Source organism: Paenibacillus sp. FSL H7-0331 (assembly GCF_001956045.1).
Genome location: NZ_MRTH01000043.1, coordinates 1 through 57,671 on the forward strand (window position 1 = coordinate 1; position 57,671 = coordinate 57,671).

A 57,671-nucleotide genomic window follows, 5' to 3' on the forward strand; every position below is an offset into this window, starting at 1 on the left:
TCCGACGCTTTGGCGCGCAACGGAGCAAGGTCTACGAGTGCATTACGTGCCGTTGCCAACTTGGATAAAGCTTGTCCGATCTCGTTTTCGGAAGCCTGCGGAGTACGACTCAACAGCGCCTTGCTTTCATCGAGAGCCCCGCTCAGTGCAAGCCAGCTGTCCGCCGTGTAATCGCCCGGCTTCAATGCGCCGAGGTCGATATCGTTCTGGACGGTGCTAACTGCGCTTTGCAACTGCGGGAGCGAACTGCTGAGTCCCGCCAACGCGGCTTCCAATGCTTCTTTTGCCGTATCGATTTCAGCTTGAGTCGCATTCGGGTTGTTCATCACATTTTCGGCACCGTACAGCGCTTGCTGCAGCACCGCCCAGCTTGCTGGCGTATAGTCGGCTTCCTTCAATCCTTTCGCTGCGGTCATTTTCGCTTGCAGCGCGGTTTTATCTGCGGCCGGCACCAATGCTGCTCTTGCCGCTTCAAGCGCGGATTTCGCCGTATCGACCTCGGCTTGAGTCGCATTCGGTTTAGCCAATACGGTGCGTGCGTCGGTCAACGCTTGCTGCAGCGCTTGCCAGCTGTCTGCCGTATAATTTGCCGGCTTCAAATTCTCGCCGGTAATTTGAGCCTCTTTCGCGCGTAACTGACTCAAATCGACTAAGGAGACTCGCGCCGCTTCCAGCATGGACAATCCTTGTCCGAACTCGTTAGCCGTCGCTTGCGGCGAGCGGGCAAGCAGCGCTCTCGCGTCATTCAATACCCCGGTCAGTGCGTTCCAACTATCTGTCGTATAGTCGCCAGGCTTCAAGCTGCCGAGCGCAATTTCGTTTTGAATTTCATCCGCTTTCGCCTGCACCTTGTCGGCCCCGGAGGAAAGTCCTGCCCGAGCAGCTTCCAGAGCGGCCAATGCGGCATCGACTTGCGCTTGTGTAGACGCCGCATTATTCAGTACCGCTTCGGCGTTATCGAGCGCATTTTGCAGGACGGCCCAACTGTCCGGTGTATAGCTGGCAGCGGTCAATCCTTTCGCTTTGGTTATATTCGTTTTCAGTGCGTCTTTATACACTTTGGCGAATGTGAAGGTGGAGCCGTTGTTCAACATGCTGCTGTTGATCGTAACTTGACCCGATCCATCCAACGTCATGCCTGTCTTAACACCGTCGATGATAAGATAGTACAGGACAGCCGGGTTTTCCGTTACCGTATCCAGCTTCAAGGTAATGTTTTTATCCTGCCATTTCGTTTTCTCGACTTTGAATACGCGGTTCAGCATCTTCAGCTCATGTCCCGGAGCTTCCTGAACCGTTCCTTCATACTTGGCTGCCGCGCCGTTATCGCTGAAGGCGAAGAAAGACATATCCGTATCGATTGTGTTCGCGTTAAACGAATTGGCCGGCTCGATCGTATTGCCCAACGCGATTGTTACCAGCGCGTCTTTCTCTTGCGATTTGGACTGCTTTTGCAGCAAATCACTGCCGTCGTCCCGACCTATGCCGGTAATCCGTTTGCCGTAGCCGGCGTTGCTGCCGACCGTCCACATCGTATCACTGCCACCACTCGTTACGTAGTCCGTGTTCCCGTTATTAAGCGTCAGCCCGTATTTCAGTGCCAAATAACTTTCTACCTGTTGCTTTTGCAGCGCCGTATTGCTTGCCGGGAAAAGAACGATCTCGGCAATGTCGCCTTTATAATGATCCCAGTTGTTCGGGTTTCCTCCGCCGAACGTACCTCCGATGACCGGTGTGAAGTTGATTTTGTTAAACGTATTCTTTCCTGTTACCGTTTGAAGCGTGCCATTCAATCGGCCTTGTGAATCGATCGGAGCGGCTGCATCGAACGATGACATATAGTAGCGGGATGTGTCATTGAAGGAGAAACCGCGATAAGTGCCGTTCGCCCCGTTGCCAATATATTGCCTGCTGCCCCACTTCGTGAAGATGCCGACTCCGTAACCGCCTGCAACAGGCGCTGCCGAGCCGACTATCGCACCGTTTTGCTGTTTGAATACGGCGTATCCTTCCGTATACGTAATCGGATTGTTGCCGATCAAGGACTGGTTCGGATTTTGCTTCGCCGTTGCCGTATTTTGAATCGATACGGCCGGATTGAAATTGACTGCGCCTGTTTTATAAGCAGGTGTGCCGTTGACGGTAAATTGATTCGTGCCCGTCTGATCGGTCCAGCCTGAAAGCTGTCCCGCACCGTCAGCCGTTGCCTCTTTATCAGCCTTTAACCATAAGGAAGCGCCGTTTACGCCGCCAGGAGCTTTCGCTGTGGTGGCTGCTTGCGCAAACGTAAAGTATCCGTTGTTCGGTAACGTTACGTTGTTGGCTACAAAATCGCCGTCGCTTTCTTGAACCGCAATTGCCGCAGCGGTTGCAAAGCTCTCGTCGTTGCCTGCGAGCAGTTTGATATCACTCGCCTGCGTTCCGTCTGCAAAGGCATTCTTCGCAATTTTAAGCTGAATGGCGCCGACATTATTCGTGTTTTGTACTTTCCAAATGCGCTCAGCAGGCTTCAAGGATGTGCTTCCGGCAATCTGGATCGTCTGACCGAACGATGTCAACGATTTGCCGTTGTCGCCCCAAATCATATATTGCTTGTCCGCCGGGAACGCTGCTGCATTGGCAGAGTTGGTTGCCGCGATCGTACTCAGGCCGATCGTAACTTGCTGTCCGCTGTTCGTGCTGTGGCTTTGCCGTTGGTTTAGCGCTCCGGCATCATCACGGCCAATTCCAGCGATATTGTTTTTGTACGCTGAGTTGGCTGTAGCATCCCATACGATGCTGGTGCCGTTGGATGCGATGTAACGGCTAAGCGGGCCTTGCGATTGATCGATCATGTAGCCGTATTTGAGCGCCAAGTAGGTGCTGATGCGTTGACGCTCGCTTTCGTCGAGGGCGCGGTTGTACACCAAAATATCCCCGATTGCGCCCTGCCAGCTCTCGCTCAAACTGCCTACGATTGCCCCGATTCTTGCGCTGGATCCGGTAGTATTCCATGTCGTCATCGACGAGTTGTCCAACAGCTTCATCTTGCTGTATAGACTTGCCTGATTTCCTCCCGAGTTGCCTTCCCACATTCCGAACAGCTCGTTCGGAATACCCGGGCTCCAGAAGCCATCGGCGCTTGCATAAGGCGCGCCATATCCGCTCAATGCTCCTTTGCTGCCCAACTGCATCATGCCCATCATCTGATTATAATTGCCGGTGCCCCAAGAGATCATATACTTATTGGCATCTGCCGCCGCTGTTTGCCCTACGGCGATGATCGTTCTGGGAGTCTGTCCTTGCGGCAGCTTGCTTCCGTCAAGATCGAGATAACTTTTGACGCCGTCGAACTTGGCGATCGGGTTAAAGTTCACATTGTTTGTTGCATTGTTAAAGTATAGGGGCCGGTTATCGGCTGTGTTCTGAACGCCATGGTTGTTATTGACGCTCGAATCTTTCCATTCGGCCACAGAACTGCCGTCCGCTACGGTTGCCTCAATCGTTGCGGGATCGAGCCATAACGCCAAACCGTTCGTCACTCCGCCCGGAGTTTTCGTTACAGTGGCTGCCTGCGCGAATGTGAAGTAGCTCGCTGCACTCAGGTCGTTGCTGCTAATCGTAACTTTGTTTCCGGTCAGCGCATATTTGGCGCTGGTGCTGTCAAAAGTGCCACTGCTGCTGACCAGCAAATGAGTTGCGCCTGCCGGGGCCGAAGCGTCCAACTGCAAGGTGATCGGCTTGCTTGTCGTAAAGCCCGTCTTGACAGTTTGGAACACCCGATTCATTCGTTTCATATCCGTGCCTGAAACTGATGTTTGGTATGCGGTGCTGTTGCTGTCGCCGTTGTCGCCGAAGATCAGAAAATCTCCATTGTCCAGGTTGCTCAGCGCGTTTGATTGGTTAGACGCTTGAATGGCATTGCCCGCCGCAAGCGTCACAAGCGCTCCCGCATTCTGGGACACGGATTGTCTTTGGTTCAGCGTGCTTCCGGTATCCCGGCCGATGCCGGTAATACGATTTTTGTAGACGCTATTAGCAACCGAGTCCCAGACCTTTTGATTTTGGCTGTTAACATAGCTTGTTCCGCCATTATTCAAGGTAAGGCCGTACTTGAGCGCCAGATAGCTTTCGATCTGGTTCCGGTCAGCAGCGGTGCTTCCAGAAAAGACAATCACTTCCGCCAGCTCTCCGTTATAGTTCTGCCAGTTATCAGAACTCCCGCCGCCTTCAGTACCTCCAATCTTTGGGTTGAAATTGAATGGTACAAGTGCACTGCCGGTGAGCGTTTGACCTTCTCCATCCAGATTCCCTATATACGAACCGCCCGAAATATCGAACTCCGTCATATGAAACCGCTGGGTTGCAACGCTCTCGGAAAAGGGGAACCGGCTGTATGTTGAATTCGTACCATTGCCTACATAGTGACGGTTATCTTGGCTGCCAAAAACCGCCGCTCCGTAATTGGCCATCTTGTTAACTGATCCTACTATAGTTCCTTTCCCCTTGAATACCGCATATGCATCCGCATATGTAATGGTCGAGTTGCCCTTTAAATATTGCGTCAGACCGGCCGTCACTTTGCCTGTATTGCCAAACGTCACAACCGGATTAAAGTTGGCTCCCGCCACCTTATATACCGGTCCTCCGTACGTATCGAAACTTACCGTTCCGGCTTGGTTATCCCATCGCTCAACGCCGAGATCCGCCCCATACGTCGCAGTAGTGACACCTTCATCCGCTTTTAGCCAAAACTGGGCATTGCCGGCCCATGCAGGCAATGTAGGTCCGGGATCTGCTTCCGCTTCACGCGGCGCGACGATGCTGGAAAAACCGCCCGCTGCCATCGTGAAGACCAGCATCGCAGAGAGCCTTTTTTTCCAACTCCTCTTGATGTCTCCTAGTGCCATTCTTTACATCCTCCTGTTCCATTTAATAGCCTCACGGCATTGAACCCATTATACACAACCCTTCTAACCAAATTCTAAAACGCAGGATGGAGGATTCACTCTGAATGAATGTAGGAGCGATTATTTATTAAATCCTATACAATTTAGAAAAGCTTGCCGATATAATACATTACAAGTAATATCGATCCTATGGACGGTCGACGGAAGGAGGCTGAGCCTGAATGAAAGTCGTGCTGGTTGACGATGAACGGTTGGCATTAATCAGGTTGGAAAAAATGTTAGGGGAGTTTCCCGATTGCGAAGTAATCGCTTCCTACTTGAATGCCAAATTAGCGATCAGCCATATTGGCGAGTTCCAGCCCGATGCTGTTTTTCTGGATATTCACATGCCGGGATTGGATGGTTTGAGGGCAACTGAACGCATACACTCGATCGCGCCAGACACAGAAATCGTCTATGTGACTGCCTATGACGAATACGCGCTTGAGGCATTCCAACTAGGTGCGGCCGACTACTTGGTAAAGCCGTTAAACCGCGAACGATTGAGCCGAACCATACTGCGTCTACGGCAGCGCATTACGGTTAAATCGAAATCCCCGAGGGACGAAAAAGTACTGTATCATTGCTTGGGACCTACGCAGGTACGCAGGCTGGACGGGAATTTGGAATTCCTGAAATGGAGGACGATCAAGGTAAAAGAGCTGTTTGCCTACATGCTGCTGCATCGGGGAAAGGTAATTAGCAAGAATGTTTTGCTGGAGCTGCTTTGGCCGGAATTGGACGAGCGCAAAGGCCTTGCCAACCTGCAGACGAGTATTAACCGGATTCGCACGATATGGAAGGATACAGTCGGAGAAGGCTTTATCTCGATCCGATATGCCCAGAACGGATATGTACTTGAGGTGAACCAACTGCAAATCGATGCGGAACAATGGGAGCAAGAGCTCCGTCAATTGAATCCTGTTTCAATCGAACATGCATCTGAGCATGAGCGATTGCTCGATATGTATGGCGGCAATTTTTATGAAGAGGAAAGTTTTGTGTGGGCGGAAGGCGAGCGCCAAAGACTCAAAGCACTATGGCTGCAGCACGCCCAGCAATTAGGAAAATTTTACCTTTCTCAAGACCTGAATATAAAGGCGCTTAGCGTTTACCATAAAATCCAAAATCAAGATCCTCTGTATGAAGATAGTTATCTCGAGCTTATGAAAATATATGCTCGACTGAATGATACGGGCTCTGTCGACAAACAGTATCAACTTATGATTCGAATGTTGGAACAAGAAGAGGAGATCGATCCCTGTCGGGACATATTGGAATGGTACGCACAATGGAAACAACCGGACAAAAGTGTGCTCAACCATTAGTTGGCATATTTCAACACGAGAGCTTCTTTTTTTTGCTTAACCTATCTTGGTTTGGATGAATCGTTGTATCTTAGCTAATCGAATCGACTTGTCTACGTGATGGTCTTTCTTCCGGAATCATCGCTATATGTATTTAGCGGCTTGTTTACCCCAAAAATTCCTTTCACTACCAAATGTCGGGGATGCGGGAATGTGAAGAATAAAAGCGAATCTTACTCATTCTCGGCTATAACTAGTGCTGATTAGCTAAATAAGGGATTATATGGCATATTCAGGTTTGGGGTAGCTTTCCGCCGAATTTCCAGTTATACGTTTTGGCTAAATGTTCGTTATAATAAGCAATCCAAGAAGCCTTGTCTACGCCAGCAGAAATCTCGAACGATGCCCAAAAGTCTGCTGGGGCAAGCAATCGGCTACAGCCTGAACCAGTGGAACCAACTAACCGCTTTTATGAAGGACGGTGTGCTTGAGATCGACAACAACCGCAGCGAGCGCACCATTAAGCGATTTGTCCTTGGGTGCAAAAATTGGCTTTTTGCGAATACGCCGAGTGGAGCAAAGGCTCGCGCAGCCATCTACATCTCTGTTCATCATACACCCGCCCTCATCTGACCGCTGGGTGGGGGCTATTTGACACTCACGTCTTTGAACCTCACCGGATCTTCTAACCCTCCAGCCATTCGCTACGCAGGGAAAATAGCTCCTTCAGATCGGTAGTCGACATTTCTGTAATCCATTGCTCGCCGCTGCCGACGATTTGCTGGCTTAGCTCCTGCTTTTTCTCAATCATTTCATCGATTCGTTCTTCGAGAGTGCCGAGGGTGACGAATTTATGCACCTGTACATGACGGGTTTGGCCGATTCGGAAAGCCCGATCCGTCGCCTGGTTCTCAACAGCTGGATTCCACCAGCGGTCAAAATGAAACACATGATTCGCAGCAGTCAAATTCAGTCCGGTACCGCCTGCCTTCAGTGATAACAAGAAAATGCCCGGCTGCGCCTTCACCTCTTGTACATCACCTTGAAATTCGGCAATCATCCGGTCTCTGCCTGCTTTGGGCGTACCGCCATGAAGAAAAATGACAGGCTCCCCAAGCTCCTGCTCCAGTATACGTTGAAGCAGATGCCCCGTTTCCACGAACTGTGTAAAGATAAGGCATTTATCTCCCTCTTGACGCAGCTCCTGTACCATTTCGAGCAGACGCTCTACCTTATTGGAGCGCTGCTGCCAAGGTGAATTGGCTGCCTCTTTCAGCATGAGCGAGGGATGGTTGCAAATTTGCTTCAGCTTCGTTAAGGCCGCCAAAATTAATCCTCTTCGTTCCATTGCCGTTAAGCGGTCCAGTCTTTCAAACATATCCTTAATATAGTTCTCGTACAATATGCCTTGCTCCGCGGTAAGGGCAACGAAGGTTTTGTATTCGTTCTTGTCTGGTAAATCGAGCTGAATCGCCGGATCCTTCTTCACTCTGCGCAGCAGGAAGGGACGAATTAACCGCTGCACCTTTTCTACCAGCTCGGGATCATTCGATTTTTCAATCGTGTTGACGTACCGCTGCGTGAAATCCCGAAGCGAACCGAGATAACCTGGATTCAGGAAGTCGAATATCGACCAGAGCTCGGTTAAGCGATTTTCGATAGGTGTTCCCGTCATGGCGATTCGATGACGACCTTTTAGAGAGCGGATAGAAGTCGCTTGTTTGGTGTAGGCATTTTTAATATTTTGCGCTTCGTCCAGGCAGATCGAATTCCATTCGAACTGTGTCAGCTCGGACTCATCCAGATGAGACAACGTGTAGGTGGTCAGCACGAGATGATGGCCTTCGCAGGCAGTTTTAAACGCCATCCCTTTGGCCCGATTTGGACCATAATGGAGATGGATTTTCAGCTTGGGTGCGAACCGCTGTAGCTCCTTTTGCCAATTGCCCAGTACAGATGTTGGACAGATGAGTAAGGAAGGCGTACGCTCGGTTGCCGTATCGTCCGGGTTAACCACTGTCGAAGTGTTATGGTTATTAGGATCTAACTCTTCCATGTTGAGTAAATAAGTAATCATCTGGATCGTCTTCCCGAGTCCCATATCGTCGGCCAGACAGCCGCCGAGTCCGATTTGGCGTAGGAAAAGCAGCCAGGACATGCCTTCTAGCTGGTAAGGACGAAGGGTCCCTTGAAACGAGGTTGGAGGTTCAATCAACGGCGGTCGTTTCGTGTGGTTGAGAAGCTGTGCCATTTCCTCCAGCTGCTCGTTCAGCTCAACCTCCATTTGCAGAGATCGCTGCAGCCCCAAATCTTCTTCACCTGCGGAGGAGCCGAGCAAATGCAGCTCCAGCACATCGCGCAGCGTAAGGCCTTGCTTCTTGTGCACCTGCTTCATCACCTGCTCCAGCTGAGCAAGATGCGCCGGGTCCAATTGGACCCATTGGCCGCGAATTTGCACCAGTCTGCGCTTCTCAGCCAGCAGCTCGCGGAATTCCTCCTCGGTTAGCTCGATGTCGCCAAGGGCAATTTTCCAGTCGAACTGCATCAGCTGCTGCAGCCCAAACATCGCTTGCGGTGCTGTACCGACGGAAGATTTGATTTTGGCTTTAAGGCGCGGTCGAAAACGACGAATACGCTCCCACCAAGCAGGCAGAAAGACAGAATAACCGGCCTCCATCAGCCGCAGACTCCCCTTAGTCATCAGCTCCCAGGCTTCATCGGATGAGAGCTCGGTGCGAATGGCGCTGGCTGATTCGTCTTGCTGCTGAAGCACGGGGACGATGCGCTGCCACTTGGCCAGGTCTCTTGCGGCTCTTGCCAGATGAGGCTGCCAAGCCTCGGGCAGCAGGTCAAGTGTCGGTAGGAGTGCAGGCTGAACGGAATCAGCGACATGATCAGGTACAAGGCTGTGATCCGTTGAACCGTTGGCAGTATCTGTATCAGAGCTTATAGTTGAACTTGGTGCTAAACTTGCTGTTATGCTCTCGGAGCCATTCCCGCTCCCAGTCGTCTCTTTGTCTTCGACACTATCCCGACTGCTCAGGTGGACGTCATCCAAATTGGCTAAAGCCGTTGCATCGATTTCGTGCAGCAGATCTTTATTGGAGCGATCCTGCAAAATAACATGGACAGGCCAAGCGCCCTGACCATGAGTCGGCTCGCTCAGCTGCAGACAAGTACGAAAAGGAGTGCCATCCGTCTGCCAGCCGATCGAGAAGAGCCAGTCCTCCTCATCCATCCACATGTCGGAGGGCAGCTTGCCGCGCAGCATCAGCGGATAATTCTGCTCCAGCTGTAGAATGCTTTGGCGCAGAGCACCGTCCTCCAATCCCCATTCGGGGATAAGCTGATCAATCCATGCAGAAGCAAGCGGTGTTAACGCGGCTGCTGCTATCGTGTCCGGAAGATCCAGCTTCCAGCTCAGCTCCCCAGCTTTCCATTTGGTGAAATCCGGCATACAGCGGCCTTGGACCAGCGTCTCCTTCACATGAGGGGCCAGACGCATAAGCTCGCGCAGATCCCGGTTCCATTCCAGCTTCGTATGGGAGACGGCGCTTGGACTACACAAGTAGTCGAGCGCCGTCAGAGCAGGCAGATGCAGCCCCTCCATGTTCATAAACTCGGTGATTTCGATAAATGTTCCATAAAAGGAGGGTTGATGCCATGCGAAGAGCAGATGCTTCAAGTCGTAAGCGTCACAAATACCGCCATTGGGACGCGCACCATACAAGAAGAAACCGGCGGGCGTCATGGGGCGGATATGAATGGTGATCGCAGAAGGTTCTATCATGGAATCCACTTCCCTTTCCGAAGCTCTTCTTGCAATGCGCGTAGACGGGAATATCGCGTAGAGAGCAGATATATATATTCATCCCAGATCTGGGGCTTACCGAGCTTCGTATAGTACGCTTGAAGTTTTTTTAAATATTTCATCGCGAGCTTATAGGAATTCCGGTTTTTCTCGGCAATGCAGCGTTCTACTGCCTGATGGTACAGAGGCAACAGCAGTGAGGGGTTCTTCGCCTCCACCAGCTTCAAGTCCGCAGAGTACAGGTCGATAGGGGAGACGCGATTGGAAATTTGCAGATCGACCCATGACCTGAAGCGCTCTGATTTCATTAAATAGGAGGTGTAAAAATAATAGGTTCGCGGCAGCAGAGCAACCATAACCTCAACCCATTCATTGTCATCGGGCTGGCGACTGACGGCTTCCATCCAATACGTGCAAAATATGCGCAATTCCTCCTGCTGCGCCCGCTGGATCGTTGGCAGCAGCCAGCGAAGCCAATCAAGCATGCGCTCCCATTGCTGTTCCTCATAAAATCGGTGCAAATACAAGAAAAAATCGCGTGCCTCTTTCTTGGCCAACGGTGACAGCAGAGCTCTGGCTTCTTCATCACGCTGCTCCATCACCTGGAAATGCGCCAAAGCCATCAAAATGGAATCACGATTGCTAGGTTCGCTTTTCCCGGTCTGGTTGAGAGCAGACGCTTTGGCAGCCAACTGCTCCAGCCTCTTACGTTCCTTGGCCAGCCGCTTCGGCTGTCCTTCAAGCTTCCACCATAGGCTGCGGTATACGACAAGCCACTGCATGGGCGAAGAGCTGCCATTCAGCGCAAGCTCACCGAGCAGAACCAGAGTTTCATCGAGTGCTTCCGGATAACCACTTGCTATTTGCTTGCAGTCCATCTGAGGCAGCAGCAAATCGAGCTGCTCCTGACAAAGCTTGGCGATAATCTTGCTGCCGGAATCCATATATGAGGCCAGATAGGAGGCTTTGGAATCGGATATAAATTGTTCGACCTTACGCATCACAAATAACAGGACGTGCAGCTCGAATAATTGCCGTATGGAAGTCTCCCATTTGCTTGCAATGGGTCGCAAAGAGTCCTGGGCAGCATGATAAAACAATTCAATTGAATTTTGCTGAGATAACGAATATCCGTAAAATTGCTGGTCAAAGAAACGCTGCCACTGAACGGGCAACTGGTCCGCTTGAGGGGTCTCCAGCCGATCGGCCTTTTTCTCGGCCTTTGTGGAGCCTGTGGCTGCTCGTGTCTGCTGCTGACGGCTTTTAACCAGAATCGCCTGTTTAAGCTGCTGCAGAAGGATCTCAGGTCTGGCATATGGCGCATAAAGCGCAAAAATAACCGCTGCCTTATGCTGACAGTATTTCCCCTTGGGGCAGGTGCAGGAGCTTTTGGCAAATTGTTCAAGATCCAGAATGACTTCATATAGCTCGGCACCATGGGCTTGAGCATGTATCTCCATACCGTGACGCAGCTCAATGTCCTTCACTCGCCCTTTGTGTACGTACTGCCATCCGCGCTCCAGAGCCGACAGTTCGAAGTCCTGCTGCATCCGTTCTATTAAATAATTCAGTCGGTTTTTTGGAATTTGCAGCTTCAACATAAGAAACGTTCCGCCTCCGAACTTTTTGTCTATCCTTACAGTGTAACAGATTTTGAAACGAAATGCTTAATTTGGATATTTGCATGAAGAGCTTTTTTCGGGTTAAAATGCTTAGTAAGTATTTCCATGTGGTTGTGAACCCGAAGGAGTGGTAGAGGTGGGCATTAAATTTGGCCGTGAATACCCGGATATCATTAGTGATTTTACAGAGGCGCTGCTTAGCATCGACGAATGCTACAGTTTTTTGGAGATGACAGCAGTGGAATGGGAAGAGCTCGAGTCTGAAGAGCAGCGGGCATGTATTCAGACCTTGGCCGACGATTTGTTTTATGGACTGGGTACCGATCCCAAAATTCCCGTGGGCAGGTGCACGCTGAGTCACGATAAGGAGAAACATGTAATCGTTATCTATCACGAAGAAACGCTAATTAATGTCATTTATTTGGTGTGAGAGGGTGGAGACGAATGAACAAGCTGTCGGAGGAAGCGGTAACAGAGAGACTGGAAAAGGCGGAGGGGTGGAGCCGTGAGGATGGTAAATGGATATCCAAAAAGTATCGTTTCTCACGATTCCTCGACGGTGTTGCATTTGTTCAGGAAGTGGCGAATATGGCCGAAAAGGAATTGAACCATCACCCTATGATCGCTATTGATTATAAGCTGGTAACACTACGTCTGACTTCATGGAATGCAGGTGGATTAACGGAGCTGGATTTTACGGCTGCAGCTAGATTCGATGCTGCCTTCGAGATGGGGACTACGGCCCAGGCAACATAACGAGCATGATCATGGTTCAAAGACTTGAGGGACTCAGTGCAATAGCGACCTGATATTCGCTTATGTATTTCTTGGGTTCCATACCATACAGTAAAATAATTCCTTGCCTGTAGGTGTTGTCTTCGTATACGTATCGGTCTGTTCATAACCTGCTTGCTGATACACACGATAAGCACGAACATTCCAGGCGAGCACTTCCAGATCAATTTCGTTGGCTGGAGTTCTTCTTCTGGCTTCGGTCGTAATGGCTTGAACAAAAGCGACGCCGTGGCCTTGTCCACATAATTCGGGACGCATGCCGAGTCCGATTCGGGTAACCCCTACTATAGGGAAAAACTGCACAAAGCCCCACATCAAGCCGCTTTTGTCCACGATGGCACTGTACTGTTCCTTACGAAGCTGTTCATCCGCAAATTCATCCTGCTGAGCAAGCATGGTCTCCCAAGAAGGCCAGTTGTACGTATGGTAAGGCATGGGATAAGACCAGGTACATATATCACGGCAATGGGCTTCGATTAAGGGAATGAACTGAAACATGGATGCAGAATGCGCGACCATAGAGAACCTCCTTCGATGTACCTGAGCACATCATGTTTTATCGTATAGGGTCACTCCATTTTAACCGCATTCCTGCGAGCTGTCGACTTAAGGCGTTCCGTTACTGGACCTCCATTGATTAATAGTATGGTAATATTTGACTATATAATGGTAAGATGAAGACAAAGACAAATAAAGGAAGTGTAAGAGGATGCAGCATATCGTTGCTCAGGATTGGTTGTTTGAGCATGGAACGGACGAACAGATCGTTATCGTGGATTGCCGGTTTACTCTGGGTCAACCCGAAGCGGGACGCAATGCCTATGACATCGATCATATTCCCGGAGCCGTCTATCTGGATCTGGAGCAGGATTTATCCGCTCCCAAGGGCGAGCATGGTGGCAGACACCCGCTGCCTAATTGGGAAGATTTTATGCATCGGCTCGGTGAGGTTGGTATTGACTCGGAATCGACGGTTATCGCTTATGATGATCAGGGCGGAGCGATGGCTTCCCGCTTATGGTGGATGCTGCAGGCTTTGGGACACTCGAAGGTATATGTATTGGAAGGAACCTTCTCTATGTGGAAGCAAGCAGGTTACCCGGTTACCGATGAGCCTCCGGCGATGCATGCAACGATCTATGAAGGGAAGCTGCAAGAGGGATTTCTGCTTCAGATGGAGGATGTCAAGAATCGCATAGGTCGTCGAGGTACGGTGCTGGTCGATTCGCGAGAGAAACCGAGATATCTCGGTCTCGAAGAAGCGATTGATCCGGTAGCCGGACATATCCCGGGAGCGAAGTCTTACTTCTGGAAGCAGGGTCTGAATGAACAGGGCGGCTGGAAGGATGCTGCTGCACAAAAAGAACGATTCGCTGATCTTGCGTCTGCCGATGAGATAATCGTGTACTGCGGATCGGGAGTGACAGCTTGCCCTAATGTTCTGGCGCTCAAGGAAGCAGGGTTCTCTAATGTGCTGCTGTATTCGGGCTCATGGAGTGACTGGATTAGCTATGAGGGGAATCCGATAGCGACAGGAGAAGAGTAACAACTGAGGAGTGCACTGAAGGCGGGCTTAGGGACTGTGGCAGGCTGCGAATTAAGCGGCCCGAAAGCAGTCTTTTTTGTGTTTTCTGCAGCAAGCTTGCCTGTAAGAACCTCCGAACCGGATGCTGTCGAAGATGGGAGGTTGTATGTCGTTCTCTGGCAATCCGTGATATGATTTAAGCACATACGTGTATAAAGCGAGGGCGGCTGGATGAAGAAGTACGGGTTTGCTTTGCTAATAGGGATTATATTCATTACCCTGCTGCCGCTGTATGGGGTTATTCGCAATATGGACGGTTTCCAGAACAATCCTCAAGCCAACAAGGGCTGGATGAATTTGAGCGATTGGAACTTTGTGACTGATGGACCTGTTCAATTGACTGGTGAATGGGAATTTTATCGCAATCAGTTGTTGACCCCCGCTGATTTTATCGAATCGGCAAGTGCAGATAAGCAAAAGCCGGTTCAAACCGAAATGGTATCTGTACCTGGGAAGTGGAATGAATATATGAAAAATGAGCAGGATGAATCGACTGCAGATGGTGCAGGCACCTATCGACTGCGTCTGGTGCTGACACACAAGGAGTCTGCCATATACGGTATTCGGACGGTCAACATCCGTATGGCCAATCGCCTGTTCGTTAATGGTCAACTGATCGGCGCAAGCGGTATCCCGGGTTTGACGGCCGAGGAAAGCACTCCGAATAATGTGCCGTACGTCCGTTTTTTTGCTGTTAATGGAAATGAGATTGAGATCGTCGTACAGGTGTCCAATTTTAGCTATTCATCGGGTGGGATGATTTATCCGCTCTTGTTTGGCGATCAACCGTCCATATTGAAAAACCGCGAATATCATATCTTTGGGTACTTGCTTACGACAGCAGGATTTTTAATATTATCCGTATACTTTTTGCTGTTATTCCGCTTGCGTAAAAGGGAGTCTTCCCTGCTGCACCTCGGTGCGTTCTGTTTTTGGGGTCTTATGTATGTATTGACCCATGGAGAGAAGCTGATTCTGGCGGAGCTGCCCTTTATTCCTTATGAGTTGGTAATGAAGCTTCAATTGATAGCCTCCACATTCGTCTACTATTGCTTGATTTTATATACAGTCTGTTTATTTCCGAGATTCCATCAACGTGCCATAATGCCTTGGTTAAAGGTGATTGTCTCATTATTGACACTTGAGGCCATTTTTTTGCCGAGCCGCCTGTTTTCAGAGGGGGAAATTGTTTATTATGTGTTCGGCTTTATCAGTGTGGGCTATATCCTTTATTTGATGTTAAAAGGCTTGAAGCTGGGTGAGGACAATTCACTCGCTATTCTGGCAGGCTTGCAAAGCATCCTGATGATGCTGGCGATCAATTTATTCAATATTTTTGGCTCATTAGAGGATTACATATTCTTTCCTTACGAAATTCTTGTTTTTATTTTCGCACAGGCCTTGCTGCTCGCCAAACGGTTCACGAACCTATTCAACAAGGTGGAACAGCTCTCACGCAAACTGCTTACCCTGGACGACATGAAGGATGAGTTTATGGCCAGTACGTCACATGAGCTGAGAACTCCGTTGCATGGAATCGTCAATATGGCAGACTCGCTGCTCGGTGGGGTAGCGGGACCGCTGAACACTGAACAGGCCAGACATTTATCGATGATTGTTGCTACGGGCCAACGATTGAAATTCCTGATTAATGATATTCTTGATTTCAACAAGCTAAAGAACGGGCAACTGCAGATGCAGCGTCAAAAGGTAAATCTGCCTTCTGTCGTTCAATCGGTGCTGGAGGTTGTACATCATGTCAGGGACGGGAAAAACATTCGATTTGTGCAGCAGTGGCCGGATGACCTGCCGATGTTGGATACGGATGAAGACAGACTGAGGCAAATTCTCTACAACCTGCTCGGAAACGCAGTCAAGTTTACCCAGGAGGGAGAGATTCGGATTTATGCCGAGGTGGAAGACGGGGAGGTGAAAATATACGTTTCTGATACCGGAAAAGGGATTGCCAAAAATCGGTTGGACGATATTTTCAATCCATACGTCGAGCTTGCAGATGGAGACAGTCAGGCATATATGGGAACCGGACTTGGTCTGCATATTACCAAAAAACTGATTGAGCTCGGTGGCGGTAAGCTTGCGGTAGAGTCAGAGCCTGGCGTGGGATCGCTGTTTTATTTTACGCTTCCCGCAGCATCGGGTAAGCCGGAAGTAGTACAAAGAATGCAGCAACAAATCGTGTTTACTGAAATATCTGCTGCTGCAGAGGTATTTGTCGAGGGAATGCAGTCGAATGAATTTGCCAACGGAACCGTATTGATCGTCGACGATGACCCTGTTAATCTGCAGGTGCTGATGAACTTGCTGACCCTGGAAAACTACCGTGTGCTTGCGGCCCATCATGGAGCTCAAGCTCTCGATATCATGAGCCGCAACCCGCAGGTCGATCTGGTTATTACGGATTGGATGATGCCGGGGTTATCCGGACTGGAGCTGTGCAAAGTAATACGTGAGCGGTACATGCTCTCTGAGCTGCCTGTGCTTATGTTAACGGCCAGGAGCCGTCCTGAGGAAATTGTCGCAGGTTTCCGTGCAGGAGTGAATGACTTTCTTACGAAGCCTGTGGATGCAGGTGAGCTAAGAGCACGTGTCCGCACCTTGCTGGAGCTGCGCCAATCCGTACGGACCTTGATTAGTACGGAGATGGCCTTTTTACAAGCACAAATCAAACCGCATTTTCTATACAATGCCCTTAATACCATTATCGCCATTTGCCGCCTTGATTCGAATAAAACGATGCAACTGCTCCTTGAGCTGAGCCGCTATTTGCGCAGCAGCTTTGATTTTCAGAACCGTGATCAGCTGGTTCCACTTCATAAGGAGCTTGAGCTGGTCCAGGCCTATCTCTATCTGGAACAAGCCAGGTTCGAGGAACGTCTGGAGGTACAATACGATATTGTCGAACAAGGCTTCATCATGATTCCCCCGCTCTGCATCCAGCCGATTGTTGAGAATGCAGTCAGGCATGGCATTATGCAGCGCAGTGAAGGAGGTAAGGTCCTAATCGCCATCCAAAGTCAGGAGACGGGGATCAAGGTGATTGTTACGGATAATGGCGTCGGAATTCCATCCGAGCAGCTGGCTGCTGTCTTATCCGACAATGGCTCCAGCGGAGTCGGACTGAAAAACATACATAAACGGCTGCTCATGCTCTACGGGAAAGGGTTGAAGATCGAGAGTGAGTGGAAGCAGGGAACAACCGTTAGCTTTGAAGTTCCGCTGCAGGGTCCTGACATCAAGGATACAGAGTTGTGAGCTTCATTCAACTTCTTGCATGAATTGATTATATCGCTCCCGCAGCTGTGGCTGGGGGGTGATGTCCAAATCATTGCGCAGCAGCATGACGAACGATTCGTACACGTTTTGCAGCGCTGTGTAATTTTTTAGCTGGGCTAAACCCATCATTAGCAGCTCCGTTATTTCCTCAGAATACGGTTCCTTCTCCTGTGCCTGTTCCAGCCTCCCGATTGCCTGACGCTCACGACCCGTGGCTAGCTCATACTCCGCGGTTCGAAGCGTCAGGTTCAGGTAGCGCTGCAGCAGCTGATTTCTTCTCGCTTTGGCCCAACGATAATCCTGCTCATCAAAATAATGGCCCGTATATAGCTTTAAGGCAAGGTCCGCTTGCCGCCATTGGCTCTCGTTCAGTGTATCCAACCCTTCGATAGGTGCAATTTTGCTTTCAAAGAAGTCCACATCGATCGCTAGACTGTCGGTATTCAGACGGTAGCTCTCTAAAGAAAAATCCAGTGTCGTAGGCAGACCAGATTGCTTGATAATTTTTCGGATCTGATAGATGGAGGTGTGTAGATGAATCATGGCTTTGTCAGGAGTGAAGTGGGGCCAGATCTCCTCAAGCAGCACATCCTTGGCGATCCGGCTGCCTTTATGATGAATCAGGAAGGCAAACAGCTCCTTGGTTTTGGCTGTTCTCCATTTCACCTTGCCTTCAGGGTCTATACGGGGAGATAAGACAAGATTGTTAAAACAAAATACCAGAGGTTCCGGGTCGGTTGGTATCTTTGCAGTGCGCTCTTTAACCGGTGTGTAAGCCTGAATACGATTCAGTGTTTTGGAAAATCGGATGGGATCGACTGGCTTCAGCAAATAATCAAGCGCATGAAGCTCGAAGGCTTCGAGTGCATATTGCGCATAGGCGGTTATATATACAATCTGGATATTATCGTCGATTTGTTGGATATATTCCGCAGCTGTCAAGCCATTCATTTCAGGCATTCCAATGTCGAGAAATACGATATCGGTCTGTTCAGTAGCCAGATGCTCTAACCCCGCCTTCGCTGAAAGAAATTTACCAGTGACTTGAATGCCGTCAACATCTTGAAGCAGCTGTTCCAGCTGCCGCAGCGCGGGTCGCTCGTCGTCGATAAGAATGGCTTTCATCGTACTCACTCCTCGTAACAAGATATGTTGTCGTTTTCCAATTATATCACGATCGGTGATAATGAACCTCACATGTTACTCGCTTTTCCTTCGATAAGCCTCTGCAGCGGGCAAATTACCTTATTTACGCCCACTTTGCAAGATCCCCTTATAAACCTCAATAGCGCGGGCTCGTGAGGCTGTCAGCTCGACAAGAGCATGCGCCTGCGGCAGATGGATCTGCTTGTCGGATAAACCTGCAAGCTCTGGCAGCCAGCGCCGAATATAGTCTGCGCCAGGATCATGAGTAGCCGATTGGGTTGCGGGATTCATGATCCGAAAATAAGGTGCAGCGTCAAATCCAAGAGAAGCACACCATAGCCAGCCTCCACGGTTCAGAACATTGTCATAATCGCTCAGCTTGAAGCGAAAATATTGTTCTCCGTAGGTGAACGGACAGAGCAGGTTTTTGGTCAGAAACATCGCGGTTACCATGCGTAGGCGATTTGGCATCCAGCCTGTTGTATTGAGCTCTGTCATGGCCGCATCGATAATCGGGATACCGGTTCGCGCTTCGCTCCAGGCCTGGAAGTAGCGATTGTCCAACGGTGACAGATCATATCTTTTCTCGTAATGAAAATAATCACTGTCAAGCCGTGACTGATAGATGTAGAAGTCGCGCCAGGCGAGCTGCCGCAACCAGACCTCGCGCTGCTCCGATTCCAGCAGCGCTTCGTAGACGGTGCGCGTGGATATGGCGCCGACGTTAAGGTGCCGGCTCAAGCGGCTCGTCGCCTCGCGCGCGAAGCGATCGCGCCCATCGGCGTAGCCGCTCAGCCGCTCCGCGAGGAAGCCGCGCAGCACGCTGTGCGGGTCGGGTGCCCCAGGCGTCGACCCGCACCCGCCTGTGGCTTCCGCGTCGCCTGCGGCCAGCGCCGCTTCCAGCTGCGGCGGCAGTGCATACGCCTCGGCTGCGTCAGGAGCCAGCGCGACTGTGGCGAGTTGGCTCACATGCACGCTTGCGGCCGGTCGATAGAAGCGGAGCCGATAATCGCTCCACTTCCGGTAAAAGGGCGTAAACACCTTGTACGGCTCGCTGCGTCCGCTCCATCGGTGAAAGTCTCGCAGGTCCAGAAGCGCCTGCTCGTCGAAAGAGGTAACGTTCACCCGTGCGGCCTCTGCAGTCGCGCGAAGCAGCCGATCTCTTTGCTTGGCATAAGGGGTGCTATCCTCGTGAAATACGAGTTCCTCCACGGGGTGTGCAGCCAGCAGTGTATTCAGGACCGCAGAAGGCTCGCCATACACAATATGCAGCTGCTGGCCAGCTTCCAGATACAGCTGTCTAAGCCGTGCCGCATGCTGGAGAAAGTTGACGCCGCTGTGCTCCAGATACCGTTCATGCCCCAGCAGGAAGGGGTCCAGAATGAGCACATGCAGGCTTTGCTTGTGCATAGCGTGAATATAGTTGAAGGCGAGCATATCGTCCACCCGCAAATCCTTACGATGTAAAAATATAATCATGAATAGGCACCTCGTTTATAGCTTTGTACAACAGCAGTGAAGCTCGTTCGGTGCATATTGGAAATCACACGCTGCAATTATCGATTGCAATAAATTGAATATTCAGAATAATTGAATAGTTGTTTTTGATAGGCGATTCAACCGAAATTTTGTAGGGTAATAGAGGGTAATAAATGAAGAGAGCCCTGCAGCCTTGTCCGACGCAAGAGGTGCGCAACGGAAGCAAGCACTGAGGGCTCCATACAAAATGGTTCGCTCAACTGTAGAAGTATGGTGTAAGAAAGTAGGTTTCTTTCACTTCATTCTATTGATTATCTGACATAAAAGCTTCGTACTGCTCGTCAGATAAAATACGTTTAGCGGTAACATAATACTTGGAGTAGTAATTTTCATTAAGCTTGTTGACAGTAACGCCTATATTGGTAGCTGAATGGTAAAACTTACCGCCCCCAACATACACGCCAACATGAGAAATTCCTACACCGTCTGTCTTGAAAAACACAAGATCCCCAGGACGCAGATCGTCTTTTTCAACTGTTGTACCAACTTCTGCTTGCCCTTTGGATTGGTGCGGCAGTTTGATATCCAATTTGGCAAAAACGAAAGCTGTGTAACCAGAGCAATCAAATCCGTTCTTCGTCGTACCAGCGTACTTGTAAGGAGCACCCACGCCATCGTTAACAGCTTGGCTCAAAGGGGTTTCGGCAAAAACACTGCCTACTTGCACACTGCAAAACAGTGCTAAACCTAATGCAATACCAAAAAACTTCTTCAAAAAATTTTCCCCTTCCGGTGCCTACGAGGTTAGCTGAGGGTTCGGTTGAAGGTTCCCTATGATCACTCTGAAACGAGATCAATTCACCCAGATTGGATCCCCCGTTTTCCAGTATGTCGGAAATTCGGCAAATGCATAGTTTTTTTGTTACACTTAAGACGAATTCGGCGTTTACCTTAAAGTTCCTCCTTTAGTCACAAAATGTACACATTTGATGGTCGAAACATGAAACTTTCTTCAAATTCATTATAAACCTTATACAGCAAGGGTTTGAATGGGTTTGACTCTATACAGAGCTGAAATTGAAAACGCATTCCAACAATTAAATTCGACATTTTTTATTTATTTTGTAAAATTTATGTCGAATTTGATTAATAAAAAAGGGCTTTTTTGACGAAATCAGGACTATAGTCATATAAAATATTTGCAAAGCAAAAAAACCTCGGCCACGTTTATAAACGCGGCAGCGAGGCTAATTTAGGTTCGGTTGATGCATTACGGAAAGTTTCTAACTCAAGAAGGCTGATTTATTCGTGATTGGCGTTCCACAAGGCGTGCTGTGAGGTGATCGTCCACATCTTGCAAAACATATGAAGCAGCCGATAAGCCTGAACCAGCACGAGAGCCGCGAAGCCCGCCCATACGAGAGCTGATGTTATCACAAGAGCGGAGAGGGTGAAGGTGATTGACATTGTAACGATAGCCAGCAGCAGGATGGTAAGCACATTGCGGACGAGCAGCCGACAAGAAATGAGAACCGATTTGCCGCTGGCAAGCCCAAACTGCATATACATAAATAAGGTTTGTATCAGGATCAGATAAGCCACATAGATGCCAAGCCATGGCAGCAGATGCCAGCCGATAGCCGTCAAGGAGGCATGGGAGTGATAGCCCTCGATGACTTTCGTTCCCAATAGGTATAAGGGAGCGACGGTTAGAACAATTTGAAGCAAATACAAGCCGAGAAAAGGCAGACCGAGCTTGCGGATTCCGCGTACAAAGCGATATCCAGCATTTAATTCCGTATGCTCCAGCGAATAGTAGATGCCAGCGCTCAGGAGCGGGCTCAGGACCATGCGAATCAGCAGCAATGCGAGTGCCCACCATAGATATGGCACGATCAGATCGGTTTTTGTAATTTGGAATTGCCCCTCCAGCCAAAATAATTGAACCGCCTCACGGGACAGCTCGGGGCTGGGGTAGCGGTGCAGCAGCGGAACGACAATCGAGCGAACTGCAGTATACAGGATCAGCCCCCACAACAAATTATACGTAAACAATGCACAGACGGCAAAAGGCTGATTCCAAGCATTCATTAATCCGGATTTTAGCAGCTTCCACATCCTTTGTGCCTCCTCACCAAGCGACCCCGTCCAGCAAGGTCTCGATTAATTTGACGATACCTGTCTGCAGGCGCATCACAAGCTTTGAGTCCACGTCGGTTTTCATAAAGCTGTTCATACGTTTATTTTCCAATACAAGGGTATGTTGAGGGTCAATAACTGCCCATTGCAGCTGTGTCGGATGCTGCAGCTTGAACGTAACGTCACCATCGATGCCATCCCAGAGTCGATCGATCTGTGAGCCATCTGCAAAGTGGAACCGGATCGGGACCTGATGATAAGTTCCACCATACTTTTGAATCCTTACCGTATTTTCATAGAGCGGTTGTCCGTCAGCGATGATTTGTTTCGTGTGGATCCCTGTTATGGCGTAATCGACCATTTGTCCACCATAGACGAATTCGTCAAAAAACTGAGCCCAGCTCTTTTTAGTCGTATCCTCAAGTGTTTTTTGAAAATCGGATGTGGTCGGATGTTTGAACTTCCAGCTTTGAAAATACGATTTTAAAGTCCGCTGCATCATCTCGCTGCCGATCTGGGCTTCGATTGCACGAAGCACGAGCTTGGCGCGCGTGTATACATTTTCTGCGTAGGCCTCATGTTTCCCATAGCTCCAGGAGTCAAGCTTCAGTGACTTGGGATTGGTAATATAGCTGGCTTCCAGTGTCAGATTAGGCTTGACTCCATATTCCTGCTCCATCAGCTTATCCTCGGCATAGGAGGTAAAACCTTCATCAAGCCAAGCTTCCTCGAACTCGTTGCTGGCTACCATCCCGTACCAGAACTGATGGCCGATCTCATGCACGATAACGCGCTCCAGATCGAGGTCCGGCTGATCCTCGGAAGCCCCCCAGCCTGTAACCAGTGTCGGATATTCCATGCCACCTGCACCATTGGCGTTCTCGGGTGGCACGACGATTGAGAGCGTCGAGTAGGGATAGCTACCATACCACTGTGAATAGCGGGCCAGCGCTTTCTTGGCTGCGGTCATATATCGTCCTTTTAGCTCCTCGTGCTTGGGGTCCAGATACAGCTTGATGCGCACCCCAGGAATCTGAGGTGTAGCGTACGGCTCCTCGTAATAAATAAAATGTGGTGAAGCCGACCAGGCAAAATCATGCACATCATCTGCGTAGAACGCATAAGTCTTGGTTTTGCCATCGTCCACAGGCGGCTTGAGCGGAAAGCCGGTTGCAGCTACCGTATAGCTGGAGGGCACCTGAATGCGAACGTCGTAAATGCCGAAATCAGCGTAAAACTCCGAATTGCCATGGTATTGATGCAGATTCCAGCCTTCTGCTGTGCGGCCTCGCCGTCCTGCCGGCTCATAAACCGCTACTTTGGGAAACCATTGCCCTGCCATCACGAAGTCATCCGCATAACCCATACGTGCAAATACGGCCGGTAGCTTGACGGAAAATACGCCTTCGAGTGTTATCTTTTGTCCAGGTTTGATTGCTTTAGGCAGTGTGATCTTCATGAGTGAGTGGTCTTCTTTGTTGCCATCATCCGGTTGGACGTACTGTAGGCTTCCAATGAGCTCTTCGCCATCGAGTGTCTTGATGGAACTGATTTCCATGCCGCCATAGCTGCCTTCCTTGCTTGCATCGTCGCGCAGCTTGCCTCCTGATTCTTTCATGAAGGTCGATTTTTTAGAGCTGAATGCGTTGGGATACATATGGAAATACAGCTCCTGTACCGGCTGCGAGCCGGGGTTTTTCCAGGTTAACGATTGTGTTCCTGAGAGCAGCTTACTTTGGGCGTCCAGCTGAACATTCATGTGATACTCCACGATGCGGTTACTGAGCGGTCTTGGGGCTGGTGTTTCCACAGGCTTGGCCGGCAGACTTGGCGGCGCAGGGGTTGACTGGGGTGGTGCGGTCGGTTCTTCCGCCATCGCTGAGAGCAGGGCCGAGGCAGATAGGGCCTTCGGCTGATTTTGTACGTTGGGGCTGTTGTTTTGCAGAGCATAGCTGCCCCATGTGAGTCCACAAGCTAGTACAATAAGTAAGCACCATTGCGCAGCGCGGCTGCCAAATTGTTTCTTCATCTCATTTTCACCCCGTTGACAAGCATCTACAGCATGTATATGTTTGCAAAACGAGGATTATTAGCTAAAATAAACAAGTAAGACAAACTTTATTTGTAATAGGATGGTGCCTTTCATGGATATAAATAAAGATCAACCTCAGGAGCAGGCTGCAGCACAGCCTGCGGATAAGCCGAAGAAGCTGGCACTGAATATCGTCAGCGGCAAGGTAGAGCATCGCGGCTTTGGTGCAGGAGCGATTAATTTAAGCCAGATGTCGAGCGTTATCATTGAAGAAGGCGAAGCGTATCTCGATATGGGGGCGCTGCATGCCAAGAGCAAGGTGGAGAAGGGCATCAAATTCTCCGTTAACAAGGAGGATGTGCCAAACGGTATATCCAGCTGGATTGTGTGGGTGGCCGCAGACCGCAAGGAAGAGGGCATGTATTACGCTGGTGTGACCTCGTGTGAAATGCTGGTAGACAGGGAAGCGCGGCGGGGCTGGAAAATCCTTGCCGATCACGTTAACCGGATGGACTATGCGCTGAAACGCCGCATTATGCTTGACAATCTGGGTGATCAGGAGAAAGCGGCTTTGAAGAAGCTGCTGATGGAATATAACCCCGAAATGTGGGCAAATTCGAACGAGGATCTGAAGTCTGCTTTGGCTTGATTTCAGGGTTGAGTTCAATAGTACGATGATCAACTGACGGTTACCTGCAAGATCGCAGCGTATTTATGGCGATTATGTGAAGCGCATTGTGCAAGCAGGCGGGTTGGTTGTATACTGAACGCTAGTATATAACATATACTAGGACAGCAATAAGGCAGATCCCCTGGATCTGCCTTATTGTGTTGCTTATTTGCCGACAAATGAGCAGTAGTTCTTGTGGTGTTTATTGTAATAATTAAAGTCCGTTTGCGGTCAATCGTCCATCACTTGTAATTGGAATTGGATTACCCAGATAGGTTGGTTTGGGTTGGAGCAGATTCACATAAGCAAAATCCTTGTTTCTCGCCAGCACCTCACGCAGCCGATTACGCGTCATATTCGGGTATTCCTGCTTATCCGAAGCAACACCGTAAGCGTCCATTCCCATTTGTCGGGCGGTATAGACAGCGCGCATCAGATGATATTGCTGAGTAACGATCAGCACCTTGTGTGCCTGGAAAATATCCCGCGCACGATACATACTCTCATAAGTGCTGAAGCCAGCGTGGTCCATAAAAATATTTTGAGGCTGCACATTCCGTTCCTCCAAAAAACTGCGCATGGCATTCACCTCGTCATAATCAATTTGCCCGTGGTCGCCGCTTACAAGGAACCGATCCGATTTACCGGCATCTTTAAGCTCTAGCGCAGCTTGCAGACGGTCACCCAGAATGGTCGAAACCGATCCGTTAGGATACACTCTTGCACCAAGCACGACAATCACATCTGCCGTTGGAGCATCCTGGGCCTGGTAGATATAGGGGGAAGCTTTGCTTTTTACGTAAGCATCCACGCCGACAATCCAACAGATGGGCGCGATGATAACCAGGAGCATCGGCATCAGCTTGAATTTAAATAAATGCTTCACAGAACCGCTCCTCTATTTTATATTTCTAAATTGTATGGGCACGTATATGGCTATACCGATTAGACGCTTGATTCTGTAGGAAGTTGCAGTAACGGATTGATTGTTAATAAATGGGAATGAAATCCAGTAAAAATTGATATCAAGATTAGATTGGTGTAATATAAATTAAGCAATTTACGATATGGAAATAACCCTTATAATTTAATATATGTGCACAATGCTTTGTTCAAGTTATTAACTTCCCTCATATGGGGTTAATATAGGGTATTGAGTGTTTTAGGTAAGCAGCTTTTTGTTTCTAATAAACATTAGAGTGGAGAGATATGTCAATGACACCTGGCGAAACTAAGCGCGGGCCGTGGGAGGCCTACTTTGGTCCCAACCTGGGTTACCTGTATGAACAATATGATCAATACGTAATCGATCCTGATTCCGTGGAGGCTACCTTCCGGGAACTGTTCGATCTTTTTGGTGCGCCACCATCTGAGTCTGCATTTCATGCTGAACAAGCAAGCGTTCCTTCAAGAGCACCCATGCAGTCGGGCACCTCTCAGGAAGGTCAGTTGGCGTTAATGAGAAAAGTGGTTGCCGCTGACAGACTGGTTTGGAATATTCGTACCTACGGGCATTTGGCTGCAGATACAGATCCGTTGGGCTTGCGTGCACCGTCGGATACAAGAATTTTGGAATCGGCTACTTATGATTTGAGCGAAGCGGATTTAAAAGAAATTTCGGCATCCCTGATCTGGGAAAACGCGCAGGGTGCTGTCGTAAGCGGCTTGGATGCGATCCAGCGTCTGCGTGAAATTTATACGAAAACGATCGCCTATGAATTCAGTCACGTCCATGAGCAAGAGGAACGGGAATGGCTCAACAAGCAGGTGGAGTCGAATACATGGCCCACGCCGCTCGCCGTGGAAGAACGCAAGTCGCTTTTAAAGCGATTAATTCAAGTTGAGCAGTTTGAGCATTTCCTGCAAAGGACCTTTGTTGGACAAAAACGTTTTTCCATAGAGGGTCTGGATGTTCTCGTGCCGGTTGTTGATGAGATTGTCAACCGCTTTACGAAGGATGGAGCCAGCCACATTCTGATGGGAATGGCGCATCGCGGCAGATTGAATGTACTTACGCATGTGCTTGGCAAGCCTTATAGCAAGATTTTTTCAGAGTTCCATCATTCACCGAACAAAGATTTAATTCCTTCCGAGGGCTCTATGGGAATCAATTTTGGCTGGACAGGTGATGTTAAATATCATTTAGGTGCTTATCGTTCGGTTACGGACGGCGAGAAGGGCGAGACCCGCTTGACGCTGGCGAACAATCCAAGTCATCTGGAATATGTCAATCCGGTTGTTGAGGGCTTTACACGTGCCGCTCAGGATGATCGCAGCTTACCGGGATTCCCTCAGCAGGATGTTAGCAAAGCGGTTACGGTCTTAATCCATGGCGATGCAGCTTTTCCGGGTGAGGGTGTTGTTGCTGAAACCTTGAACTTCAATAATTTGTCGGGCTACAGCAACGGGGGCACGATCCACATTATTGCGAACAACCGATTGGGCTTTACGACTGAGAGCTCCGATTCACGTTCGACTCATTATGCCAGTGATTTGGCCAAAGGCTTTGAAATGCCGATTGTCCATGTTAATGCTGACGATCCAGAGGCTTGCGTAGCTGCCATTCGATTGGCTAGTGAATACCGTATCCGTTTCAAAAAGGATTTTCTGATCGATCTGGTGGGATATCGCCGTTATGGACATAACGAAACCGATGATCCGGAAGCGACACAGCCGATTATGTACAATAAAGTGCATAAACATCCGACTGTAAGTGAAATTTATGCGAATAAGCTGAAAAATGAAGGTGTTGTCGCACAGGATCAGCCGACCCAGATGAAGCAGGATGCGTTGAAGGTCATGCAGGATGCTTACGACCAAGTGAAGAGCAACGAAGGTAATGGCAAAGAGAACAATTTCAGTGAGCATTTTGGAGATCTGATCGATCCAACGACACTTCCGACAGCTGTTCCACTGGAACAATTGCAGGCTATTAACAAGGAGCTATTGAACTTTCCCGCCGACTTTCAGGTGTATCCAAAGCTGCAGCGCATATTGGAGCGCCGCGCCAATGCGTTGGAGGCTAACGGAAAGGTCGACTGGGCGCTGGCGGAGACACTGGCTTTTGCCACTATTTTGGCTGAAGGCAAGCCGATTCGTCTAAGCGGTCAGGATTCTCAACGCGGTACATTTGCCCATCGGCATTTGATGCTGCACAATCCTAATACAGGGCGCACCTATTCACCGTTGCATCAGATTCCACAAGCCAAGGCTTCGTTTGCGATTCATAACAGTCCGTTATCCGAAGCATCAGTGCTTGGTTTCGAGTATGGCTACAACGTGTTTTCACCGCAAACGCTGGTAATCTGGGAAGCGCAGTATGGTGACTTTGCCAACGCGGGTCAAGTTATATTTGACCAGTTCATCTCTGCAGGCCGGATGAAATGGGCGCAGAAATCAAGCTTGGTTGTGATGCTTCCACACGGCTCCGAAGGTCAAGGACCAGAGCATTCCAGCGCAAGGCTGGAGCGGTTTTTGCAGGCTGCTGCAGAAGACAACTGGACTGTAGCCAATCTGACCAGCGCGGCTCAATATTTCCATCTGCTCAGACGTCAAGCTGCGATTACCGAAAGCGAATATGCCCGTCCATTGATTTTGATGGCTCCCAAAAGTCTGATTCGTAATCAACGCGTGGCCTCGCCAGGCATTGCTTTCAGTGAAGGCTCCTTCCAAAGCGTGCTGGAGCAAACGGGTCTCGGAGAACAGCCGGATCAGGTGAAGCGTCTGATTTTGTGCAGCGGTAAAGTAGCGATTGATCTGGAGGATGCTGTTGCCGAACAGAAAGATCTGGAATGGCTGCATGTAGCTCGTGTCGAACAGCTATATCCATTCCCAAAAGCTGAGTTGTCCGCGATTATCGAGCGTTTTTCCAATCTGGAGGAAATTATCTGGCTTCAGGAAGAGAACAAGAACATGGGCGCATGGACCTATATGGAGCCGCGTATTCGTGAGCTGCTGCCAGAGGGAGCTAGCTTGCGTCATGTAGGCAGACCGGAACGGGCTAGTACGGCCAGCGGTTATCAGAATGTTCACAGCTTCGAACAGCAGCGCATCCTTGCTGAAGCGTTGAAGCCGATGGAAGTTAATAAAGAAATGATCGCGGTATTAGGCGAATAAATAAGCGGAGTAGCCGCGGGATTCAGCATGATAGATGAATCAGAATAGGTACAACAAATACGGGAGGCGCTAGCTGCAATGGATATTAAAATACCGGAACTGGGAGAATCCATCACGGAAGGAACAATCTCTTCCTGGATGAAAAAAGAAGGGGATTCCGTTAAATTCGGCGATTTGCTGCTTGAATTGGAAACCGATAAAGTAAATTTGGAGATCAATGCTGAGTCTGATGGCGTTTTGTCAAAAATTAACAGACAAGCCGGTGAAACAGTACAGGTTGGCGAGAGCGTTGGTGTCATCAGCGCAGGCCAGGCAGCAGACGCACAGTCACCTCCGGCACAACAACCAGCGGCTACTACACCATCCCAGTCAGCTCCGAATGAAGCTGTCCAAGCCTCAGCAGGCGCAGGTACAGTGAATAAGGAAGCAGCTGACTCCAATGGTACTTCCACCGAAGAGGAAGGTCCTTACACTGCTTCTCCATCCGTGCGTAAGCTGGCGAGAGAACGGGGAATCGATCTGAACCAAGTGCGCTCTGCTGGTGGAATTGACGCCAATCGGGTTTCACGCAGTGACATCGAAGCCTACTCCTCTACGGGATCATCAGCAGGCAGTGCATCGCCAGCTGCTGCACAGCGACCACCGGTACAGGCTGAGAAGCGTGCTGTTGTTGAAAACGCAGCTGTGGATGCCTCGAAACCGACTGAACGGAAGAAAATGTCCAGACGTCGGGTGACAATCGCCAATCGATTAGTAGAAGCACAGCGTACTGCTGCCATGTTGACCACGTTTAACGAAGTCGATATGACGGCAATCATGGATGTCCGTAAGCGCCGCAAGCAATCGTTCCAGGAGAAGAATAACGTAGGTCTCGGTTTTATGTCGTTCTTCACCAAAGCGGTTGTGGGTGCGTTAAAAGCTTTCCCTCTATTGAATGCAGAGATCGAAGGGGAAGAGATTCTCGTTAAAAAATATTATGATATCGGAATCGCGGTAGGAGCGAAGGAAGGTCTGGTCGTTCCGGTAGTACGTGACGCGGATCGACTGAGCTTTGCCGAGATTGAACGCAATATCGGTGAGCTGGCTGTTAAAGCACGTGATAACAAGCTATCGCTGGCTGACTTGCAGGGCGGTACGTTCACAATCACAAACGGAGGCGTGTTCGGTTCGCTTCTGTCGACACCGATTTTGAATACACCACAGGTCGGTATTCTGGGTATGCATACGATCCAGCGGCGTCCTGTAGCAGTTGGCGTAGATGGAATCGAGAACCGTCCGATGATGTATTTGGCGCTTTCTTACGATCACCGAATCGTTGACGGCAGTGAAGCAGTACGTTTCCTGGTGACGATCAAGCAGCTGCTTGAGGATCCGGAAGCACTACTGCTGGAAGGCTAAGCCGGCTTCAGGCAAGTCATTCATAATATGAACAAAAACCGTTTAGAGGCGCAGCGCTCTGAACGGTTTTTGTGTTTTCAGGGTTTTCATGGACAAGCTCATAGGCATAGTTACATTCCATGGCATGTCCACTATTTCTCTGTTTATTTTTGTACCGGAGCCCGCACCTTTAAGGTCACTTCGATGTTGCCGCGGGTCGCTTTGGAGTACGGACACACCTTGTGGGCCGCCTCCGCAAGCTCCATGACCTGGGCTTCTTCAAGACTTGAGACGGTAACCTCCATCTCTACAGATAAATGGTATTGTGTGCCTTCGCTATGAAGTGTGACATGTGCGGTAACCTGTGAGTTGGAAGTGTCGATGCTTTTGCTTTTGGCGATGCTCTTAAGAGCGCTGTGAAAACATGCGGCATAAGCCGCTCCAAATAGCTGCTCAGGGTTCGTTCCTGCCGCCTCGCCCTCATTAGGTGTACCGACCTTTAGATCGAATTGACCGTCTGACGTACGAACAAAGCCGTTTCTTCCGCCATGTGATGTGACATGAGCCGTATACGTTGATCCCATCATGATCTCTCCTTTCATCGTTTCGAACAATCCTTAGTAGCGTGTCCCAATCATTTTACCTTGCATGGTATACATACCCTTTGGCCCAAGGAATGAACCGCGGCTGAAGATACAATGTTGGCAGGTGTCGCACCGTTTACATGGTTATGTTATGATGAAAGCGTTTGAATGACTTGAGGGAGGAAATCGTTGAATGTCATACTTATCCGTAAGTACATGGAGTTTGCACCGTCTGCTGGGCCCGCTTCGTTGGACCGTTTGGGATGCTGAGAAAGGTACACATCAGATCAAGGAACAGGAGCAGCCGCAAGTTTTGAGTTTGCTTGAATTACCTGCAGAAGCCGCACAACGGGGATACCAAGCCCTGGAAGTATGTCATTTTCATTTTCCTTCGACGGAGCCCGATTATTTGGCAACCTTGCGTCAAGCTTTTATCACGGCTGGGTTATCGTTTGATACCTTGTTGTTGGATTACGGGGATTTAACTGCACAGGATGAAACGCGACGGGAAGCTGATTTTAATTTGATACGCAATTGGATCGATATCGCAGCGGGTGCCGGGGCGAAGCAAATCCGTGTAATTGCCGGTGAAGCTATGCCTACAGACGAAGAAGCGATTCGGCAGTCAGCAGCCTCACTTCTGGAGTTGGCAGAGTACGCAGCAGGCCAAGGGGTATGTGTCGTTACTGAAAATTTTCGTTCGCTGACCTCAACGGGGGCCAGCTGCACGCGGCTTCTTGATCATACTGGTGATCAGGTTGGGATGATTACGGATTTCGGAAATTTCAATCCGCCGACCAAATATGATGAGTTTGGTATGATCCTGCCGTATAGCGTTTCGGTCCATGCTAAAGCCCATTATGATGAACATGGCATGCCGGATGAGGCAGAGTTTCACAGCTGTCTGGAAACGGTACGAGCAGCAGGCTGCAACTGTGCGATCGTTCTAATTTATGACGGTCCTGGCGATATGTGGGAAGGACTGGAGCGAATTCGACGCATTGTAGAGCCATACCTGTAACCCTTAACGGGGGCATACTTACCCAGACATTACTAGGTTAATCCATTGTAAGCCCTTTCGCAAATCATAAAACCTTTCTATAATGGACATAACGTCGCTTATGAAAATCGTTTGCTGCATACTCGAAAATTGCCATGCTCAGTTTTGATAAAGCAACACTCTAAGGAGGAATTATGAATGAATGTGCGTTCATTGGGTAAAACCGGTTTACGGGTTAGTGAATTATGCTTGGGCTCGATGACCTTTGGAGCTGCAGCGAGTCAGGAAGAAAGTTTTCGAATGATGGACCGTTTTGCTGAGGTAGGCGGTAATTTTATCGATACAGCCAATGTGTACTCGCAGGGTGCTTCGGAGGAGATTGTCGGTAAATGGCTGTACAGCCAAAAACGCGATGATTACGTAATTGCGACCAAGGTTCGTTTTCCAATGGGAGAGGGTCACAACGAGAACGGGCTTAGCCGTAAGCATATACTAGCCTCTGTAGAGGATAGCCTAAGACGTTTGGGTACGGACTACATTGATTTATACCAGATTCATGCCTGGGATTTGTTAACTCCACTTGAGGAAACCTTGAGTACGCTGAATGATTTGGTTCGCAAAGGAGTAGTTCGCTATATCGGGGCCAGTAACCTACGGGCGTGGCAGCTGCAAAAGGCAATCTATACGAGCCGCCAGAACGGCTGGGAAACTTTTGTCAGCCTTCAGCCACAGTACAATCTGCTCTGCCGTGCAACGGAGTATGAGCTGCTGCCGCTATGTGCGAATGAGGGTATTGGTGTGATCCCTTGGAGTCCGCTTCGTGGGGGTTGGCTCAGTGGCAAGTTTCGTCGTGGACAACAGCCTCAGGAAAATACCCGTGTAGGAACCAACAAGGAAGTATGGGATCGTTATAATAACGAATTTACATGGAATATTATCGACACCCTGCATGCAATTGCTGAGGAAGCAGATAAATCTCCTGCTCAGGTTGCGCTGAACTGGATGCTTAGCCGCAATGTCATTACAGCACCAATTATTGGTGCACGGAATGTGGAGCAGCTGGATGATAATCTGGGCGGCAGCGGCTGGTATTTAACGGAAGAGCAGATCACTCGTTTGGATGATGTCAGTGAACTACCTGTCAGCTATCCATACGATTTGGCTGCCGAGAACCAACAAAGAAGAGGCCGTGCACCGATAGTTACCCGATTAAGCTAATAGAGGATACTTAATGGATATGGTAATTTGGTAACGGCATCCTCTGCCTATGGATGGATAACTCCGATCCAATAGTTCTTGATATCGATAGGCAAATGAATGACAAGCTTTCCTGAGCCTCGGCAGAAGGAAAGCTTGTTTGCTTTCTTGATCTATGAGATAGGGTTACTGAACCTTATGATCGCTATACACAAAGGTTTACACACCCGGATAAGAGTGCTACCATTTACTTTGTTAATTATTAATGAAGCGTTTCATTGTATCCTTAGATGGGCTAGACTTCATAAGATCGGGCATTAAGGAGTGAATGCAAGTGGAAATGTGGAAACGGAATTTATGGCTTCTGTGGGTCGGGTGCTTTATTACATCGGCCAGTTTTTCGATGGTGATTCCTTTCTTGCCTCTGTTCCTGCTTCATATTGGTGTTCAGGATCATATTGAAATGTGGTCAGGGCTCATATTCAGTTCTGCTTTTTTGGCAGGTGCTATTGCTTCACCCTTCTGGGGGGCGATGGGTGACAAGTACGGACGTAAGCCGATGATTGTACGTGCCGGTATTGTGCTTTGTGTGATTTATTTGCTGACTTCGTTGGTAACGAACCCCTATGAATTACTGGGACTTCGTATTTTGCAGGGGCTGCTCAGCGGGTTTATTCCGGGTGCGATTGCTCTGATCGGAACAAACACGCCGGAAGACAAGGTAGGCTATGCGATGGCCACCATATCCACCTCAACGGCTACAGGCGGTATCATTGGGCCCTTGTTGGGCGGTGTGATTGCCAATTTGTTTGATAGCCGCGTAGCTTTCGCAAGTGCTGGTGTGCTGGTGCTGATGAGCGCCTTGCTGGTATTGCTTTGGGTAAAGGAAGAAAAGGTGGTACGAAGCAAGGAGCGCAGCTCGATAACCGGGTCCATGCGCATGGCTGTACAGAACCGACCGTTCCTGACCTTGCTTGGCATAACGCTGATTACCCAGTTTTCCATAATGACGATTGAACCTGTGCTGCCATTGTACATCGTACAGATCGGCGGGTCTGTGAAAAATGCATCGCTAATGGCGGGAATTGTTTTCTCGCTGGTGGGTATTGCGGGTATCCTGTTTGCTTCGCGATGGGGCAAGCTGGCAGACAAAGTGGGTTTCCATAAAGTGTTGATTATTGGTCTGATCGCCGGTGGATTAGGCAATCTGGCGCAAGTTCTGTTTCATGGAATTTGGGGCTTCTCGATTATTCGCTTTGTGTATGGGGCCTTTTTCTGTGCGGTGTTCCCGGCATTGAATGGACTGGTTATCCGGACAACACCTGCAGACTTTCGTGGGCGGGCGTTTGGGCTTAATCAGACGGCAAGTATGCTGGGAGGCATGCTGGGGCCGCTCGTAGGGGGGTATATAAGCGGCATCTTCTCGATACACAGTGTATTTTGGGTGACGGGTCTGCTGCTGCTTTGTTCAGCTGGTGCTGCGGTATGGTCGCAAAATAAATCAACAGCCGCACACTCCCAGGGAGCTTCAGGGAGCCTGTAATAGTTAAAGAAATGATTGCAGGCGGCTGCGGAGAGTAGACGGTAGCGGTTCATCCAGCAGGCTGTGCACGATTTCGCGATTCGCACCTTTTTCAGTTATATAGCTGAATAGCAGCTCGGCTTTAGAATCGCGTTTCATCAAGGTGTAGGCTGCTGCCCAGATTTCGGGGCTTCCCATGTTGAGGCTTTGCCAGGTGCTTGCAACCCAAGTCGGCAGCTGACATATTCCTGATTCACTGTGAATGGCATAGCGGCCTATGATATCGACAGGCAGATCGTTATCCTCTACAGACAACCGGTAGCTGCTGGCAAACGGATAATCACCGCTTGGCAAGCTAATAAAGTCGATGTCCTGCAAGGCTTGAGCGACAGCTTCATAGGAAGCCTCCGTCGTTAAGTCCCAGTCTCTGACTCGTTCCGTAAGTCCCAGAGCGTATAACAAACCGCTTCCGCCTGTTGCATAGGTAATTCCAGCTGCATCAAACCGCTGTGTGATTTGCTGAACAGATGCTAGATTCATTGTTCAATTGACTCCTATCTCATATCTCATATTTGTATGTTCACAGTCTATAGATTCTATGATACCTTGATAATCATAACAGCCAAGCAGCCTCAAAGCCACTCAGGTGGTAGGGAGACGCTTGGCTGTTATCATTTTATTCAAGAGTGGTGAGATGCTCCCGCATAAAGGTCAATGTCTTGGCAAACGAGTCCTGAGCCGGCTCGGCTCGGTAAGAGGCGCGTGTGTCATTGGCAAATGCATGCGGAGCGCCTTCATAGATCCGATAGTCAAATGCCTTGCCCTGCTGTTTCATCGCTTCAGCAAAGGCCGGAACCTGGTCGGTGATACGAGTATCTAATTCACCGAAGAAACCGAGCACAGGGCAGTTCAGCTGTGCAACCTGCTCCGCCTGCGGCAGGTTGCCGTAGAACACGACCGCGCCGCGCAGCTCGGCGTCGCGCGTGGCCAACTGGGCGGATAACATCCCGCCCAGGCAATAACCCACCGCGGCGACTGGACGCCGCCGCGACCCACTCTCGTACTCGCGCAGAAAGCCTGCGCTTGCCTCGAGCACAGCCACATACGCAGCCGCCTTCGTACCGGCAGCGAAGATCAGCTCCAGCGTCTCGCCGATGGCTTGACCCTGCGCCTCGGGCAGAGCGTGAAGCGCCGCATCTCGCGCTTGTGGGTCACGCCATGCTGCCGGGGGCAGTGTATCGAGAAACCGCTTCGCGTCCTCGATACGCTGCTCCTGCAGCTGGGGCGGTTTGCCGCCGGCCTGGTGAAACAGGTCTGACGCAAATGCGATAAAGCCGGCCTGCGCGAACCGGCTCGTTAAATCCTGGATATGGGGGTCGACACCCCATATTTCCTGAATAACCAGGACCGCAGGCTTCGCAAGCGGTGCCGGACCTTCAGGAAGCACCAGATAACCCGAATATTGCTGATGATCACCATACTGTACCCATTCACCCTGCAGACCCATACGCGTACACACTCCTCTTTTGAGTTGGTAATGGACGGCGTTGCGGCCGCCTTTACCTTCAGAATAAGCGAGTAGGGCTGGGAATACAAGCCATCGATTGTTAAACAATTTTGATGCATCGTTTGAAATGGGGAGCCATTAGGGTAAGAAATATAAGCAGGTATGCCGCATATCAGCATACCGTGCCAATCCTAATGACCGGAGGTACAGAGAATGGGACAATATATTCAGGTTGATGACAAGGTTAAGATATATGTAGAGGATATCGGTGAAGGGACCCCTGTGTTGTTTATTCACGGCTGGCCTTTAGATCACACCATGTTTGAATACCAATTTATGCAGCTGCCACGTCAGGGCTATCGTTGTATCGGGATCGATCTGCGCGGCTTCGGCCGATCTGACAGCCCGTGGGAGGGCTATTCCTATAATCAGCTGGCTGATGATATCCGGGTGGTTATCGATGAGCTTAAGCTGGCCAACGTGGTTCTGGCCGGATTTTCATTGGGTGGTGCGGTTGCGATACGATACATGTCCCGCCATGAGGGCCATGGTATTGCCAAGCTGCTGCTGATGGGCGCCGCGGCACCTTCGTTCATCCAACGCAACAACTTCCCGTTTGGAGCTCCTGAAGAGCAGATCGAAAAGCTGATGCTCGCTACACTTGCAGACCGTCCGCAGATGGTAACGGATTTCAGTAAAATATTTACTGACAAAGGTGGCAGTGCGAGCTTTGAGGATTGGCTCCACCAGCATGCTGTAGGTGCTTCGGCACAAGGTACCCTGCGGGCGCTGGAATCGCTACGTGACGAAGATTTACGCGGCGATCTGGCAAGCATCAGGGTACCTACCGCTATCTTTCACGGAGAGAAGGATCAGATTTGTTCCTTCGAGCTGGCCAAGCTGACGGATCGCGGTATTGCCAATTCCAGACTGGTCGTTTTCGAAGAAAGTGGACACGCCATGCTGTTCGATGAGCCGGACAAATTCAGTGAAGAGCTGACCGGATTTTTGGCAGATCATTCGACTAGTCGTTCCACCAACGCTTCAGATCTTCCCACCATGATCTACCCTTCGGTTTAGCAGGGGCAATGCCGTCCTTTTTCGCAGGCTGCTCTGTGCAATACGTAGTAGGTTCTGTACCCTGGACAAAAGCCTCAGGTCGCGACTTGGGGCAGTCCTCGTTGGCAAGCTTGCCACTCACGGGATCAATATTGACAGTCACCACGCCATCCGGGACCGGAAACAGCTTCGGTGGAACCGATTCTAACGACCGCTCGGTGAATTCAGCAAAAATCGGCGCCGCGACATGAGACTCTAACGTACTGATATTACGATCCTTGTCATAACCGACCCAGACGGCCGTAGAGAGCTCAGGTGTATACCCGACCAGCCAGGCATCGGTATTGGTTGTGCCGGTTTTACCAGCTACGGGCCGTTTGATCACGGTTGATACCCGGTTGCCAGTACCCCCTTGCTCGAACACACTTTCCATCAATTGGGTCATGACATACGTATACGGAGGCTCGATAACCTGCTCTCGTTTGGGCTGGGCTTCATAGAGCACCCGTCCGCTGCGGTTCTCAATTTTCAACACCGCTGTAGGTTCAACACGTACACCGCCATTGGCGAATATGGCAAAAGCCGAAGCCATCTCGAACGGACTGACGGGGAAGGTTCCGAGTGCTAATGAAGGCAACGGCTTCATCGGACTGGTGATGCCCATTTTGCGTGCCGTCGCGATTACATTTTCTGCTCCTGTTTCGATAATCGAATGTACGGCAAATATATTATCTGATTTGGCAATTGCCTGCCGCAGATCAATCCAGTTGTAATAGACGCTGCCAAAATTATTGGGCGTATAGCTCTGTCTGCCATTATCGTAGGTGAAGGTAGTCGGCTCGCTTTTGAAGCGAGTAAGCGGTGTGAATTGCTTTTGCTGCATTGCGGTCACATACACGATCGGCTTGAATGCTGAGCCGGGCTGACGTGTAGTAGCGAACACGCGGTTAAACTGGTTGTCCGCATAGCTTCGCCCTCCAACCATCGCGCGTACGTAACCATTACGTGGATCGATAGCGATCAGCGCTGCCTGCATGTCCCCATACGGCTCCATTTGAGCGGCGACGACCTCCTCGGCGATCTGTTGAGCCGAACTGTCCAGCGTGGTGTACACCCGAAGTCCGCCTTCATCAAATTGCTCCTCCGTAATGCCATACTGCTCGGTAGCCAGACTTCGCACATAATCTCGGAAATAACCGGCAATCGCTGGTTTACGCGGCTCAAGCGTTAGAATATTCAGCTTGACCTTGCCGGCATCATCGGCCTCCTGCTGCGTGATCATGCCTGCTGTTGCCATGGTCTGGAGTACCGTTTGCTGCCGTTCCATCGCGCTCTTCAGATCATAATAAGGTGAAAAATAACGTGGACCTTTGGGAATACCAGCCAGCATGGCGCTTTCCGCTAATGTTAAATCAGCCGCATCCTTACCAAAAAACAGCTTGGCCGCAGCCTGAATGCCATAGGTGGAATGCCCATAATAGATTTGATTCAAATACTCGTCCAAAATTTCATCCTTGCTCATTTGCAGCTCCATCTGCACGGCATAATACGTTTCCTTGAGCTTCCGGGTCCATGTGCGTTCGTGCGATAAGTACAGATTGCGTGCCAACTGCTGTGTAATCGTACCGGCGCCCTGAACCTTGGACATGTGCTGTATATTAACGACCGCAGCGCGTGCGATCCCTTTCAAATCAAAGCCAACATGATGATAAAAGTTCCGGTCCTCAATAGCCAGTGTCGCCTGGATCAGATAGGGGGATATTTCCTGGAGGGTAACGCTTTGGCTGTTCTTACCACCATTCAACGTATCCAGGACTTGCCCGTGAATATCATAGATTTCGGTCGCAGGCGCCATTTTCGATACAGGAAGCGCTTGGGAACGCATGTATAAGAGTGCTACAAAGAGTACAGCTGCACAGATCAAGACAGTCGAGAATGTTAACGAGCAGACCATTTTGAAGCGCCGAAAGCCGTGGAGACCTGTTTTACTGTCGGAGCTTTGCTGCTCGGCACGGGAGGGGCGGTTACTGGGCTCTTGAGACACGGTCATCCATCCTTTCGGTTATTTGCGATTCGGTGTGCCTATAACACCAGTATGGAAAAAATCGCAAACTGCTAATCATCGGAAACCGTTATAATGTTAATTTATTTTGAACACGGCGCCTTTGGGCCGTTTAAGGTTGCATTTTCGAGTAGATACACTATAATACAACTTGACGCATAGCTATTGGCTGACGAAGCCAATCGACCCGGATTTTGGGGCTATATCGGCTTGAGATTCGTAAACAAGAAAGGTGAGATGAACATGGAATTATGGTACACAGAGAAACAAACGGAGCAGTATGGGATTACCGCGAAAATTCGCGAGACGCTTGTAACGGAGAAAACCGATTTTCAAGATCTTGCTATCATTGATACAGTTGAATTTGGTCGTATGCTCGTATTGGATGGTATGGTCATGACGACCGTTAGAGACGAGTTTGTTTATCATGAAATGGTGGCGCATCCTGCGTTATACACGCATCCGAATCCAAAGCAGGTGCTGATTGTAGGCGGCGGCGACGGTGGTGTTGTTCGTGAAGTGATGAAGCACCCAGGCGTGGAAAAAGCGGTTCTTGTCGATATCGATGGCAAGGTTATCGAATATTCCAAGCAGTATTTGCCGGAAATTGCCGGTGAGCTGGACAATCCTCGCGTAGAAGTCATTGTTAACGATGGCTACATGCATATCCACGATCACAAAAATACATACGACGTGATCATGGTCGATTCGACCGAACCGGTAGGACCAGCGGTTGAACTGTTCAGCAAAGGCTTTTATCAAGGAATTTACGAATCTTTGAAGGAAGACGGAATCTTTGTTGCACAAACAGATAACCCTTGGTTTAAAGCCGATCTGATTCAGAGCGTAAATCGCGACGTCAAGGAGATTTTCCCGATTGTCCGCGTTTATTGTGCAAACATTCCTACTTACCCAAGCGGTTTGTGGACTTTCACAATGGGCAGCAAAAAGTATGATCCCCTGCAGGTTGATGAAACGCAAATTCCTGATATCGATACTAAATATTACAGCCCTCGACTGCACAAAGCGGCTTTTGCACTGCCGAAATTTGTTGAAGATCTGTGTAAGTAAGACATTTGAACTGAAATATCGGTTTTGAATCTGTCGGCATGTACCCAGGTGGGTATATGCAAGCCTACTTAGCCGATTGCTGTTGGAGCAACCTGCTTCCTCGCAATCGGCGAAACTGCTTATTTTAATGAAGGAAGTGTGAAGCATGCGTTTGGATCAAGCCTATTCCGGCAATGTATTTATATTAAGCTCCGATAACTATGAATCTTCCCGTGCTGTTATTTATGGTATGCCAATGGACTATACCGTCAGTTTCCGACCTGGTTCCCGTTTTGGACCGACACGGATTCGCGAAGTTTCGATTGGATTGGAAGAGTATAGTCCTTATTTGGACAAAAGTCTTGATGAAATGACGTATTTCGATGCGGGCGATTTGCTGCTTCCCTTTGGTAATGCAGCGCGCAGCTTGGAAATTATTGGATATTACGTGCGAGGCTTGCTGAAGGACAATAAATTCCCGCTAGGCCTGGGCGGTGAGCATTTGGTATCATGGCCGGTGTTCCGTGAAATGTATGCCAAGTATCCCGATCTGGCGATCGTTCATTTTGATGCCCATGCTGACCTGCGTGAGCAGTATGAGGGGGAGCCGTTATCCCATTCCACGCCGCTTCGTAAAGCAGCAGGCTTGATCGGGGGGCGCAACATTTATCAGTTCGGTATTCGTTCCGGCTCACGTGAGGAATTCCAATATGCGCGTGAACATATTAATTTTCACCCGTTTGAAGTGCTTGAGCCATTGAAAAAGGTGCTTCCGGAGCTGGCTGGTCGTCCGATTTATTTAACTATCGATATTGATGTGCTTGACCCTTCCTGCGCGCCAGGCACAGGTACAGCCGAAGCTGGCGGCATCACCTCCAAGGAACTGCTGGCTGCGATCCATGCCATGGCTGCTGCCAACCTGAATGTAGTTGGTGCTGATGTCGTTGAGGTAGCTCCCGCTTACGATCCGACAGAGCAAACCCAGATTGTGGCTGCCAAGCTGATCCGTGAAATTTTGCTAGGGCTTGTGAAGTAGCTTTACTTGATTCAAACATGTCCAGACGGTTAGTTTGGAAGCATACAGCAAACAGCCTGCTTCGTCCTAGTGCGGAACAGGCTGTTTGCTGTATTGGGGTGGGATTCGATCTCAGAGGGACTTATGTATTCGACAGTAGACACGGTATACACAGTATGGATCGGATTTAACCGCTTCGGAGTGTAAATACGCTTAGCTCTGGTCGGCAGAAGAAACGGATTGGCAGCACGGATACGCCAATACCTCGGTTCGTGTACACCTGCAGCTTGCCATCGCCAAGTGAGTAATAGCCATCTGGATATTTGGAGCCATAAGCAGGGGTAAACAAGTGTCCGTAGAAAGGCAGACGAACCTGCCCGCCGTGACTGTGACCGGATAGCTGTAAATCGATCGAATGCTTCAGAGCTATATCTGCAAAATCAGGACAGTGCGAAAGCAGCAGCGTAAACGCATCACTCGGTACATCGTGAAGTGCTTTTGGTAGATCAGGCTTACCATCCCACATATCATCGACACCGCTTAACCAGATCGTTGACTTTTCGCGTTTTAGGGGAACAGACTGATTCATCAACAGAGCGAAGCCGCTGTCCAGCAGTATGCGCTTTATCTTTTCGGTCTCCTTGCCATAGTAATCATGGTTACCAAGCACTGCGCCTTTACCAAGAGGTGCCTTCAAACGAGAGAGTACTTGTACAGCAGGAGCAGCATCGCTGCCAACCGTATAATCAAACAAATCACCTGTAAAGCAGATCAGGTCCGGCTGGAGTGACTGGATATGATCTACCAATTCATTCAACTGCTCAACCGTGTAGTGAAAGCCAAGGTGGACATCGCTGAATTGGACCACACGCATGCCATCAAAAGCAGAGGGCAGCCTCTTCAACTGTATAGTTATCTCCTTTGTATAGAGCCAACGGGGCTCCGCAAATCGGGCATACGTATATCCTGCAGATGGTGTTAGAATGAGACCCGCCAGCATAAATAAGCATTTTTTCATAAAAGCTCTCCGGTTCATATCAGCATTCATCCGTTCATTTTAGAAGTGCGTTATTCCTAAGCTTACTGTTTGGTTGGGGCGGACTTATAAGTACTGCGACTTCTCTCAGTGTGACACCCGATTGCTCGTGTTTTAAACCGGATGATATCGATTCTGTATCTATAGCAGTCGATGAATGCTGCGGAAGGCGCTTGGCGTGATCCCTTCTTGGCGCTTGAACAGCTTAATAAAGTAACTGCAGTCCTCGTAGCCGACTTGACGGGCAACCTCGCGAACCTCCAGCTCCAGCGGCTGCAGCAGTAGTTCCTTGGCTTTACTCAGCCGATAACGAGTGAGATAAGCAATCGGTCTTATGCCCATCGTTTGTTGAAATAACAGACACGTATGCTGGGGAGTAACTCCAAGCTTATCGGCTATTTGCTGCATGGTGATGGGCTGATCGAAGCTTTCTTCTATGAGAGCAAATACAGGTGCCAACTGCTCCATGTGCTGCTGCTTGGAGCGCACCTCTGAAGATGAGGCATGCAGGAACAAATCGAGCAGTAATTCATAAGCGAGGGCAGAGCATTCTGCGCTGCGCAGCGGATTCTGTGATTGCAAGATGGATAGGATCGAATGCATGACAGCGAGCGTTACATCGGGATTGGGTAAATAAAGCACTGTAGAAGCCTGTACCTGCATGGAGTCCAACAGACTGGTCATGCAGGCTCCATTAAAGGTAACCCAGCGCACCGTCCATGGTGATGTGATGGGTTCATATTCATGCATAACGCCAGGGAATAAGAGCATTCCTTGTCCTCTGTGCACCGTGTGAATTTTCCCGTCGACCTTTAATTGCCCGGTACCGTTCAAGGTTTGAATCCATTGATAGTCCGGGAAACCGTGCTCCCGCTTCATCATATTTTGATTGTGCCAGCCGCCTGCTCCCGTTACATACACAGGCAGCCGCATCTCCATCTCGGTCATAACGCCAAATATATTCATCGTCATCTGCCGTGTCCTCAATTCCTTAAGCATATTCTTATGGTAACAATAAAATAACAGTAATGCCAACACCCTCCCAAACCCACCCAAACCCACCCAAACCCTCCCTATAGGGAGGGCCCCAAAGGGCGCTGCCCTCTGGACTCCCATAGCCGTGTGCAGGGTTTAGTGGTGTTGGCTCGCTTTCGTCCCTACGGGACACGCTTAACTGTTGGTGTGAGGGAGGATGGAGTGAGTGTGGAGGGTTTGACTCGCTTTCGTCCCTACGGGACACGCTTTACTGGAGGTGTGAGGCGGATGGAGAGACTGTGGTGGAATGGGAGTCGCATCGTCCCTGTGGGACTCGCTTGGTTGTGATGGGCTATGTACTGCTTACTAAGCAATCAAGAATTCGACAGATACCGGAGAGCTGCTTTCTCAGAGGTATTAAACGTTTGGTGAATAAAGAGCGAAGCGGCCAAATGGTCCTGGAGAAGCGATAGCGTTCGCCTTTGTTTCCATGCTTTTACCTCTAAATGTCTTATACAATCAAAAAAATAGGGGAACAACAGCGATCGGAAGGATATTTGGCCGCGCAGTGGGTCATATTCATCGGACTTTTAACTTGCTGTTATCATCATAAGTTTGAATAATTTGCTTTCGTTCGCTAGACTAGGATGTACAAACATGCAGCTGGCTGCGGTTATGATTTAGGAGGACATGATGAGTCAATCCATACAAGTGAGCATACAAATAGAAAGTCGCATAGATGATGATCCTGTCACCCGCCATAACGTGGAGGGCGATCTGTATCCAAAGGGGAATCATTACTATCTGCGATATAAGGAAGCAGATCCCGAGATGGCGGGGACGTCGACATTAATCAAGCTGGAAACAGGGCTTGTCCGAATTATTCGGCAGGGCAATGTGCGCTCAGAGCAAACCTTTGTTGCCGGGCAGCGGCTCAAGGGTTATTACGACGCGCCGCACGGCAAGCTGGAGTTGGAAGCAGATACCCAACAGTTAAACGTACAATTGGAACATGGGCTGGGTACTGTGGATTGGAGTTATGAACTATTTGTTATGGGAGAAAGAGCCGGGGCCTATCGGCTGCGGCTGATTGTAAGTGCCAAGGCATAGAGTGTTATTTCACAGCCGTTTTTGGTTTTATCACGGCGTTAACGGCTCTGAGCGCATGGACTTCCCGAATACTCATGCCGGGCTTTATCAACAGGCGGGCATGTCTTTTTACTATCGACTTGATCTGAGTAGGATTCAATCCGGGTTTTCGGGAAAGCATGAGCGCAACGACACCGGACACATGGGAGGTTGCCATCGAGGTACCACTGAGCTCGTGATATTTGCCTTTTAACCAGGTGGAGTATATTTTTTCGCCTGGTGCGTAAATGTCGATGGTTTTGCTGACGTTGCTGAAAGGTGCTATTTTACCACGGCGGGTCGAGGCTCCGACAGCAATCACCTGCCGCAGGCGGGCTGGATAATCGATAATTTTTTGCTTGCCCTCATTGCCCGAGGAAGCGACCACGATAACACCGGATCGGAAAGCGTGCAGAACGGCGAGCTCCAAAGCCTTGCTGTAGGTTTTCATTCCAAAGCTCATATTAATAATATGAATTTGATTTCTGACACACCAATCGATACCACCAATAATGTCAGACACAAAGGCACTCCCTTGGTGATCAAAAGCTTTAACCGGATGAATGATAGCTTGCGGCGCTACACCAACAATGCCTTGCTGGCGGCTTGAAGCGGCGGCGATCGTACCAGCGATATGGGTGCCGTGTCCGTTATCGTCATTTGGCAATAAATGTCGATTGACCAGATTGACTCCATACGAAAGGCAATGGCGTAAATCAGGATGCGAATAATCGGCCCCGGTATCAATCACCCCTACCCGAATACGATCTCCCTTCGATTTGCTCCATGTTTGAGGCGCGCGAATATGTTTAACTCCCCAAGGGACGCTTGGCGCATGGCTGTGCGCTGTACCGCTCGATGGCTGCACCGCATTGACGACCTTAATGGCATGAACACTCATGATCCTATCGGTTTCGATGGATTTTATATAAGGGATGGACGGCGGTTTGGTTGTTGTGTTCAATGTACAGGAAATGGCATTAATGATAGCGAGCGGTTGAATATCAGGTAAGGGAACGGAGTTTTTGGTGGCAGCGTTGAGCTCCCGGATACACGTACAATAATCACGACGGCTTGAGAATCGGATGATATGCTTACAGTCGGCGTTTTCGGTGTCCTGCACGGCTGCTGCTTCCAGCCAATTGATAAAAGTGGATGATTTCAATAGTCATCGGCCCTCCTGCACATCGTAAATGCCCTACCTAATCTTATGAAAAAAAATACGATATGGCATGTGCGTATAGCCTTGTAGAAATAAATGGGTCATCACCCGTGTCAGAAAGCAACGGACATCATACGATACATAGAGAGAATCCCAAGGTTCTCTTCCCTTTCTCCATAAGGGCAGTAGGGCGGACGCTGTTCAAGTCCCCACGGATACAGTCAGGGCGAAGGGTTTTCCCTTCGCTTTTAAAATTTACAAGGGACACCCCTGAAGCAGTTGCTTTTTTACATAAAATAAGGTTTACTATTAGGAGTATAAGGGAACATGCAGTTAGGTTTGTGAAAATGTTCGAGGGGATGTGCTTGAATGAGTGCGCAGTACACTCTAAAGGTCGGTATGGATAAGGCGAAAGAAATGCCAATGGTCGACCTAGCATTTGAAGTATTGAGAGCAGCGAATACACCTTTTTATTATCGTGACCTGATGGCGGAAATTTCAAAAATTAAAGGTCTGTCTGAAGAGGCAGTGATGCAGGTAATCGCTCAATTATATACGGAAATCAATATCGATGGCCGATTTGCTTGTGTAGGATCGAACCTGTGGGGCTTGAAGCGCTGGTACCCGATCGAGAAATCGGAGGATACAGTGGGTAGTGGCAAACGTCCACGTATCATTAACGATGAAGACGATGATATGGACGACGATGACATGTTTGCCGAAGAAGAAGATGTATTTGTTGAGGAAGAGGATTTCGATTCCTTCGATAAACCGGCTGAAGAAGATTTTGAAGCTGAGGAAGAAATCGAAGAAGAAGGCGAGTTCTTGCCCGAAGAAGAAATCGATGAAGATGATGATAGTGATGATGAGGATCTGGATGAAGACGGCGATATTGAGACCGATCTGGACACGCTTATTGAGGAAGAGCTTGAGGATGACGAAGACGAGGAGAAATAATTCGAATCGTGACCATCTACTTGACAGCAACCCTTCGATGAGAGTAAACTATCTTCTGGGCTTTTGAAAAAGCTATTCAATTATGACTATAAAGTGCCCCGCTTTTGCCGGGGGACTTTTTATTTTTTTTTGAACCAATTTATGGGAAGTGTTTGCTTTAGTTTGCCAAAAACCAAAGTTAAGCGTGTCCGACAGGACGAAAGCGACCCGAATACAACACATTATCATCAACAGTCAATGCGCTAACGTTAAGCGTGTCCCAACGGGACAGAAGCGAGTACAATACACTGCAGTCTGGATCCGAGTTGGGAGTCCAGAGGGCACAGCCCTTTGGGGCCCTCCCTGTAGGGAGGGTTTGGGAGGGTACAAACTTAAGGGAGGTATTACATACATGACGAAGTATATATTCGTTACAGGGGGCGTGGTTTCCTCACTGGGAAAGGGCATTACAGCGGCATCGCTCGGAAGGCTACTCAAGAACCGCGGATTAAAAGTAACGATCCAGAAGTTTGATCCTTACATTAATGTTGACCCGGGAACGATGAGTCCCTATCAGCATGGTGAGGTGTTTGTAACCGACGATGGCGCAGAAACGGATTTGGATTTGGGTCATTATGAGCGTTTTATCGATATTAATTTATCCAAGAGCAGTAACGTGACGACCGGTAAAGTGTACTCTTCCGTTATTACCAAAGAGCGCAGAGGCGAATATTTGGGCGGTACGGTGCAGGTTATTCCACATATTACCAATGAGATCAAGGACCGTGTTTTCCGTGCAGGCCGTGAAGCGCAATCCGATGTCGTTATTACCGAGATTGGCGGCACAGTTGGCGATATCGAGAGCTTGCCGTTTATTGAAGCCATTCGTCAAATTAAAAGCGATATAGGCCGGGATAACGTGATGTATATTCATGTTACACTCATTCCTTATCTGAAAGCGGCCGGCGAAGCCAAAACCAAGCCGACACAGCACAGCGTGAAGGAACTGCGTGGTCTGGGTATCCAGCCGCATATTATTGTATGCCGCACTGAGCATTCACTGGGAGAAGACATGAAGCGTAAGCTTGCGCTTTTCTGTGATATCGACACCAATGCGGTTATTGAATGCCATGATGTGGACACGCTGTATGAAGTGCCGATGATGCTGCGTGAGCAGGGCATGGATGATATCGTAGTTAAGCATCTCGGATTAACAAGCAATCCACCGGATATGACCGAATGGGAAAATCTTGTTCATCGCGTCAAATCTTTAGAGCATACGACTGAAATCGCAATCGTGGGTAAATATGTTGCTTTGCATGATGCTTATTTAAGCATTGTTGAAGCTTTGGGACACGCTGGCATTGATTGTAATACGGAAGTGAAGATCCGATGGATTAACGCGGAGGATGTTTATGATCACAATGTAGCGGAGCTGTTCCAAGGGGTCCAAGGTATACTCGTACCCGGAGGCTTCGGGGACCGCGGGATTGAAGGTAAAGTATCGGCTATCCGCTATGCGCGGGAAAACAATGTACCGTTTTTTGGCATTTGCTTGGGCATGCAGGTTGCTGTCATTGAATATGCACGCAGCGTGCTGAATCTGGAGGGCGCTAACAGCTCCGAGATTAATCCGGCAACACCTTATCCGGTCATCGATTTGCTGCCGGAGCAAAAAGATATTGAGAACTTGGGCGGTACTATGCGTCTTGGTCTTTACCCATGCAAACTGGTGGAAGGATCTCTTGCCATGCAGTGCTACGACGATGAGCTTGTGTACGAAAGACACCGTCACCGGTATGAGTTTAACAATGAATATCGTGAAGTAATGGAAAAAGCAGGCTTCCGGATCAGTGGTACATCGCCTGACGGACGTTTGGTTGAGATCATTGAATGCCCGACGCATCCTTGGTTTTTGGCTGTTCAATTCCATCCGGAATTTGCTTCCAGACCGAATCGTCCGCAGCGTCTATTCAAGCATTTTGTCGAAGCCGCTTTTTCATTATCCCGAGTTTAATATATAATTATGCCCAGATGGTAAGCATAGAACATCCTTCGACAGCATATATCCAACTATAGCAAGTAACAGCGAAACTTCAGCACACCAACTGTACACGATGTTCAGAAAATGCATGAAATGTAAAACATTTCAACTTTTTCGAAAAAAGCAGCAGGAATCTCGATATTTATATCGAATTTATCTTGATATGCTCGATGGGACAGGCCGGAATTCCGACAATCACGATCGTGGACTTGGGAGGCTGTATGGATGAAGAAGTTACTCATTGTAGATGATCAGAATGGGATCAGGATCTTATTGACGGAGGTATTCAGTACCGAAGGATACCAAACTTATCAAGCGTCGAACGGCAAGCTCGCACTGGAAATTGTCAGAACTACTTCTCCTGATTTGGTTTTACTGGATATGAAAATTCCAGGTATGGACGGATTGGACATTCTCAAGCACATTAAAAGTATCGACGCTTCGATCAAAGTCATTATGATGACAGCTTATGGCGAATTAGATATGATCAAAGAGGCAACGGATCTGGGTGCAATCATGCACTTTACGAAGCCTTTTGATATCGATGAGCTGCGGCAGGCGGTTAACATTCATTTGGGGAAGCCGAGGAATAGCTCGTATGCAGTGGGATCCTGATTACAGGGTCTCTTTTTTTTCTTATGACTATGAAAACGAAGCAGCTTGGTTATCATTTGAATTAAACTATGATATAATAACGCAGTATGACAGAAGAGCGGTCTTTGATACTTGACTCGGTCAATAACTACTAGGAGGAAGAAACATGCCATTAGTTTCAATGAATGAATTATTGCCAAAAGCAAAAGCAAACAAGTACGCAGTAGGGCAGTTCAATATGAATAACTTGGAATTTGCTCAAGCGATTGTAGATGCGGCTGAAGAATTAAAGTCTCCTTTTATTTACGGTGTAAGTGAAGGGGCTTTGAAGTATATGGGTATCGAGTTTACTGTAGCCCTTGCGGAAGCAGCAGCAAAAAAATCCGGCTTGCCAATCGCACTTCATTTGGATCACGGCAGCAGCTTTGAAGTAGCAATGAAATGTATCCGCGCAGGTTTCAGCTCGGTTATGTTTGATGGCTCCCATCATTCTTTCGAAGAAAACATTCGTTTGACGAAGGAAGTTGTTAAAGCAGCGCGCGCAATGGGCGTATCCGTTGAGGGTGAGCTCGGTACGATCGGCGGCGTGGAAGATGACATCAGCGTGGACGAGGAAAATGCAAGCTTGGCTAAACCGGAAGAAGCGATTCGTTTCTACGAAGAGACTGGCGTAGATTGCTTGGCTATCGCGGTAGGTACTGCTCACGGTATGTACGCTGGCGAGCCTAACATTCGTTTCGACATTATTCAAAAGGTGGCAAGTGCAATTCCTGTACCTGTTGTACTTCACGGCGGATCTGGCGTACCTGATGAGATGATTCGTCAAGCAATCGCTGCTGGCGTAGGTAAAATCAATGTTAACACCGAGAATCAAGTAGCGTGTACGGATGCCATTCGTGAAGCACTCAATAAAGACGCGAAAATCTACGATCCTCGTAAATACCTCACTCCTGCCCGCAAAGCTATGGTTGAAGTCGTTAAATCCAAAATTCAATTGTTCGGAAGTTCTAACCAAGCTTAATGTCTCCAATAGGAAATGCATCGTCATGGTGCGTTTCCTTTCTATATGCATAGTACCCACCTGGAATTACCGCCCTAAATCAGTATGTAAAGCTTGACAGCAGTCATTTGGAGGGAAGATAAACGAATGGAGAAATTGATGGTCACCGGAGGTCGTCCCTTGCGGGGAACGGTCCAAATCAGCGGTGCCAAGAACAGCGCGATAGCGTTGATACCAGCTGCAATTTTATCGGAAACAACCGTTACCTTAGATAATTTGCCGGTATTGAGTGATGTTGCCATTTATTCGGAGTTGTTGGAAGAATTGAATGCACCTGTGATTTGGCAAGGGGATCAGATGATTATCGATCCGAGCGCATTGCGATCCAAACCTATGCCTAATGGAAATGTTAAGAAATTGAGAGCTTCGTATTATTTAATGGGAGCGCTGCTTGGTCGTTTTGGAGAAGCAACAATTGGTTTACCTGGGGGATGCAATTTTGAACCGCGTCCGATTGATCAGCATATCAAAGGTTTTGAAGCATTAGGAGCACGTGTGAGCACCGAGAATGGGTCTTTGCACATTCAAGCCAAAGAGCTCCGCGGAGCGAAAATTTATCTCGATGTGGTTAGTGTTGGAGCTACAATTAATATTATGCTGGCTGCTTCTCGGGCCAAAGGCGTCACTTTGATTGAAAATGCGGCAAAAGAGCCTGAAATTATAGATGTTGCTACGCTATTAAATTCCATGGGTGCGAGAATCAAAGGAGCAGGAACCGAAACCATTCGTATTGAGGGTGTGGATTCCATGCATGGCTGTCGTCACTCGATTATTCCCGATCGGATTCAAGCTGGAACCTATATGATCCTTGCAGCTGCAACGCGAGGGGATGTTGTCGTGGACAATGTTATTCCGAAGCATTTGGAAGCTATCACGGCCAAATTGCAGGAGATGGGTGTTGAGATTCAGGAAATGGACGAATCCATACGCGTCATCGGTAAGCCCGAGTATGAGAGTGTGGATGTCACAGCGCTTGTATATCCAGGATTTGCTACTGATTTGCAATCACCGATGACAAGCCTCCTGACACAAACGAAGGGTACCAGCATTCTGAGTGATTATGTATACAGTAATCGCTTCAAGCATGTTCCCGAGCTAACCCGGATGGGTGCCAAAATTAAGGTTGAAGGGCGTTCCGCAGTTATTGAAGGCGGTCAGCTTAGCGCAGCCAAAGTGAAGGCTACTGATTTGCGTGCGGGAGCAGCACTTGTGATTGCAGCACTGACAGTTCCTGATGGAGTCACCGAAATAACAGGCGTCGAATATATCGATCGTGGTTATGATCATTTGGTCAGCAATCTATCAAGCTTGGGCGCAGAGGTTTGGCGTGAGCAGGATTAGTATCGTATAGTCTCTACTTTTTTGGGTAATGCTAGAATGAGTTTCACAAAAGTACAAATATAATAGTTTGGTGGCTGAGATTATGGATATACCACTAGCGCAATTAGAAGCGCAGAAACTGACTGAGTTGTATCAGTTAGCTAAAAAACATCAAATTCCTTCCTACGGCACTTTGAAAAAGAAAGAACTCATATTTGCTATTTTACGGGCCCAGGCAGAGAAAAGCGGTCTGATGTTCATGCAGGGTGTACTCGAAATTTTGTCCGACGGCTTCGGGTTTTTACGTCCTATCAACTATCTGCCCAGTACAGAGGATATTTATATTTCCGCTTCGCAGATTCGTAAATTTGATTTAAGAAGCGGTGACCTCGTATCTGGAAAATGCAGACCTCCTAAGGAAAACGAACGTTATTTCGGATTGCTCCAGGTAGAAGCTGTCAATGGCGAAGATCCGGTAACAGCTGCTGAGCGCCTTCATTTCCCGGCGCTAACTCCGTTATACCCGGAAAAGAAAATTTTGCTGGAAACTTCTCCAACGCATCTATCGACTCGCCTTATGGATTTGCTAGCACCTGTAGGACTGGGACAGCGCGGATTGATCGTAGCACCTCCCAAAGCCGGTAAAACGTTACTGCTGAAGGAAATTGCCAACAGCATTTCGACCAATCATCCGGAGATCGAGCTGTTCGTGCTTCTTATTGACGAGCGCCCGGAAGAAGTAACAGATATGCAGCGTTCGGTTAAGGGCGAAGTTATTGCCTCAACTTTTGACGAGCTTCCCGAGAATCACATCAAGGTCGCTGAGCTTGTGCTTGAAAGGGCCATGCGTTTAGTTGAACACAAAAAAGATGTCGTCATTTTGATGGATAGTATTACACGGTTGGCTCGTGCCTACAATTTGGTAGTTCCACCATCTGGCCGTACATTGTCTGGCGGTATTGATCCGGGTGCTTTTCATCGTCCCAAACGTTTCTTCGGTGCTGCGCGTAACATCGAAGAGGGTGGCAGCCTGACGATTTTGGCAACGGCACTCATTGAGACTGGTTCCCGTATGGATGATGTCATTTATGAAGAATTTAAAGGTACAGGTAATTTAGAGCTGCATCTGGATCGCAAATTGGCCGAGCGTCGTATTTTCCCGTCAATCGATATGCGTCGTTCAGGAACACGTCGTGAAGAAATGCTCTTAAGCAAAGATGTGCTGGATAAAGTATGGGCAATTCGCAAGAGCATGAATGAATCACATGAATATGTAGAAGCTTTTATCAAGAAGCTGGTTGATACCAAAACGAATCAGGAGTTCCTGGACACACTGGAAAAACTGGGAAATGGCTCTAGCAAACCGCCGGTTAGCAGTAATTCCTCGTCGTCCGTGAATAAGCCTTTGGCTAACGGTTCCGCCTCTTCCGCGGTAAGTAAGCCATCATCCAATGGGAGTATGAATACTTCTTCTGCAGTAAGTAAGCCGCCGTCCACGAGCAGCGCTTCATCCGCAGCAAGCAAGCCGACAACCTCCAGCAGAACCTCGTCAGCAATAAGCAAGCCATCATCTGGCAGAAGCAGTGCTGCTTCGTCAGCAAGCAAATCATCCGTCAGCACCAGCAGTTCTACCACAGGTTCGGCTCCGTTGTCTTCCAGCAATGAGGACACCTTGTCCCCTACGCCGAATACAACTACCAAGCGTGTGAAGAATTCTGCGTCGTAATTCAACAGGTTAGGAGTACAATGCTATGAATTTAGTCTACGCCGACCTCGACGGGAACTTATTTGACCATCCCGATTATATTGCGCTTGGTCGCAATGGGGATATGGTCACTGATATTATGGAAGATGAGTTAATTCCATTGCCTGAAGGGGCAACCATGGTTAGCTTGCCTTTTACCAAGCCGATCGGGATAAATCTGAAATCCGGAGACATGCAGGTTGTTCCCGGTAACGTACAGGCGGTTGGGGCGCTGTTACCACAAGGTTTTACACGATTGCTAATTCCAAGCTATGTGAAGTCGGATGCAAGCAAGTTGCTTCCTTTATTCGGTTATACAGCGGTTGTTTGGAAAGATGGAGGGTTTTATGTAGCCGCACATGCGACAGACGATCCCGAACCATGGAATCCGCGTAACTGTGATCCGGCAGAGCTGGAAGTTCAGGTACAGCAATTTCTTCAGCAATACGGTGACAATCGGGTATTCCAGCATCTGTCCAAATGTGCGTTGGAATACGAATGCCTAACCGCATCGAATACATTTTTAAACCGTCTGGAAGGGTCGATACCAGTTTCCTTTTCCTGTAATGCCGGTTGCTTTGGCTGTATATCGGAGCAGCCTGATGATAGCGGCTTCCTTGCACCACAGACGCGTATGAACTTCAAGCCGACTGTCGATGAAGTCGTACAGGTTATGCTCCAGCATCTAAAGACGCCGGATAACATCGTGAGCTTCGGCCAAGGCTGCGAGGGAGAACCATCTACCCAGGCGCCTACCATTATCGAGGCGATCAAGCGAGTTCGGCAGCAGACGGACGCTGGTTACATTAACATCAATACTAATGCCGGACTAACGGATCATATTCGGGGTATCGTGGATGCAGGCTTGAATCTGATGAGAGTCAGCACGATCAGTGCGCTGGATGATCACTATAATGCTTATTATAAGCCGCGCGGCTACACACTCAAAAATGTGGAAAAATCGCTGCGTTATGCTGCTGATAAGGGTGTAATCACTTCAATTAACTATTTGATCTTCCCGGGAGTTACGGATCGTGAGGAAGAGATTGAAGCGATGATCGAGTTTGTGCGTCGTACCGACTTGAAGCTGATCCAGCTGCGCAATTTAAATATTGACCCGGAAAGCTATTTACAGTTGATCCCCAAGGCACAGGGTGAGCTATTTGGTATGAAGCAAATGCTGGAGATTTTTGAACAAGAGCTTCCCGATGTTATTTTGGGCTCCTATACACATTTGCCTGAATCATTAAAACAAAGAAGATACTTGCAACAATCTCAGTAGTCATGCTATAATCTGCTCATGTGTTCAATTAGAACTCTGATTCACATGGTGTTTCAGGGCAAAAGAGGTGAAAGAAATGAAAGAAGCTATCCATCCGACTTACCACAACACAACAATTTCTTGTGCTTGCGGCAATGTTATCGAAACAGGTTCGGTTAAAGCTAATCTTCGTACTGAAATTTGCTCTTCCTGCCATCCTTTCTACACTGGTAAACAAAAGTTTATCGATGCTGGCGGACGTGTTGATAAATTCAAAAAGAAATACGGCGTATAATTCGGCCTATTTCCACTATTTTATTGCATAAACCCACCTCCTGTGGCAAACCTAAGAGCGAAAGCTTTTAGACCATGCTGCAGGAGGTGTTTTTATGTTCAAATCTCATTTATTCAGATGGGCGTTGACGGGTGCATTGCTCATGATGCCCGTCGCGCTTGCGTCTTGTCAGAAACAAAGCGCAGGGCCCAAGGTGCAATCGTACGCTCAGGATGGATTGCTTGGGATCAGTGACGTGAATCCGAACATGCCGATGAGTCCAACTTACCATACGTATGGGGAAGACACGAATCTGATGCAGGCAACGATCGACCAGGTACCTCATGTAATTGATTCCAATATTCGAATTAATGGACCTGTAGCTACTGTTAATATTCATGTTCCAGCAGAACTGACTGCTGAGGAAACGGCTGCAGTGGCGCGGGATGCACAAGACAAATTGACCAAAGCGATGCCAAGATACACGATGAAGGTTACGGTTTCCCGAAAATAATGACGGGTTGCTATTTCGCAATAAATCGACTATACTTATGTTTGCCGTGCTAGACGGGGAGGCAGCGGTGCCCTGTAACCCGCAATCCGCTACAGCGGGGTTGATCGCCTACATGCGGTATTGCGATGTGAGGTTTGGGTTTTAGAATCGGTGTTGAGAGCTGGGTCCTTCGCAATGGATGCCTGTGAATCCGGTCAGGTTCGGAAGGAAGCAGCCGTAAGTGGGATGTTTCATGTGCCGAAGGGTTGCCTGGCTTGAGTCGAGACTAAAAATTCCACTTGGATCGTAATATCAAAGTAGGTGCACGGTTATATCCAATTTATGTGACCAATAAGGTGTAACGAACATACGAGCATTATGAACAACCATTGTAATAGGTTGACTCATAGTGTTTTTTTGTGTTTTTAGAAGGAAAATGAAATATTTAGGAGAATTGTATACTAAAGTTAACTTGTTTTGGTAGTAAGGGGTGGAGCGATGCAGCATGAACTCAATTTATTACAGCAGTTTGCAGGCACTTTTTTAAAGGATATCAATATGGGGGTCTTTGTAATAAACACCGATTTTGAATTGGTGGATATTAGTGACATGGCATGCCGTGTATTAGGGTTGAAAAAAGAAGAGGTTATGAACCAATCGATGGATAGTATTTTTGTCGAGCTCCCTGCGGAGCACCGTTTAGTACATCGCAATATATTAGAAGGTATGGTCGTACGTAATCATGCGCTGTCATGGACTAACAATCAAGACCGGTATGAGTTGCTGCTTGATTCTAATGTGCTTCGTGATGAGCAGAACAAAATTGTCGGGGCTTATATCATTTTTAAAGATGTCACTAATCTGCGCTCATTGGAAGAGCAGGTACGTAGAAGTGACCGGTTGGCGATGATTGGGCAGATTGCAGCTGGCACGGCTCATGAGATTCGTAATCCATTAACGTCCATTAAAGGATTCCTTCAGATGCTGCGAAAAACGCTGCAAATTCACGGAATGGATCGTGAGAGCGGATTTGCCGATATTATGCTGGGTGAAATCAATCGTATTAACGAATTGGTTAGTGAATTTCTGCTATTAAGCAAACCGAAGAACGTAACGTATCAGTCGCTTGATATTTCTCAGGTTATTAAAGAAATGCTGCCGATCATTAATAATGAAGCTGTACTACATAGGGTCATTGTCAGATATGATGCTGCGGAAAAGCTGCCGCAGGTTATAGCGGATGGTGAGCTGTTAAAACAGGTTTTTTTGAACATATGCAAAAATGGCATCGAGGCTATGGTGGATGGCGGGCAACTGGTGTTGACAGAAAGAGTCGATGTGGAGGAGCGAATTGTAAGCATCGATATCCATGATTCAGGGCCCGGCATTCCGATGTTTGTCATTGATAAAATTTTTGATCCCTTTTTTACGACCAAGGATGAAGGTACTGGCCTGGGGCTGTCTGTGTGTCAACGAATTATCCATGATGTAGGCGGGCATATCCGTGTTTCCTCCAAAGGCTTCGGTACTACGTTTACGGTAGGAATCCCGTACCCGTAAGTACTTCATTCGCGTGGGTAAGTGTAGTATACTATAGAGGATGAACCACTATTGGAGCTGACGCTATGGCACATATCGCTTTATACCGAACGTGGAGACCGCAGGCTTTCCGAGATATTGTAGGTCAGAAGCATATCGTACAAACACTTCAAAATTCGCTGCGTGAAGGGCGGGTTACACACGCTTATTTGTTTAATGGTCCACGAGGAACAGGGAAAACGAGTGCTGCCAAAATATTGGCCAAAGCCGTTAACTGCCTGAGTGGTCCTGCTGAAGAGCCCTGCAACCAATGTGCCAATTGTATCCGTATTACGGAAGGTGCCGTGATGGATGTAGTGGAAATCGATGCCGCCTCTAATCGGGGGGTAGAAGAGATCCGTGATATTCGTGACAAAGTGAAATATGCACCTACCGAAGTTCGCCAAAAGGTGTATATTATCGATGAAGTACACATGCTGACAACAGAGGCATTTAATGCACTCCTCAAAACATTAGAAGAACCGCCTCCCCATGTGATGTTCATTCTTGCTACTACTGAGCCTCATAAGCTGCCAGCAACGATTATTTCCCGCTGCCAACGGTTTGACTTCCGGCGTGTTTCACTGGATGAACAGGTTGAACGTCTTCATCTGGTCTGTCAGGAAGAACAGATAGAGGCTGAGGAGAACGCCCTCCGCTTCATTGCCCGTTTGTCCGATGGCGGGATGCGGGATGCACTAAGCTTGCTGGATCAAATTATGGCATTTTCGGGTAAACGCGTTACGTATGATGATGTAGTATCGATTAC

At 48.8% G+C, this 57,671-nt stretch carries 42 protein-coding genes, 1 other RNA gene, 2 pseudogenes and 1 riboswitch (1 of these 46 running past the window's edge); of the genes and pseudogenes, 28 read left to right on the forward strand and 17 right to left on the reverse strand.

Annotation, left to right across the window (positions count from 1 at the left end; translation table 11 throughout):
* Positions 1-4,889 (reverse strand): FIVAR domain-containing protein (locus tag BK127_RS35190; RefSeq protein WP_179097719.1); only part of this gene is annotated, 4,889 nt, incomplete at its 3' end.
* Positions 4,890-5,110: 221 nt separating this feature from the next.
* Between BK127_RS35190 and BK127_RS35195 the strand changes: the two genes are divergently transcribed.
* Positions 5,111-6,256, forward strand: coding sequence for a response regulator (locus BK127_RS35195; protein WP_076237181.1), 1,146 nt, complete (start codon positions 5,111-5,113; stop codon positions 6,254-6,256).
* Between the two features lie 357 nt (positions 6,257-6,613).
* Positions 6,614-6,835 (forward strand): annotated as a pseudogene (locus tag BK127_RS35200) (IS66 family transposase); the annotation flags it as partial.
* Positions 6,836-6,920: 85 nt separating this feature from the next.
* Here BK127_RS35200 and BK127_RS35205 read toward each other — a convergent pair.
* Entirely contained in the window at positions 6,921-10,025 is a 3,105-nt protein-coding gene (locus BK127_RS35205; protein WP_179097720.1) for a DEAD/DEAH box helicase, read from the reverse strand.
* Positions 10,022-11,647: an SWIM zinc finger family protein gene (locus tag BK127_RS35210; protein ID WP_076237182.1), complete on the reverse strand. Its 1,626-nt coding sequence runs from the start codon at positions 11,645-11,647 to the stop codon at positions 10,022-10,024. Before BK127_RS35210 ends, BK127_RS35205 begins: the two co-directional genes overlap by 4 nt.
* Before the next feature lie 157 nt (positions 11,648-11,804).
* Here BK127_RS35210 and BK127_RS35215 point away from each other — a divergent pair, with 157 nt between their 5' ends.
* Positions 11,805-12,098, forward strand: coding sequence for a hypothetical protein (locus BK127_RS35215; protein WP_076237183.1), 294 nt, complete (start codon positions 11,805-11,807; stop codon positions 12,096-12,098).
* 14 nt (positions 12,099-12,112) lie between these two features.
* A complete protein-coding gene (locus BK127_RS35220; protein ID WP_076237184.1) occupies positions 12,113-12,424 on the forward strand; it encodes a 4a-hydroxytetrahydrobiopterin dehydratase in 312 nt (103 codons plus the stop codon).
* Between the two features lie 60 nt (positions 12,425-12,484).
* On the opposite strand, the gene BK127_RS35225 is transcribed toward BK127_RS35220, so the two are convergent.
* Positions 12,485-12,982 (reverse strand): GNAT family N-acetyltransferase, encoded by a 498-nt coding sequence (locus BK127_RS35225; protein WP_076237185.1) that lies wholly within the window; start codon positions 12,980-12,982, stop codon positions 12,485-12,487.
* A gap of 190 nt (positions 12,983-13,172) precedes the next feature.
* On the opposite strand from BK127_RS35225, the gene BK127_RS35230 reads away from it, so the two are divergent.
* The gene (locus tag BK127_RS35230) at positions 13,173-14,009 is read left to right on the forward strand and encodes a sulfurtransferase (RefSeq protein WP_076237186.1); all 837 of its coding nucleotides are present in this window, start codon (positions 13,173-13,175) and stop codon (positions 14,007-14,009) included.
* A 210-nt stretch (positions 14,010-14,219) separates the two neighbouring features.
* Complete coding sequence (locus BK127_RS35235) at positions 14,220-17,321, forward strand: hybrid sensor histidine kinase/response regulator (protein ID WP_076237187.1); 3,102 nt, start codon at positions 14,220-14,222, stop codon at positions 17,319-17,321.
* Between the two features lie 3 nt (positions 17,322-17,324).
* On the opposite strand, the gene BK127_RS35240 is transcribed toward BK127_RS35235, so the two are convergent.
* The 5 genes from BK127_RS35240 to BK127_RS35260 all read right to left on the reverse strand — a co-directional run bounded on the left by BK127_RS35240 (position 17,325) and on the right by BK127_RS35260 (position 24,135).
* On the reverse strand, positions 17,325-18,467 hold the full coding sequence (locus tag BK127_RS35240; protein ID WP_076237188.1) for a response regulator: 1,143 nt from the start codon (positions 18,465-18,467) through the stop codon (positions 17,325-17,327).
* Between the two features lie 120 nt (positions 18,468-18,587).
* Complete coding sequence (locus BK127_RS35245; RefSeq protein WP_076237189.1) at positions 18,588-19,967, reverse strand: cryptochrome/photolyase family protein; 1,380 nt, start codon at positions 19,965-19,967, stop codon at positions 18,588-18,590.
* A gap of 304 nt (positions 19,968-20,271) precedes the next feature.
* On the reverse strand, positions 20,272-20,742 hold the full coding sequence (locus tag BK127_RS35250; RefSeq protein WP_076237190.1) for a C40 family peptidase: 471 nt from the start codon (positions 20,740-20,742) through the stop codon (positions 20,272-20,274).
* 3 nt (positions 20,743-20,745) lie between these two features.
* A riboswitch (cyclic di-AMP (ydaO/yuaA leader) is annotated at positions 20,746-20,882 on the reverse strand.
* Positions 20,883-21,269: 387 nt separating this feature from the next.
* Entirely contained in the window at positions 21,270-22,085 is an 816-nt protein-coding gene (locus BK127_RS35255; RefSeq protein ID WP_076237191.1) for a hypothetical protein, read from the reverse strand.
* A 13-nt stretch (positions 22,086-22,098) separates the two neighbouring features.
* Positions 22,099-24,135, reverse strand: a complete 2,037-nt coding sequence (locus BK127_RS35260) for a M1 family metallopeptidase (protein WP_076237192.1) — start codon at positions 24,133-24,135, stop codon at positions 22,099-22,101.
* A gap of 115 nt (positions 24,136-24,250) precedes the next feature.
* On the opposite strand from BK127_RS35260, the gene BK127_RS35265 reads away from it, so the two are divergent.
* Positions 24,251-24,787, forward strand: coding sequence for a YwhD family protein (locus tag BK127_RS35265; protein ID WP_076237193.1), 537 nt, complete (start codon positions 24,251-24,253; stop codon positions 24,785-24,787).
* A gap of 235 nt (positions 24,788-25,022) precedes the next feature.
* Here BK127_RS35265 and BK127_RS35270 read toward each other — a convergent pair whose 3' ends face one another.
* Complete coding sequence (locus BK127_RS35270) at positions 25,023-25,694, reverse strand: SanA/YdcF family protein (RefSeq protein WP_076237194.1); 672 nt, start codon at positions 25,692-25,694, stop codon at positions 25,023-25,025.
* Between the two features lie 329 nt (positions 25,695-26,023).
* Between BK127_RS35270 and BK127_RS35275 the strand changes: the two genes are divergently transcribed.
* Together BK127_RS35275 and odhB are read left to right on the forward strand one after the other, a co-directional pair.
* The gene (locus BK127_RS35275; protein WP_076237195.1) at positions 26,024-28,924 is read left to right on the forward strand and encodes a 2-oxoglutarate dehydrogenase E1 component; all 2,901 of its coding nucleotides are present in this window, start codon (positions 26,024-26,026) and stop codon (positions 28,922-28,924) included.
* Between the two features lie 78 nt (positions 28,925-29,002).
* The gene (gene odhB, locus BK127_RS35280; protein ID WP_076237196.1) at positions 29,003-30,322 is read left to right on the forward strand and encodes a 2-oxoglutarate dehydrogenase complex dihydrolipoyllysine-residue succinyltransferase; all 1,320 of its coding nucleotides are present in this window, start codon (positions 29,003-29,005) and stop codon (positions 30,320-30,322) included.
* A gap of 143 nt (positions 30,323-30,465) precedes the next feature.
* Here odhB and BK127_RS35285 read toward each other — a convergent pair whose 3' ends face one another.
* Entirely contained in the window at positions 30,466-30,885 is a 420-nt protein-coding gene (locus tag BK127_RS35285) for an organic hydroperoxide resistance protein (RefSeq protein ID WP_076237197.1), read from the reverse strand.
* A gap of 193 nt (positions 30,886-31,078) precedes the next feature.
* Between BK127_RS35285 and BK127_RS35290 the strand changes: the two genes are divergently transcribed.
* The 3 genes from BK127_RS35290 to BK127_RS35300 all read left to right on the forward strand — a co-directional run bounded on the left by BK127_RS35290 (position 31,079) and on the right by BK127_RS35300 (position 34,625).
* On the forward strand, positions 31,079-31,906 hold the full coding sequence (locus BK127_RS35290) for a sugar phosphate isomerase/epimerase family protein (RefSeq protein ID WP_076237198.1): 828 nt from the start codon (positions 31,079-31,081) through the stop codon (positions 31,904-31,906).
* 177 nt (positions 31,907-32,083) lie between these two features.
* Positions 32,084-33,103, forward strand: a complete 1,020-nt coding sequence (locus BK127_RS35295; RefSeq protein WP_076237199.1) for an aldo/keto reductase — start codon at positions 32,084-32,086, stop codon at positions 33,101-33,103.
* Between the two features lie 313 nt (positions 33,104-33,416).
* A complete protein-coding gene (locus tag BK127_RS35300) occupies positions 33,417-34,625 on the forward strand; it encodes an MFS transporter (RefSeq protein WP_076237200.1) in 1,209 nt (402 codons plus the stop codon).
* Between the two features lie 3 nt (positions 34,626-34,628).
* Here BK127_RS35300 and BK127_RS35305 read toward each other — a convergent pair whose 3' ends face one another.
* Positions 34,629-35,144, reverse strand: a complete 516-nt coding sequence (locus tag BK127_RS35305) for a hypothetical protein (RefSeq protein ID WP_076237202.1) — start codon at positions 35,142-35,144, stop codon at positions 34,629-34,631.
* 136 nt (positions 35,145-35,280) lie between these two features.
* Positions 35,281-36,111, reverse strand: a complete 831-nt coding sequence (locus tag BK127_RS35310) for a dienelactone hydrolase family protein (protein WP_076237204.1) — start codon at positions 36,109-36,111, stop codon at positions 35,281-35,283.
* Between the two features lie 213 nt (positions 36,112-36,324).
* Here BK127_RS35310 and BK127_RS35315 point away from each other — a divergent pair, with 213 nt between their 5' ends.
* Positions 36,325-37,191 (forward strand): alpha/beta fold hydrolase, encoded by an 867-nt coding sequence (locus BK127_RS35315; protein WP_076237206.1) that lies wholly within the window; start codon positions 36,325-36,327, stop codon positions 37,189-37,191.
* Here BK127_RS35315 and BK127_RS35320 read toward each other — a convergent pair.
* Entirely contained in the window at positions 37,136-39,220 is a 2,085-nt protein-coding gene (locus BK127_RS35320; RefSeq protein WP_076237207.1) for a transglycosylase domain-containing protein, read from the reverse strand. The two genes, BK127_RS35315 and BK127_RS35320, sit on opposite strands and share 56 nt — an antisense overlap.
* A 255-nt stretch (positions 39,221-39,475) precedes the next feature.
* Between BK127_RS35320 and speE the strand changes: the two genes are divergently transcribed.
* Together speE and speB are read left to right on the forward strand one after the other, a co-directional pair.
* Positions 39,476-40,303, forward strand: a complete 828-nt coding sequence (gene speE, locus BK127_RS35325) for a polyamine aminopropyltransferase (RefSeq protein ID WP_076237209.1) — start codon at positions 39,476-39,478, stop codon at positions 40,301-40,303.
* 145 nt (positions 40,304-40,448) lie between these two features.
* Complete coding sequence (gene speB, locus BK127_RS35330) at positions 40,449-41,318, forward strand: agmatinase (protein WP_076237211.1); 870 nt, start codon at positions 40,449-40,451, stop codon at positions 41,316-41,318.
* Positions 41,319-41,484: 166 nt separating this feature from the next.
* Here speB and BK127_RS35335 read toward each other — a convergent pair whose 3' ends face one another.
* Both BK127_RS35335 and BK127_RS35340 read right to left on the reverse strand, forming a co-directional pair.
* Complete coding sequence (locus BK127_RS35335) at positions 41,485-42,315, reverse strand: metallophosphoesterase (protein WP_256711594.1); 831 nt, start codon at positions 42,313-42,315, stop codon at positions 41,485-41,487.
* A gap of 159 nt (positions 42,316-42,474) precedes the next feature.
* Entirely contained in the window at positions 42,475-43,305 is an 831-nt protein-coding gene (locus BK127_RS35340; RefSeq protein WP_076237247.1) for an AraC family transcriptional regulator, read from the reverse strand.
* A 696-nt stretch (positions 43,306-44,001) separates the two neighbouring features.
* On the opposite strand from BK127_RS35340, the gene BK127_RS35345 reads away from it, so the two are divergent.
* Positions 44,002-44,418, forward strand: a complete 417-nt coding sequence (locus tag BK127_RS35345) for a YwiB family protein (RefSeq protein WP_076237215.1) — start codon at positions 44,002-44,004, stop codon at positions 44,416-44,418.
* A gap of 4 nt (positions 44,419-44,422) precedes the next feature.
* On the opposite strand, the gene BK127_RS35350 is transcribed toward BK127_RS35345, so the two are convergent.
* Complete coding sequence (locus tag BK127_RS35350) at positions 44,423-45,601, reverse strand: S8 family peptidase (RefSeq protein ID WP_083689848.1); 1,179 nt, start codon at positions 45,599-45,601, stop codon at positions 44,423-44,425.
* A gap of 366 nt (positions 45,602-45,967) precedes the next feature.
* On the opposite strand from BK127_RS35350, the gene rpoE reads away from it, so the two are divergent.
* From rpoE to dnaX, 12 genes and pseudogenes are all read left to right on the forward strand, one after another.
* Positions 45,968-46,555 carry a DNA-directed RNA polymerase subunit delta gene (gene rpoE / locus BK127_RS35355; protein ID WP_076237217.1) on the forward strand — a complete coding sequence of 196 codons (588 nt, stop codon included), beginning with the start codon at positions 45,968-45,970 and terminating at the stop codon, positions 46,553-46,555.
* Between the two features lie 391 nt (positions 46,556-46,946).
* A complete protein-coding gene (locus BK127_RS35360) occupies positions 46,947-48,551 on the forward strand; it encodes a CTP synthase (RefSeq protein WP_076237219.1) in 1,605 nt (534 codons plus the stop codon).
* A 252-nt stretch (positions 48,552-48,803) separates the two neighbouring features.
* Positions 48,804-49,193: a response regulator gene (locus BK127_RS35365; protein WP_076237221.1), complete on the forward strand. Its 390-nt coding sequence runs from the start codon at positions 48,804-48,806 to the stop codon at positions 49,191-49,193.
* A 145-nt stretch (positions 49,194-49,338) separates the two neighbouring features.
* Complete coding sequence (gene fba, locus BK127_RS35370; protein WP_076237223.1) at positions 49,339-50,193, forward strand: class II fructose-1,6-bisphosphate aldolase; 855 nt, start codon at positions 49,339-49,341, stop codon at positions 50,191-50,193.
* A gap of 126 nt (positions 50,194-50,319) precedes the next feature.
* Complete coding sequence (locus BK127_RS35375; protein WP_076237225.1) at positions 50,320-51,573, forward strand: UDP-N-acetylglucosamine 1-carboxyvinyltransferase; 1,254 nt, start codon at positions 50,320-50,322, stop codon at positions 51,571-51,573.
* Positions 51,574-51,655: 82 nt separating this feature from the next.
* Positions 51,656-53,002: pseudogene (rho, locus tag BK127_RS35380) on the forward strand (transcription termination factor Rho); the annotation flags it as partial.
* A 301-nt stretch (positions 53,003-53,303) separates the two neighbouring features.
* A complete protein-coding gene (locus BK127_RS35385; protein WP_076237228.1) occupies positions 53,304-54,578 on the forward strand; it encodes a radical SAM family protein in 1,275 nt (424 codons plus the stop codon).
* Positions 54,579-54,654: 76 nt separating this feature from the next.
* Positions 54,655-54,852 (forward strand): 50S ribosomal protein L31, encoded by a 198-nt coding sequence (gene rpmE, locus BK127_RS35390; protein ID WP_076237230.1) that lies wholly within the window; start codon positions 54,655-54,657, stop codon positions 54,850-54,852.
* A 94-nt stretch (positions 54,853-54,946) separates the two neighbouring features.
* Positions 54,947-55,345: a hypothetical protein gene (locus tag BK127_RS35395; RefSeq protein ID WP_076237233.1), complete on the forward strand. Its 399-nt coding sequence runs from the start codon at positions 54,947-54,949 to the stop codon at positions 55,343-55,345.
* A gap of 44 nt (positions 55,346-55,389) precedes the next feature.
* Positions 55,390-55,653, forward strand: an RNA gene (ffs, locus tag BK127_RS35400) — signal recognition particle sRNA large type.
* 169 nt (positions 55,654-55,822) lie between these two features.
* Positions 55,823-56,884, forward strand: coding sequence for an ATP-binding protein (locus tag BK127_RS35405; RefSeq protein ID WP_076237234.1), 1,062 nt, complete (start codon positions 55,823-55,825; stop codon positions 56,882-56,884).
* A gap of 65 nt (positions 56,885-56,949) precedes the next feature.
* Positions 56,950-57,671, forward strand: partial view of a DNA polymerase III subunit gamma/tau gene (dnaX, locus tag BK127_RS35410; protein ID WP_076237235.1) — the 5' portion only. It continues 1,066 nt past the right edge of the window; only the first 722 of its 1,788 coding nucleotides appear in the window; the start codon lies at positions 56,950-56,952; the stop codon falls past the right edge of the window.

Excerpts from the sequence above, each read along its gene's own strand:
- BK127_RS35225 (WP_076237185.1), bottom strand. The coding sequence starts at position 12,982 with ATGGTCGCGCATTCTGCATCCATGTTTCAGTTCATTCCCTTAATCGAA.
- BK127_RS35305 (WP_076237202.1), bottom strand. The coding sequence starts at position 35,144 with ATGAATCTAGCATCTGTTCAGCAAATCACACAGCGGTTTGATGCAGCT.
- BK127_RS35285 (WP_076237197.1), bottom strand. The coding sequence starts at position 30,885 with ATGGGATCAACGTATACGGCTCATGTCACATCACATGGCGGAAGAAAC.
- BK127_RS35375 (WP_076237225.1), top strand. The coding sequence starts at position 50,320 with ATGGAGAAATTGATGGTCACCGGAGGTCGTCCCTTGCGGGGAACGGTC.
- BK127_RS35230 (WP_076237186.1), top strand. The coding sequence starts at position 13,173 with ATGCAGCATATCGTTGCTCAGGATTGGTTGTTTGAGCATGGAACGGAC.
- BK127_RS35195 (WP_076237181.1), top strand. The coding sequence starts at position 5,111 with ATGAAAGTCGTGCTGGTTGACGATGAACGGTTGGCATTAATCAGGTTG.
- BK127_RS35385 (WP_076237228.1), top strand. The coding sequence starts at position 53,304 with ATGAATTTAGTCTACGCCGACCTCGACGGGAACTTATTTGACCATCCC.
- BK127_RS35320 (WP_076237207.1), bottom strand. The coding sequence starts at position 39,220 with ATGACCGTGTCTCAAGAGCCCAGTAACCGCCCCTCCCGTGCCGAGCAG.
- fba (WP_076237223.1), top strand. The coding sequence starts at position 49,339 with ATGCCATTAGTTTCAATGAATGAATTATTGCCAAAAGCAAAAGCAAAC.
- BK127_RS35275 (WP_076237195.1), top strand. The coding sequence starts at position 26,024 with ATGACACCTGGCGAAACTAAGCGCGGGCCGTGGGAGGCCTACTTTGGT.
- BK127_RS35260 (WP_076237192.1), bottom strand. The coding sequence starts at position 24,135 with ATGAAGAAACAATTTGGCAGCCGCGCTGCGCAATGGTGCTTACTTATT.
- BK127_RS35405 (WP_076237234.1), top strand. The coding sequence starts at position 55,823 with ATGCAGCATGAACTCAATTTATTACAGCAGTTTGCAGGCACTTTTTTA.
- BK127_RS35240 (WP_076237188.1), bottom strand. The coding sequence starts at position 18,467 with ATGAAAGCCATTCTTATCGACGACGAGCGACCCGCGCTGCGGCAGCTG.
- speE (WP_076237209.1), top strand. The coding sequence starts at position 39,476 with ATGGAATTATGGTACACAGAGAAACAAACGGAGCAGTATGGGATTACC.
- BK127_RS35365 (WP_076237221.1), top strand. The coding sequence starts at position 48,804 with ATGAAGAAGTTACTCATTGTAGATGATCAGAATGGGATCAGGATCTTA.
- BK127_RS35265 (WP_076237193.1), top strand. The coding sequence starts at position 24,251 with ATGGATATAAATAAAGATCAACCTCAGGAGCAGGCTGCAGCACAGCCT.
- BK127_RS35255 (WP_076237191.1), bottom strand. The coding sequence starts at position 22,085 with ATGTGGAAGCTGCTAAAATCCGGATTAATGAATGCTTGGAATCAGCCT.
- speB (WP_076237211.1), top strand. The coding sequence starts at position 40,449 with ATGCGTTTGGATCAAGCCTATTCCGGCAATGTATTTATATTAAGCTCC.
- BK127_RS35220 (WP_076237184.1), top strand. The coding sequence starts at position 12,113 with ATGAACAAGCTGTCGGAGGAAGCGGTAACAGAGAGACTGGAAAAGGCG.
- odhB (WP_076237196.1), top strand. The coding sequence starts at position 29,003 with ATGGATATTAAAATACCGGAACTGGGAGAATCCATCACGGAAGGAACA.
- BK127_RS35395 (WP_076237233.1), top strand. The coding sequence starts at position 54,947 with ATGTTCAAATCTCATTTATTCAGATGGGCGTTGACGGGTGCATTGCTC.
- BK127_RS35315 (WP_076237206.1), top strand. The coding sequence starts at position 36,325 with ATGGGACAATATATTCAGGTTGATGACAAGGTTAAGATATATGTAGAG.
- BK127_RS35310 (WP_076237204.1), bottom strand. The coding sequence starts at position 36,111 with ATGGGTCTGCAGGGTGAATGGGTACAGTATGGTGATCATCAGCAATAT.
- BK127_RS35360 (WP_076237219.1), top strand. The coding sequence starts at position 46,947 with ATGACGAAGTATATATTCGTTACAGGGGGCGTGGTTTCCTCACTGGGA.
- BK127_RS35335 (WP_256711594.1), bottom strand. The coding sequence starts at position 42,315 with ATGAAAAAATGCTTATTTATGCTGGCGGGTCTCATTCTAACACCATCT.
- rpoE (WP_076237217.1), top strand. The coding sequence starts at position 45,968 with ATGAGTGCGCAGTACACTCTAAAGGTCGGTATGGATAAGGCGAAAGAA.
- BK127_RS35290 (WP_076237198.1), top strand. The coding sequence starts at position 31,079 with ATGTCATACTTATCCGTAAGTACATGGAGTTTGCACCGTCTGCTGGGC.
- BK127_RS35205 (WP_179097720.1), bottom strand. The coding sequence starts at position 10,025 with ATGATAGAACCTTCTGCGATCACCATTCATATCCGCCCCATGACGCCC.
- BK127_RS35235 (WP_076237187.1), top strand. The coding sequence starts at position 14,220 with ATGAAGAAGTACGGGTTTGCTTTGCTAATAGGGATTATATTCATTACC.
- BK127_RS35345 (WP_076237215.1), top strand. The coding sequence starts at position 44,002 with ATGAGTCAATCCATACAAGTGAGCATACAAATAGAAAGTCGCATAGAT.
- rpmE (WP_076237230.1), top strand. The coding sequence starts at position 54,655 with ATGAAAGAAGCTATCCATCCGACTTACCACAACACAACAATTTCTTGT.
- BK127_RS35295 (WP_076237199.1), top strand. The coding sequence starts at position 32,084 with ATGAATGTGCGTTCATTGGGTAAAACCGGTTTACGGGTTAGTGAATTA.
- BK127_RS35340 (WP_076237247.1), bottom strand. The coding sequence starts at position 43,305 with ATGACGATGAATATATTTGGCGTTATGACCGAGATGGAGATGCGGCTG.
- BK127_RS35245 (WP_076237189.1), bottom strand. The coding sequence starts at position 19,967 with ATGATTATATTTTTACATCGTAAGGATTTGCGGGTGGACGATATGCTC.
- BK127_RS35210 (WP_076237182.1), bottom strand. The coding sequence starts at position 11,647 with ATGTTGAAGCTGCAAATTCCAAAAAACCGACTGAATTATTTAATAGAA.